The organism is Accumulibacter sp., assembly GCF_029255285.1.
Taxonomy (GTDB): Bacteria; Pseudomonadota; Gammaproteobacteria; order Burkholderiales; family Rhodocyclaceae; genus Accumulibacter.
Genome location: NZ_JAPUVI010000107.1, coordinates 1 through 57,671, shown reverse-complemented (window position 1 = coordinate 57,671; position 57,671 = coordinate 1). Strand labels below are relative to the sequence as shown.

General features: G+C 61.5%; 47 protein-coding genes and 1 pseudogene (1 of these 48 running past the window's edge). 37 read left to right on the top strand and 11 right to left on the bottom strand.

Annotated features, from left to right (window positions below):
• From Q1M07_RS16855 to Q1M07_RS16835, 5 genes are all read left to right on the top strand, one after another.
• A protein-coding gene (locus Q1M07_RS16855) for a hypothetical protein (protein ID WP_300455682.1) crosses the window boundary here: on the top strand, positions 1 to 287 show its 3' portion. The gene continues 151 nt to the left of window position 1, outside the view; only the last 287 of its 438 coding nucleotides appear in the window; the start codon falls outside the window, past its left edge; it ends in the stop codon at positions 285 to 287.
• Between the two features lie 169 nt (positions 288 to 456).
• Positions 457 to 1,536: a uroporphyrinogen decarboxylase gene (gene hemE, locus Q1M07_RS16850; RefSeq protein WP_300455680.1), complete on the top strand. Its 1,080-nt coding sequence runs from the start codon at positions 457 to 459 to the stop codon at positions 1,534 to 1,536.
• A gap of 337 nt (positions 1,537 to 1,873) precedes the next feature.
• Complete coding sequence (locus Q1M07_RS16845; protein ID WP_300455678.1) at positions 1,874 to 3,883, top strand: primosomal protein N'; 2,010 nt, start codon at positions 1,874 to 1,876, stop codon at positions 3,881 to 3,883.
• 337 nt (positions 3,884 to 4,220) lie between these two features.
• Entirely contained in the window at positions 4,221 to 5,693 is a 1,473-nt protein-coding gene (locus tag Q1M07_RS16840; RefSeq protein ID WP_300455775.1) for an exopolyphosphatase, read from the top strand.
• 73 nt (positions 5,694 to 5,766) lie between these two features.
• On the top strand, positions 5,767 to 7,029 hold the full coding sequence (locus Q1M07_RS16835; protein ID WP_300455676.1) for a hypothetical protein: 1,263 nt from the start codon (positions 5,767 to 5,769) through the stop codon (positions 7,027 to 7,029).
• Between the two features lie 46 nt (positions 7,030 to 7,075).
• Here the strand turns inward: Q1M07_RS16835 and Q1M07_RS16830 are convergent, their stop codons facing one another.
• A complete protein-coding gene (locus Q1M07_RS16830; RefSeq protein WP_300455674.1) occupies positions 7,076 to 8,302 on the bottom strand; it encodes a nitrate/nitrite transporter in 1,227 nt (408 codons plus the stop codon).
• Between the two features lies 1 nt (position 8,303).
• Positions 8,304 to 9,203: an ROK family protein gene (locus Q1M07_RS16825; protein WP_300455672.1), complete on the bottom strand. Its 900-nt coding sequence runs from the start codon at positions 9,201 to 9,203 to the stop codon at positions 8,304 to 8,306.
• A gap of 287 nt (positions 9,204 to 9,490) precedes the next feature.
• Between Q1M07_RS16825 and Q1M07_RS16820 the strand changes: the two genes are divergently transcribed.
• From Q1M07_RS16820 to Q1M07_RS16730, 19 genes are all read left to right on the top strand, one after another.
• A complete protein-coding gene (locus Q1M07_RS16820) occupies positions 9,491 to 10,462 on the top strand; it encodes a GDP-L-fucose synthase (protein ID WP_300455670.1) in 972 nt (323 codons plus the stop codon).
• A 21-nt stretch (positions 10,463 to 10,483) separates the two neighbouring features.
• A complete protein-coding gene (gene gmd, locus Q1M07_RS16815; protein ID WP_300455667.1) occupies positions 10,484 to 11,575 on the top strand; it encodes a GDP-mannose 4,6-dehydratase in 1,092 nt (363 codons plus the stop codon).
• 46 nt (positions 11,576 to 11,621) lie between these two features.
• The gene (locus Q1M07_RS16810) at positions 11,622 to 12,116 is read left to right on the top strand and encodes a dTDP-4-dehydrorhamnose 3,5-epimerase family protein (protein ID WP_366984186.1); all 495 of its coding nucleotides are present in this window, start codon (positions 11,622 to 11,624) and stop codon (positions 12,114 to 12,116) included.
• A 15-nt stretch (positions 12,117 to 12,131) separates the two neighbouring features.
• Positions 12,132 to 12,914 carry a glycosyltransferase family 2 protein gene (locus Q1M07_RS16805; protein WP_300455664.1) on the top strand — a complete coding sequence of 261 codons (783 nt, stop codon included), beginning with the start codon at positions 12,132 to 12,134 and terminating at the stop codon, positions 12,912 to 12,914.
• 4 nt (positions 12,915 to 12,918) lie between these two features.
• Positions 12,919 to 13,650, top strand: a complete 732-nt coding sequence (locus Q1M07_RS16800; protein ID WP_300455661.1) for an acylneuraminate cytidylyltransferase family protein — start codon at positions 12,919 to 12,921, stop codon at positions 13,648 to 13,650.
• Positions 13,651 to 13,682: 32 nt separating this feature from the next.
• Positions 13,683 to 14,873 (top strand): N-acetyl sugar amidotransferase, encoded by a 1,191-nt coding sequence (locus Q1M07_RS16795; protein ID WP_300455658.1) that lies wholly within the window; start codon positions 13,683 to 13,685, stop codon positions 14,871 to 14,873.
• A complete protein-coding gene (gene hisH, locus Q1M07_RS16790; RefSeq protein ID WP_300455655.1) occupies positions 14,870 to 15,493 on the top strand; it encodes an imidazole glycerol phosphate synthase subunit HisH in 624 nt (207 codons plus the stop codon). Before Q1M07_RS16795 ends, hisH begins: the two co-directional genes overlap by 4 nt.
• On the top strand, positions 15,487 to 16,263 hold the full coding sequence (locus Q1M07_RS16785) for an imidazole glycerol phosphate synthase cyclase subunit (RefSeq protein ID WP_300455653.1): 777 nt from the start codon (positions 15,487 to 15,489) through the stop codon (positions 16,261 to 16,263). The genes hisH and Q1M07_RS16785 overlap by 7 nt, the downstream gene beginning before the upstream one ends.
• Before the next feature lie 118 nt (positions 16,264 to 16,381).
• Positions 16,382 to 16,999 (top strand): serine acetyltransferase, encoded by a 618-nt coding sequence (locus tag Q1M07_RS16780; RefSeq protein WP_300455650.1) that lies wholly within the window; start codon positions 16,382 to 16,384, stop codon positions 16,997 to 16,999.
• A complete protein-coding gene (locus Q1M07_RS16775) occupies positions 16,987 to 18,378 on the top strand; it encodes a glutamate-1-semialdehyde 2,1-aminomutase (protein ID WP_300455647.1) in 1,392 nt (463 codons plus the stop codon). The genes Q1M07_RS16780 and Q1M07_RS16775 overlap by 13 nt, the downstream gene beginning before the upstream one ends.
• A 13-nt stretch (positions 18,379 to 18,391) precedes the next feature.
• A complete protein-coding gene (locus Q1M07_RS16770; protein ID WP_300455644.1) occupies positions 18,392 to 19,198 on the top strand; it encodes an SDR family oxidoreductase in 807 nt (268 codons plus the stop codon).
• 10 nt (positions 19,199 to 19,208) lie between these two features.
• A complete protein-coding gene (locus Q1M07_RS16765) occupies positions 19,209 to 20,456 on the top strand; it encodes a hypothetical protein (RefSeq protein ID WP_300455641.1) in 1,248 nt (415 codons plus the stop codon).
• Positions 20,450 to 21,844 (top strand): hypothetical protein, encoded by a 1,395-nt coding sequence (locus Q1M07_RS16760; protein ID WP_300455638.1) that lies wholly within the window; start codon positions 20,450 to 20,452, stop codon positions 21,842 to 21,844. Before Q1M07_RS16765 ends, Q1M07_RS16760 begins: the two co-directional genes overlap by 7 nt.
• 74 nt (positions 21,845 to 21,918) lie before the next feature.
• Positions 21,919 to 23,568, top strand: coding sequence for a hypothetical protein (locus Q1M07_RS16755; RefSeq protein ID WP_300455635.1), 1,650 nt, complete (start codon positions 21,919 to 21,921; stop codon positions 23,566 to 23,568).
• A gap of 321 nt (positions 23,569 to 23,889) precedes the next feature.
• On the top strand, positions 23,890 to 24,459 hold the full coding sequence (locus Q1M07_RS16750; RefSeq protein WP_300455632.1) for a hypothetical protein: 570 nt from the start codon (positions 23,890 to 23,892) through the stop codon (positions 24,457 to 24,459).
• Entirely contained in the window at positions 24,452 to 25,192 is a 741-nt protein-coding gene (locus Q1M07_RS16745) for a PHP domain-containing protein (RefSeq protein WP_300455629.1), read from the top strand. The genes Q1M07_RS16750 and Q1M07_RS16745 overlap by 8 nt, the downstream gene beginning before the upstream one ends.
• A complete protein-coding gene (locus tag Q1M07_RS16740) occupies positions 25,161 to 26,165 on the top strand; it encodes an ATP-grasp domain-containing protein (RefSeq protein WP_300455626.1) in 1,005 nt (334 codons plus the stop codon). Before Q1M07_RS16745 ends, Q1M07_RS16740 begins: the two co-directional genes overlap by 32 nt.
• A gap of 123 nt (positions 26,166 to 26,288) precedes the next feature.
• A complete protein-coding gene (locus Q1M07_RS16735) occupies positions 26,289 to 27,221 on the top strand; it encodes a glycosyltransferase (protein WP_300455623.1) in 933 nt (310 codons plus the stop codon).
• 13 nt (positions 27,222 to 27,234) lie between these two features.
• Complete coding sequence (locus Q1M07_RS16730; protein ID WP_300455620.1) at positions 27,235 to 28,245, top strand: DegT/DnrJ/EryC1/StrS family aminotransferase; 1,011 nt, start codon at positions 27,235 to 27,237, stop codon at positions 28,243 to 28,245.
• An 8-nt stretch (positions 28,246 to 28,253) separates the two neighbouring features.
• Here Q1M07_RS16730 and Q1M07_RS16725 read toward each other — a convergent pair whose 3' ends face one another.
• Together Q1M07_RS16725 and Q1M07_RS16720 are read right to left on the bottom strand one after the other, a co-directional pair.
• Positions 28,254 to 29,069 carry a zinc-dependent peptidase gene (locus tag Q1M07_RS16725; protein ID WP_300455617.1) on the bottom strand — a complete coding sequence of 272 codons (816 nt, stop codon included), beginning with the start codon at positions 29,067 to 29,069 and terminating at the stop codon, positions 28,254 to 28,256.
• Positions 29,066 to 29,971 carry a DMT family transporter gene (locus Q1M07_RS16720; RefSeq protein ID WP_300455768.1) on the bottom strand — a complete coding sequence of 302 codons (906 nt, stop codon included), beginning with the start codon at positions 29,969 to 29,971 and terminating at the stop codon, positions 29,066 to 29,068. Before Q1M07_RS16720 ends, Q1M07_RS16725 begins: the two co-directional genes overlap by 4 nt.
• Before the next feature lie 66 nt (positions 29,972 to 30,037).
• On the opposite strand from Q1M07_RS16720, the gene Q1M07_RS16715 reads away from it, so the two are divergent.
• Entirely contained in the window at positions 30,038 to 32,263 is a 2,226-nt protein-coding gene (locus Q1M07_RS16715) for a bifunctional (p)ppGpp synthetase/guanosine-3',5'-bis(diphosphate) 3'-pyrophosphohydrolase (protein ID WP_300455615.1), read from the top strand.
• A 64-nt stretch (positions 32,264 to 32,327) separates the two neighbouring features.
• On the opposite strand, the gene ppk1 is transcribed toward Q1M07_RS16715, so the two are convergent.
• Positions 32,328 to 34,448 carry a polyphosphate kinase 1 gene (gene ppk1, locus Q1M07_RS16710; protein WP_300455612.1) on the bottom strand — a complete coding sequence of 707 codons (2,121 nt, stop codon included), beginning with the start codon at positions 34,446 to 34,448 and terminating at the stop codon, positions 32,328 to 32,330.
• Positions 34,449 to 34,661: 213 nt separating this feature from the next.
• On the opposite strand from ppk1, the gene Q1M07_RS16705 reads away from it, so the two are divergent.
• The 7 genes from Q1M07_RS16705 to Q1M07_RS16675 are packed head-to-tail and all read left to right on the top strand — an operon-like array spanning position 34,662 to position 42,137.
• Positions 34,662 to 36,173: a Ppx/GppA phosphatase family protein gene (locus tag Q1M07_RS16705; protein WP_300455609.1), complete on the top strand. Its 1,512-nt coding sequence runs from the start codon at positions 34,662 to 34,664 to the stop codon at positions 36,171 to 36,173.
• A 7-nt stretch (positions 36,174 to 36,180) separates the two neighbouring features.
• Positions 36,181 to 37,296, top strand: a complete 1,116-nt coding sequence (locus tag Q1M07_RS16700) for an ABC transporter permease (RefSeq protein WP_300455606.1) — start codon at positions 36,181 to 36,183, stop codon at positions 37,294 to 37,296.
• Positions 37,293 to 38,090, top strand: a complete 798-nt coding sequence (locus Q1M07_RS16695; protein WP_300455603.1) for an ATP-binding cassette domain-containing protein — start codon at positions 37,293 to 37,295, stop codon at positions 38,088 to 38,090. The genes Q1M07_RS16700 and Q1M07_RS16695 overlap by 4 nt, the downstream gene beginning before the upstream one ends.
• Before the next feature lie 2 nt (positions 38,091 to 38,092).
• The gene (locus Q1M07_RS16690; protein ID WP_300455600.1) at positions 38,093 to 39,028 is read left to right on the top strand and encodes an MlaD family protein; all 936 of its coding nucleotides are present in this window, start codon (positions 38,093 to 38,095) and stop codon (positions 39,026 to 39,028) included.
• The gene (locus Q1M07_RS16685) at positions 39,025 to 39,645 is read left to right on the top strand and encodes an ABC-type transport auxiliary lipoprotein family protein (RefSeq protein ID WP_300455597.1); all 621 of its coding nucleotides are present in this window, start codon (positions 39,025 to 39,027) and stop codon (positions 39,643 to 39,645) included. Before Q1M07_RS16690 ends, Q1M07_RS16685 begins: the two co-directional genes overlap by 4 nt.
• Before the next feature lie 31 nt (positions 39,646 to 39,676).
• A complete protein-coding gene (locus Q1M07_RS16680; protein WP_300455594.1) occupies positions 39,677 to 41,314 on the top strand; it encodes an acyl-CoA synthetase in 1,638 nt (545 codons plus the stop codon).
• Positions 41,315 to 41,336: 22 nt separating this feature from the next.
• Positions 41,337 to 42,137, top strand: a complete 801-nt coding sequence (locus Q1M07_RS16675; protein ID WP_300455591.1) for an enoyl-CoA hydratase — start codon at positions 41,337 to 41,339, stop codon at positions 42,135 to 42,137.
• 88 nt (positions 42,138 to 42,225) lie between these two features.
• Here the strand turns inward: Q1M07_RS16675 and Q1M07_RS16670 are convergent, their stop codons facing one another.
• Positions 42,226 to 43,704 carry a diguanylate cyclase gene (locus tag Q1M07_RS16670; RefSeq protein WP_300455588.1) on the bottom strand — a complete coding sequence of 493 codons (1,479 nt, stop codon included), beginning with the start codon at positions 43,702 to 43,704 and terminating at the stop codon, positions 42,226 to 42,228.
• A 131-nt stretch (positions 43,705 to 43,835) separates the two neighbouring features.
• Entirely contained in the window at positions 43,836 to 44,507 is a 672-nt protein-coding gene (locus Q1M07_RS16665) for an EcsC family protein (RefSeq protein ID WP_300455585.1), read from the bottom strand.
• Between the two features lie 367 nt (positions 44,508 to 44,874).
• Between Q1M07_RS16665 and Q1M07_RS16660 the strand changes: the two genes are divergently transcribed.
• Both Q1M07_RS16660 and Q1M07_RS16655 read left to right on the top strand, forming a co-directional pair.
• Positions 44,875 to 45,957, top strand: a complete 1,083-nt coding sequence (locus Q1M07_RS16660) for a potassium channel family protein (protein WP_300455582.1) — start codon at positions 44,875 to 44,877, stop codon at positions 45,955 to 45,957.
• A gap of 28 nt (positions 45,958 to 45,985) precedes the next feature.
• Positions 45,986 to 47,464: a CYTH and CHAD domain-containing protein gene (locus tag Q1M07_RS16655; RefSeq protein ID WP_300455580.1), complete on the top strand. Its 1,479-nt coding sequence runs from the start codon at positions 45,986 to 45,988 to the stop codon at positions 47,462 to 47,464.
• Between the two features lie 40 nt (positions 47,465 to 47,504).
• Here the strand turns inward: Q1M07_RS16655 and mgtE are convergent, their stop codons facing one another.
• Positions 47,505 to 48,893: a magnesium transporter gene (gene mgtE / locus Q1M07_RS16650; protein ID WP_300455577.1), complete on the bottom strand. Its 1,389-nt coding sequence runs from the start codon at positions 48,891 to 48,893 to the stop codon at positions 47,505 to 47,507.
• A gap of 341 nt (positions 48,894 to 49,234) precedes the next feature.
• Here mgtE and Q1M07_RS16645 point away from each other — a divergent pair, with 341 nt between their 5' ends.
• Positions 49,235 to 50,962, top strand: a complete 1,728-nt coding sequence (locus tag Q1M07_RS16645; protein ID WP_300455574.1) for a SulP family inorganic anion transporter — start codon at positions 49,235 to 49,237, stop codon at positions 50,960 to 50,962.
• Between the two features lie 14 nt (positions 50,963 to 50,976).
• The gene (locus tag Q1M07_RS16640; protein ID WP_300455571.1) at positions 50,977 to 51,441 is read left to right on the top strand and encodes a tRNA (cytidine(34)-2'-O)-methyltransferase; all 465 of its coding nucleotides are present in this window, start codon (positions 50,977 to 50,979) and stop codon (positions 51,439 to 51,441) included.
• 23 nt (positions 51,442 to 51,464) lie between these two features.
• Here the strand turns inward: Q1M07_RS16640 and Q1M07_RS16635 are convergent, their stop codons facing one another.
• The 3 genes from Q1M07_RS16635 to Q1M07_RS16625 form a co-directional block, all read right to left on the bottom strand.
• The gene (locus Q1M07_RS16635; RefSeq protein ID WP_300455568.1) at positions 51,465 to 52,538 is read right to left on the bottom strand and encodes a 3-deoxy-7-phosphoheptulonate synthase; all 1,074 of its coding nucleotides are present in this window, start codon (positions 52,536 to 52,538) and stop codon (positions 51,465 to 51,467) included.
• A 13-nt stretch (positions 52,539 to 52,551) separates the two neighbouring features.
• Positions 52,552 to 55,977, bottom strand: coding sequence for a transcription-repair coupling factor (gene mfd, locus Q1M07_RS16630; RefSeq protein WP_300455565.1), 3,426 nt, complete (start codon positions 55,975 to 55,977; stop codon positions 52,552 to 52,554).
• 159 nt (positions 55,978 to 56,136) lie between these two features.
• On the bottom strand, positions 56,137 to 56,907 hold the full coding sequence (locus Q1M07_RS16625) for an NAD-dependent deacylase (protein WP_300455562.1): 771 nt from the start codon (positions 56,905 to 56,907) through the stop codon (positions 56,137 to 56,139).
• Between the two features lie 373 nt (positions 56,908 to 57,280).
• Here Q1M07_RS16625 and Q1M07_RS16620 point away from each other — a divergent pair.
• Positions 57,281 to 57,671 (top strand): annotated as a pseudogene (locus Q1M07_RS16620) (OmpA family protein); the annotation flags it as partial.

Below are 57,671 nucleotides of genomic sequence, written 5' to 3'. Positions count from 1 at the left end.
GGCGTTTCCTGGTGCACGAGCTGCTCGGCCCGCAGACGCCGGAGCTCGTCCTTGGCCAACGGTCTATCCAACTCAATCGGCACACTTACCGGGAAGTCAGCGTTCTCGGCCAGCCGGGCTATGTGGCGCTACGCGCGCTGCTTCTCGGCCACGAAGAGGCGCACATGTTTTTGACCTACCACCTGATCTATCCGCCGGGGACGCGCATCGTCACCGTTGCGTGCAAACCTCCGCTTCCTCTGCTCTACAAGGAGATGGCGCCGCTGCCTTTGAGCGTCCTCGAGTAAGGCGGCGCGGCTCCTCGATGCGGGCAGCGTTCTGGTGTGGCAACTACGCAAGAACCTTCGCCCGTGCCAGGGTACTTGGCTTCCCCAGCTCGGCCGGCGCGCGCAAGCGACGGGGAAAAGCGGATAATCGGGACTTTCCGGCGTATTCCTCTCGCCGCTGGAGTGCAACGTGACCCGACCCTGCAACGACAGTTTTCTGCGCGCCCTGCTCAGGGAGCCCAACGAGCACACACCGGTGTGGCTGATGCGCCAGGCTGGCCGCTATCTGCCCGAGTACTGCGAGACGCGTAAACGCGCCGGCAGTTTTCTTCAACTGTGCAAGAACCCGGCGCTGGCCTGTGAAGTCACGCTGCAGCCGCTGGCCCGTTACGATCTCGATGCGGCGATTCTGTTCTCCGATATTCTGACCGTTCCCGACGCGATGGGTCTCGGCCTGTATTTCACCGACGGCGAGGGTCCTCGTTTCGAACGTCCGCTGCGCGAGGAATGGGCCATTCGCGATCTGACCGCGCCAGACCCCTGGGATCACCTGCGTTACGTCATGGACGCGGTGGCCGAAATCAGGCGTGCGCTGCACAATTCCGTGCCGCTGATCGGCTTCTCGGGCAGCCCCTACACGCTCGCCTGCTACATGGTCGAAGGGGCGGCGAGCAGCGACTATCGCGGCATCAAGGGGATGCTCTACGAGCGTCCGGACCTCCTGCATCGCATTCTGTCGGTTACCGCCGACGCGGTTGCCGCTTATCTGAACGCGCAGATCGAATCCGGCGCGCAGGCGGTGATGATTTTCGATTCCTGGGGCGGCTCGCTGTCGTCGGTGGCGTACCGGGAGTTTTCGTTGTATTACATGCAGCGCATCCTCGACCGGCTGATCCGCGAGAAAGGAGGCGAGCGGGTTCCCTCGATCGTGTTCACCAAGGGTGGAAGTCTGTGGCTGGAGGCGATCGCTGACAGCGGTTGCGACGCGATCGGAGTCGACTGGACGATCGATATCGGTGAAGCGCGCCGGCGAGTCGGTCATCGCGTCGCGTTGCAGGGTAACCTCGATCCGGCCGTGCTGTTCGCTTCGCCCGACACGGTCGCCGCCGAGGCCCGGAAAATCCTCGACAGTTTTGGTCCGGGGCAGACCACCGGACACGTCTTCAATCTCGGGCACGGCATCTCGCAGTTCACGCCACCCGACAACGTCGCTGCGCTGGTAGACGCTGTACATCAGCACAGCCGGATGCTGCGCCAGAGAAGTGAATGATTTGTCGCTGACCAGTTGACTTATTCACAGAATTGCCGTGCATTCTTCATGCGCGCGGAAATTTCGCCGGAAATCAACGGCGTATGTATAACTTGATGATTTTTATGGACATTGTGCGGCGCCTATTTTTCCGGCAATGTCCTGAAACCCTTGCTGGAAGGGCCTTTGCGGCACTTGTTGGAGCCTCGATTCACAGATTTATCCACAGAAGCTGTGCATGGGGTCGAAAGCTCTGATTACTGAGCACCTTACGCCGGATTGACAGAACTGGCGCGAGCTTCGTCCCCTAAGTTACCTGCCGCCTTTTCTCCTTGCCCCGAATCACCTTCCCGATCCGATGCCTCCGCCGCAGATTGCCCGTGTTGCGCTCGATGTACCCCTGCGTCGCTTCTTCGACTATCGAGTTCCCGAAGGTGGAGTCCTGTCGACCGACGACATCGGCTGTCGAGTACGTGTGCCGTTCGGCCGGCACCGGAAGATCGGCATCATCGTCGACCTGGCGGCGGACAGCGTCATTCCGCTTGCGCAGCTCAAAACCTTCGAGGTCGTCCTGCGCGACCTGCCGCCGCTGCCTGCCGACTGGCTTCGTCTTACAGAGTTCTGCGCCGACTACTATCACGCGCCGCTCGGCCAGGTCATGTTGTCCGCTGTTCCGGCCGGCCTGCGTTCGCTCACTCCGCCGCTGGAGCGCCGGCATCGGCCGTCGGCGGCGCATCCCGTGGTGCAGCCGGCACCGGATCTGACGGCGGAACAGAGCGCGGCGCTGGCGGCGATAGCGGCTTGCGGCGACGGTTTCCACGCCTTTCTCCTGCACGGCGTGACCGGTAGCGGTAAGACCGAGGTGTATCTGCGCCTGGTCGACGCCACGCTGGCGGCTGGACGACAGATTCTGCTTCTGGTCCCCGAGATCAACCTCACGCCGCAGCTCGAAGCTCGCGTTGCGGCGCGTTTTCCGGCTGCCGGGCTGGTCAGTCTGCACAGCGAACTCGGCGAGGCGGCGCGCAGTCGGAACTGGCGGGCGGCGCTTACCGGCAGCGCGCGGATCGTCCTCGGGACGCGGCTGGCCGTGTTTACCCCCTTGCCCGAACTCGGTCTGATCATCGTCGACGAAGAGCACGACGCTTCGTACAAGCAACAGGATGGGGTGCGCTATTCGGCGCGCGACCTGGCCGTCTTCCGGGCGCATCAGCGCCGCATCGCGATTGTTCTCGGTTCGGCGACTCCGTCGTTCGAGAGCTGGGCCAACTGTGCCGGCGGCGGGCGCTATCGCCTCTTGTCGTTGCACGAAAGAGCGATCGACGGTGCGCGCCTGCCCGTCGTGCGGCGCATCGATACGCGTGTCGACAAGCCGCACGACGGCCTGTCCAGCGCCCTGCTGCTGGCCATCGAGCAACGCCTGGCACGCTCCGAGCAAAGCCTGCTCTTCCTCAATCGGCGCGGTTACGCACCGGTGCTCGCCTGCCTAGCCTGCGGCTGGATCTCGCGCTGCCATCGCTGTGCGGCCAACCTCGTCCTGCACCTTTTTGACCGTTGCTTGCGTTGTCACCACTGCGGGTTTCAGGCCGCCGTTCCGAAATCCTGTCCGACCTGCGGCAACCAGGACGTGAGCGCGTTCGGCCGTGGCACGCAACGTCTGGAAGCGGTGCTCGCGGAACGCTTTCCCCAGGCCCGCATACTGCGTGTCGATCGGGATTCGGCGAACAGCCGCCGGCAGTGGGAAGCACTCGTCGCGAAGATTCACGGCGGCGAAGCCGACATTCTGGTCGGCACACAGATGTTGGCCAAGGGACATGATTTTCCAAGACTCACGCTGGTCGGTGTCGTGGCCCCCGACGCCGCTTTGTTTGCTGCCGATTGGCGCGCCCCCGAGCGCCTTTTCGCGCAATTGATGCAGGTTGCCGGGCGCGCCGGCCGTGCCGAGCGGCCCGGCGAGGTTTTGATCCAGACGCAGTTTCCCGATCACCCACTGTACGCCACTCTGGCTTGCCACGACTATCCGACCTTTGCCATGACGCAGCTTGGCGAGCGGCAGCGGGCCGGCTTTCCGCCCTACACGCACCAGGCCGTGTTGCGGGCGGAGGCGCCGAAGATGGCCGATGCTTTGAACTTTCTCGTTGTGGCGCGCGCTTCTCCGGCGGTGCTGGCGCATCCCGAGGTGACGCTCTACGACCCGGTGCCGATGCGTCTTTCGCGCCGGGCCAGTCTGGAACGCGGGCAACTGCTTGTCGAATCCGCTTCACGGCGGATTCTGCAGAGGTTTCTCGCGCTTTGGGTAAGTCAGCTCGACAGCGTTCGTTTGCCAGCGCGGCTGCGCTGGCATCTGGAAGTCGATCCTGGAGAATTCTGATCGCGACGCGCTTAGGCAACAATTGACTCGGGCGCCGGGCGCAGGGATACTGCCCTTACGCCGCCGGCCAGTGCCAGCTGCGTGGCGTGCCGTATTTCACGGCATGCCGGGACGAGATCGGATATCGTCTTGCGCGCCGGGAGACGAGGCTCGGCTTCGCCAAACCGGTGCCGGCCGGCGGCCCACGCGACGAAGCCGAGACTTCTCTCCTGGCGCCAGCCCTTGCGGATGACCCGGCGATCCGCCGGGATCGGCTTTTCTGCTGACCAGTGCTAGGAGTCTCGACTTGTCTTCCGACTTTGTAGCGGCGATCGACCTCGGTTCGAACAGCTTTCACATGATCGTTGCCCGGATCGCCAACGGGCAGGTGCAGGTTCTCGACCGGCTGCGCGAAATGGTGCAGCTCGCCGCCGGTCTCGATGGCCGCAACCGGCTGTCCGCCGAGTCGCAACAGCGGGCCCTCGACTGTCTGGCGCGCTTCGGCCAGCGCCTGCGCCATATTCCGGCGGCGCGAGTCCGCATCGTCGGTACCAACACCCTGCGGCAGGCGCGCAACAGCGCCGAATTCGTGGCTCGCGCCGAGGAGGTTCTCGGGCATCGGGTCGAGATCGTCGCCGGTCAGGAAGAGGCGCGACTGATCTACCTAGGCGTTGCGCACAGTGTCGGCGATGTTTCCGGTCAGCGTCTGGTGGTCGACATCGGCGGCGGCAGCACCGAACTGATCATCGGCGAGAAGTTCGATTCCTTGCACCTCGCGAGTCTGCGCATGGGTTGTGTCAGCCTCAGCCGCGGCTGTTTCGGTGACGGTCGGGTGACGGCTGGCCGCTTGCGCGAAGCCGAATTGCTCGTTCAGTTGAATCTGGAACCGGTGCGTGAGGAGTATCTGGCGCGCGGCTGGGAAGTCGTGACCGGCGCATCGGGTTCCATCAAGGCGATCCAGGATGTTGTGGTGAGCGAGGGCTGGAGTCGCGAGGGAATCACACTCGACGCCTTGCGCCGCTTGCGCGCCGCACTGCTCGAGATGCGCGACACGGCGCAGATCGCCAGCCGCTGGCAACTCGACCCCGCTCGGGCGAGGGTTTTCACCGGCGGTTTCGTCGTTCTGCATGGTATCTGCGAGGCGCTCGGTGTGCAGCAACTCGAGGTATCCGAAGGCGCTTTGCGCGAGGGGCTGATCTATGACCTGCTGGGTCGAATTCGCCATGAGGATGTGCGCGACCGGACCATAGCCGATGTCATCAGCCGCTTCGGTCTCGACGAGGCGCAAGCCGGGCGGGTGAGCGGCACGGCGGTCGACCTGCTGCGGCAGGTGCGCGCGAAATGGCAGTTGACGGGCCAGGAAACGCGCAACGTTCTCGAACGCGCGGCTCGCCTGCACGAGATCGGCCTTCTGCTGACGCACGACCGCTATCACCGGCATGGCGCCTACGTCATCGAACATTCCGATCTGCCGGGCTACTCGCGCGACGACCAGCGGCTGTTGTCGGCGCTGGTCGGCCGCCACCGGCGCTCTTTTCCGGCCGACGCCTTTGCCCATCTGCCCCGCGGCTGGGCGCGTCCGGCGCGGCGCCTGTGCGTGCTCCTGCGCCTGGCCGTAGTGTTACATCGCGGCCGCAGTGGCGAGGCGTTGCCGGCGCTTAGCCTGCGTGTTGACCGGCAACGACTCGAATTGGGTTTTCCGGCTGGCTGGCTCGAGCAGCACCCGTTGACGCTCGCCGATCTTCAGATCGAGGCGCGCCGGCTCAGGAAGGCAGGTTTCTCGCTTGAGGTCGGTAGCGGCGAGTCGCTGTCCGCCAGGCGTCAGGCATGAGCGGGGAGAGGTGCAACGGTTTCGGCCGGCAAACGGGAAGCTCACGGCGTTTCCGCGACGTGGATGGTCGCCGTTGCGTGACAGCGACGCATCCGTGATCCGTTTCCTGGTCCGGCTGGCGGCATTCCTGCTGCTCTTGCTTTTCGGGATGGCCATGCTTCTGCTGGCGGCACTCGAGCCGACGCCGCGCGTCAGCCGCGGCGAGACAATCTCCCCCAGTTCCATCGCTCAGGCCCGCCGCCTTTTGGCCAGCAACGATCCGCGCCGACTGCAGCGCGGTGACGAACGAACCGCCGACCTTCCGGCGGCCTTGATCGACGATGGCATCAATCACCTGGCGAGCCGCCGTCTGCACGGACGCGGCGCTTTCGTATTGGCCGAGGAGTCGGCCGAGATCCGCTTGTCGCTGCGCGTTCCCGGCATTCCTGGGCCGCATTACCTGAACCTGAGCGCGGTGTTTCGGGAATCGTCGGGCGAGCCGCGCGTCGCCTCGGCGAGCCTCGGGTCGCTGCCGGTTCCCGTGGCGTTGGCGGAACTGCTCATGGCCTCGGCGGTGAGCTTGGCCGGCTTTGGACAGGAGTGGGAACTCGCGCGGCAAAGCATTCGCGGACTGGTCTTCGACGCGGCACGGGGGATGGTTGGCGTGAGCTACGTGTGGGCGCCGGAGATTCTCGATCGGGCGCGCTCGCTGGCATTCACGGCCGACGATTTGAGCCATGTCGAAGCCGCCCAGCGAGCCTTCGCCGGCCTGGTCGACCATTACGCGCCGCGCGCTCGGGTTCCACTGCCCGAGATTCTCGGGCCGCTGCTGGCGCGGTCGGGTGAAACGTCGCCGCAGGCGCGTCGTTCGGCCCTGCTGGTGTTGGCGATCTATCTGTCCGGCCAAGACCTCGCCACCGTGCTGCCCGAATCCAGGCAGTGGCCACGGCCACGCTCCGTCAAGCTGATGCTGTCGGGCCGCGGCGACAGTGCACAGCATTTCGCCATTTCGGCCGCACTGGCGGCGTGGGCAGGTGAGCCCGCGGCGAACGCGATCGGCGTTTACAAGGAGATCGAGGACTCTCGTCATGGCAGCGGCTTTTCGTTCGCCGACCTGGCGGCCGACCGTGCCGGTACCCGTTTCGGGAAACTGGTTGCCGACGGGTCGCCGCGTCTAGAGGACTTGCTGCGGCGCACGCCGACCGACGCCGACCTCGTTCCGCCACTCGGCGGATTGCCCGAATATCTTTCGCAAGCCGAGTTTACCCGTCGCTACGGCGGTCGCGGCAACCCCGCCTACCGGCAGTTGATGGCTGACATCGAAAGCCGTCTCGCCGCCTTGCCGCTCTACCGTTGAACCGTTGCGCGCATGATCGTCGGGGTCCCTGCGCGGCGCTTGGCGGTCAGGGCCTGCGGCGACCAGCAACCAGAAACCAGGCGTAGGCCGCGACCTGCACGCCGAGCAGGACCAGGAAGGTGTCGCGGTACGCCAGCGCTGCCGTCTGCCCCTGTGCCTGCAGGAGATCGATGAGCAGTCCGAGTCCCCACTGGATGCCGAAGGCGCCGACGAAAACCATCAGGTTGAAGGCCGTGTTGGCGCGACCCGAGAGCGCTACCGCAAAACCTGCGGCGGCTTGCGAGTAAGCCAGTGTGCCAAAACTCGAGAAGCTGCCGTAGGCGATCCATAGCCAGTAAGTGTGTTCGCTGACGCGCATGGCGATCAGTCCCAGGGTGACGAGCGAAAGAGCAAGCCCGGCGGCAAGCAGCATGATCGGCTTGACGCCACGCCTGGCCAGCCCGGTGGCCAGCAGGCCGATCAGCAGATAGGCAAGCAGCATCGCGCTGCTCATGCCCGCCAGGTGGTCGGCCGCTGCGGCGCGCGTGTAGCCGTTGGCCTGCATCAACCAGGAGATAGACCACAAGCTCTGGACGGCCATGAAGCCGCCGATCAGGGTAAGTCCGAGGGGCGCGAAGCGCCAGAAATGTGCGCTGGCGAAAATCTCTCGGACGCCGGCCCACTGCGCTGCCAACGGTTCGGGCGCGCGCCCGTCGTCGCGCTCGGGTACGCTGAGGAACAGCCAGGCGGCGACGGCGAGAGTCAGGACGGCCAGGGCGAGAAAAATCTCCCGCCAGCCGACGACTTGCAGGGCGGCTTCGAGTGGCGCGCTGGCGGCCAGCGCACCGAGGCCGCCGGACGTCATGATCCAGCCGGTAAGCGAGGCTTGACGGTCGACCGTAAAAAACTGCGAGAAGGCCTTGAAGGCGGCCATCAGGCACGCCGACACGCCGAGTCCGATCAGGCCGCGCGCCAACGCCAGGTGGCCGATGGAGTTGCCCAGCGCAAACAGCGCGGCGCCCGCGGCGGCGACCAGCAGCAGGCTCGCTTCGACACGTCGCGCACCGAAACGGTCGAGGAACATCCCGAGCGGGAGTTGCGCGGCCGCGAAAGCCAGGAAATAGGCGCTGGTCAGCAGGCCGAGATGACCGGCGCTGAGCCCAAGCTCCGCGCTTAGCACCGGTCCGATGACGGCGTTCGCCGTCCGGTAGAGATAGGAAAGGAAGTAGGCGCCGGCGAAGGGCAGAAAGAGTCTCAGCCAGAGTACGGTCGGGCGAAGAGCCGCTTGCGTCATGTCAATGGTCGTTCCAGAGCCAGGCAGCGCCGCGTACGCCGGACGAATCCCCATGTACGTTGCGCAGCAGGCGCGTGTGTACGACGTCAGAAAAGATGTGGGCTGCCCACAGCTTCGGTACCGCATGGTACAAACGCTCGATGTTCGACAAGCCGCCGCCAAGTACGATTACGTCGGGATCCAGAATGTTGACCACCTGCGCCAGGGCGCTGGCCAGACGACGCTCGTAGCGCTGGAGCGTGGCGTCGCAGGCCGCGTCGCCGGTTGCCGCGCGGGCGCCGATCTCTTCGGCCGTAAGCGATGCGCCGCCATGGCGCGCGTGGTCGGCACACAGTCCGGGACCGGACAGCCAGGTCTCGATGCAGCCGACGCGCCCACAGTAACAGTCGCGCGGGAGCAGGCTTTCGTTAGCCAGTTCGGGCAGGGCGTTGTGCCCCCACTCGCCGGCGATGCGATTGACCCCGGTGAGCACTTGCCGATGCACCACGATGCCTCCGCCGACTCCGGTGCCGAGAATGGCACCGAACACGACAGCCGCTCCCTGTCCGGCACCATCGATGGCTTCCGACAGGGCGAAGCAGTTGGCGTCGTTGGCCAGACGAACTTCGCGTTGCAGCAATTGCTGAAGGTCGTCCCGCAATGGTCTGCCGATCAGCCAGGTGGAGTTGGCATTCTTGATGCCCTTGCCGATCGTCGACTCGGTGCCGGGGATGCCAATTCCGACGGTGCCTTTCTGGCCTAGTTCGCTTTCGATCGTGGCGACGAGTTCGCCAATCGTCCGCAGCGTTCCTGGGTAGTCGCCCTGTGGCGTCGGCCGTCGCCTACGCAGCCGAATCCGACCGGACTCGTCGAGGCCGACGATTTCGATCTTGCTACCGCCCAAGTCAATTCCGATCCGCAATCTCATGGCTCCAGGGTGGGAGACGGTCGGAAAACGCCCGAGGCCGCTCCCGCATGTGTTCAGGCGACGGCCTCGAGGCGATTCTGCAGGCTTTCGCTTTCCGCCGCGCTGCGCACTCCAGTGCTTTCCCTGGTGGGAGCAGACGTGCCGATTATGATGGCATTCTTTCCAGCCTGCCGCAAGCCGCCGGCAACGCCATGCGGCTTGCGTTGTTGCCCGAACTCCGACAGGTCCGTCGGCCAGCGTCGTTTTCAAAACCCCCGCTGAGCGGGTAGAATTCGGGTTCCATGAGTACACAACCCAAGATTTACGTAGCGGGCCACCGGGGCATGGTAGGTTCTGCCATTTGCTCCGCGCTTCGGCGACAGGGTGAGGAAAATATCGTCGTGCGCACTCACGCCGAGCTGGAATTGACCGATCAGGCGGCGGTGCGAGATTTCTTTGCGGCCAATCGGCCGGACCAGGTTTACCTGGCCGCGGCACGAGTCGGCGGTATTCACGCGGACAGCACCTTTCCCGCCGAATTCATCTATCAAAACTTGATGATCGAAGCCAATGTCATTCATGAGGCCTGGCGCGCTGGGGTGCAGAGGCTTTTGTTCTTGGGTTCGAGTTGCATTTACCCCAGGCTCGCCCCACAACCCATGCGCGAAGAGGCGGTGTTGACCGGGACACTGGCGCCGGCCAACGAACCGTACGCCATTGCCAAGCTCGCCGGCATCAAGCTGTGTGAGAGCTACAATCGCCAGTACGATTGCGATTACCGCAGTCTCATACCGACCAATCTCTACGGTCCGGGGGACAACTATCATCCGGAAAACAGCCACGTGGTGCCGGCGCTGATTCGCCGTTTCCACGAAGCCAAAATCGGTAATGCACCCGCCGTGACCATCTGGGGCACCGGAACGCCGCGCCGTGAGTTTCTTTACGTCGACGACATGGCGGCCGCCAGCGTACACGTCATGAACCTCGATAAGGCGATTTACGATGCCCATACGCAGCCGATGCGAAGCCATATCAACGTCGGTTGTGGCGTAGACATCACGATTCGGGAATTGGCGGAAGCGATTGCTGAAACGGTGGCTTATCAGGGTAGCGTCGAGTTCGACCTTGGCCGACCCGACGATACTCCGAGGAAGCTCATGGACAGCAGCCGGATTGCCTCGCTCGGCTGGAAACCCAGCGTCGGCCTCAAAGAAGGCTTGACAAGAGCCTACCATGATTTCCTCGAGCACAGCGCCGCGCGGCGCTTGCCGTGACGATTTGGCGAAAGATCGAACATGTCGAACCAAAGAAAGCGCGCTCTGATTACCGGGATTACCGGGCAGGATGGATCCTATCTGGCCGAGTTTCTGCTCGAGAAAGGTTATGTCGTCCATGGCCTGAAGCGACGGGCAAGCCTTTTCAATACCCAGCGTGTGGATCATATCTACCAGGATCCGCACATCGAAAACGCTAATTTCAAACTGCACTACGGCGACCTGTCCGATACCAGCAACCTGGTACGTATCGTCCAGGAAACGCAGCCGGACGAGATCTACAATCTCGGCGCCCAATCGCATGTCGCGGTGAGCTTCGAGAGTCCGGAATACACCGCCGACGTCGACGCGATCGGTACCTTGCGCCTGCTTGAAGCCATACGCATCCTCGGTCTGGAGAAGAAGACCCGCTTCTATCAAGCGAGCACGTCGGAACTCTACGGCCTGGTGCAGGAGACGCCGCAGCGGGAGACCACGCCGTTCTATCCGCGCAGCCCCTATGCGGTGGCCAAGATGTACGCTTACTGGATCACGGTCAACTATCGCGAGGCCTATGGCATCTATGCCTGCAACGGCATTCTGTTCAACCACGAAAGCCCGCGCCGGGGAGAGACTTTCGTCACCCGCAAGATTACGCGCGGCTTGGCCAACATCAGTCAGGGGCTCGAAGATTGCCTTTACCTTGGCAACGTCGATGCGTTACGCGATTGGGGGCACGCCAAGGATTACGTGCGCATGCAATGGCTGATGTTGCAGCAGGACGAACCGGAGGATTTCGTGATCGCCACCGGCCTGCAATACAGCGTGCGTCAGTTCATCGACAAAGCCGCCGCCGCGCTCGGCATGTCGATTCGCTGGCGGGGTGAAGGCGTCAACGAAGTGGGTTGCTGGAACAACCGGCCCATCATCCGCATCGACCCGCGCTACTTTCGTCCGACCGAAGTCGAAACCCTCCTTGGAGACTCGGGAAAAGCGAGGGAGAGACTCGGCTGGGTGCCGGAAATTACGCTTGACGAGATGATTCATGAGATGGTGGCATCCGATCTTGCCGGTGCCAGGAAGAACGCGCTCCTGAAGCAGCATGGTCACCAAATCACGGTAACCGTAGAGTGAGCCAGTTGACCATCAACGCGCCGGTCGGCAAGCGGAGTTTTTCGATATGATTGTCACGCCTTTTTTTCTCCTGAGTGATGGCGCCAATCGCCGATCCGATGACCGGGGCTACCTTGATATCCTCTATGAGCGTGACGAGCTCGTACTCAAGCGGTCGTTTTCGCGGCGCGGCGTGTTTCGCGGCATGCATTGGCAGCGACCGCCCCATGCGCAAACGAAACTCATACGGGTCGTAGCGGGGCGGATTCTCGATTTTGTGGTCGATCCGCTGAGCGAGCCGTGCCGTCTGTATCATCGCGAATTCACGTCGGCCGACGGTTGGATAGAGATTTCGGCCAATCTCGCACACGGGTTTTATGCTCTCGAAGACACCGAGTTCGAATATCTTTGCCACGGCGCCTACAACGAAGCGGCGGAGTCCAGCTACTCGATCGTGGAGTTTCTTCGCAAGACGATGGGAATCTCAGAAATAATACTCTCGGCAAAGGATTCGGCAGCTCCCGCGTTGCCGGTTTGTGAAGAGTCGGACGTACGTTTTTAGGTGCTTGGAAGCCGGATGCATCCTGCGAAAATTTCAATTATTACGGCATGCTTCCGTAGCGAGGCGACGATTCGGGATGCCCTGGAGTCGGTAAACTGCCAGACCTATCCCGCGATCGATCATGTCATCATCGATGGCGCGTCCAATGATCGTACCTTAGCCATCGTCAGAGAGTGCGGAAAGCGTGTTGTGCACGTGACCTCCGAACCCGACAAGGGTATTTTCGATGCCTACAACAAGGGCTTGGCGGCGGCTACCGGAGAGGTTATTGGAATTCTCAACTCGGACGATTTTTATGCCACTCCGCATGCCATAGCGAATGTCATGCGGATTTTCGAGGACCCGTCGATCGAGGCCGTCTACGCCGATCTGGTTTATGTCGATAAGGACGACACATCAAAGATCATACGCTATTGGAAATCCCGCCCCTACGGCCAGGGTGACTTTGCCCGAGGCTTCAGTCCAGCCCATCCGACATTGTTTCTGCGGCGCGAGGTTTACGACCGGACCGGAGGCTTTAACCCGGATTTCCGGCTGGCCGGGGATTATGAATACATGTTGCGCGCTTTTCACACGCATGGTGTAAAATCCGCCTATTTGCCCGAGACGGTTGTGAAGATGCGCACGGGCGGGGCGACCGGCGGATCACTGTCGTCAATCAAGAAACAGAATGTCGAGATTTTGCGGGCATTGAAGAGTCAAGGTGTTCGGATTTCGAAGCCCATGTTCTTCTTGCGCAAGTTTGTCGAGCGGCTGAGGCAGCGTATTCGCGTCTGGCGTCTGCGCGGTGTCGCGTGACAGCATGATCGGAAACGATAGGTTTCTGGCCTTGATTCCGGCGCGGGCCGGCTCCAAAGGTCTCCCTGGGAAGAACATTCGGCCCTTGCATGGCAAGCCGCTGCTGGCCTGGCCCATTCTGGCGGCGAAAGCGTCGCGCTATGTCGATCGGGTTGTCGTTTCGACCGATAGCCAGGCTTTCGCGGAGATCGCGCAGGCTTACGGTGCGGACGTTCCGGCCCTGCGGCCAGCGCACCTTGCCGCCGATACGTCCCCCAGCAGCGCGGCGGTCGTCCACATGTTGGACACCTTGGAAGCGCGGGGCGAACGCTTTGACTACCTTGTGCTGCTCGAGCCGACTTCGCCGTTGACCGAAGCGAGCGATGTCGATGGCGCGCTCGAAAAGCTCGTTGCACGCCGCGACATTGCGGACGCGTTGGTCAGTGTCAACGAGCTCATCAGCAGCCACCCGGCATTTGCCGTTCGACAACTGTCTGACGGACGTCTCGAGCCCTACGCGGCCGTCGACTTCACTCGCCTGCCCCGGCGCCAGGATGTGGACCCAATCTATGCGCTGGACGGCAGTCTATATATTTCTTCGGTCACCGCTTACCGCAAGACCCTGAGTTTCTGCCATGACCGCACGCTCTCGTACGTGATGCCACACTACAAATCGCTGGAAGTCGATAGCTTGATCGATTTCATTTGTATTGAGGCCATCCTGAAGAATTATGAACAGATACGGTGCGCCGCTTGACGGATTCCCTTATCGCTTATGGAGACCTCGCCATGAAACGCTGCACTCGCTGTTTGACTAAGGAAACGGTTGATACCATCACCTACGACGAGTTCGGGGTATGTAGTGTCTGCCGACAGGTCGAGTTCAAGAAAGAGAAAATCGATTGGCAGGAGCGTGGCCGCCAGTTGGCCGACATCGTCGATCAGCATCGCGGCAAGGGCATCTACGACTGCATCGTGCCCTATAGCGGCGGCAAGGACAGCGTTTTTCAGCTCTGGTATATCGTCAAACAGCTCAAGCTGAAGCCTTTGGTCGTCCGCTACAACCACTGGGGCTATCGTCCGTTGGTGGAAGAGAACAATACGCGCGTCTTCAAACAACTGGGAGTCGACGTTGTCGAACTGACCACCAGTTTTCACGTCGTGCGCGAACTGATGCTCGAGTCATTGAAGAGACGCGGCGATTTCTGCTGGCACTGCCATACCGGGATTTATGCCGGAGTGATGCACATGGCCGTGCGTTTCGAGACGCCCTTGCTGTTCTGGGGAGAATCCACTGCGGAGTACCACAGTTGGTACACTTTCGAGGAAATGGAGGAAGTCGACGAGAAGCGTTTCAACCGCCTGATGAACCAGGGGATTACTGCCGACGACATGTACGAGTTCCTGGGTGGTCGCGTAGACCGGCGCGATCTGTGGATGTTCGACTATCCGAAGCGGAAGGATCTGCTGAAACTGCGCGTCCAGTCGATCTGTCTGGGGAATTATATCGAATGGAATACCAAGCGCCAGGTCGAGATCATCAAGCAGGAGTTGGGTTGGCGCGGGCAGCCGGTGGAGGGGGTGCCGCCACAGTATGATTACGAAAAGATCGAATGCACTTTCCAGGGCATGCGCGATTACGCGAAGTACATCAAGCGCGGCTATGGACGCGCCAACCATTTGCTGAGTATCGATATCCGTAACGGTCTGGTCGATCGGGAAACCGGCTTGGCCCTCGAGTCGCAATACGACGGCAAAAGACCGGCCTCGATCGACTGGTTTCTCGACATTCTCCAAATTACGGAAGACGAGTTCTGCGATTTGCTTGACAAACACCAGGTTCATCCGTGGAAGTTCGACCGCACGGCGGTGGAGACCGGGCAGCCTCTGCCCGATATGGACAAGTGGGACTGCACGCCGGTGGACAAGCCTTTGGGTCCGCCCAAGGATGAGTCGGGAAGAACGATCAAATACGTATGATCGCCATCGTTGATTACGGAATGGGCAATGTCCGTTCCTTGGCCAATGCTTTCGCCTACCTTGGCGAGGAAGTCGTCGTCACCGATCAGCCACAGGTGATGGACGACGCCGAGCGCATCGTTCTGCCGGGCGTGGGTGCCTTCGGTGATGCGATGCGGGCCATGGGCGAGAAGGGCGTCATCGAGCCACTGAACCGGCAGGTAATGGAGTTGAGAAAGCCTCTGCTGGGAATCTGCCTCGGGATGCAACTCGTTGCTCGCCAGAGCGTCGAGCACGGGAATCACCAGGGTCTGGGCTGGATCGATGCCCGTGTCGAGCGCTTGGCACCCGCCCCGCCGCTCAAAGTGCCGCATGTCGGTTGGAACTCGCTGGATTTTCCGGAAAGCGACTGGCTGTTCCAGGGCATTCGCCGTCAGGAGGCGAATTTCTATTTCGTTCATAGCTTCCACATGGTTTGCGCCAGACCGGAGGACCGGTTGGCGACCACCGATTATGGCGGTGACGTTACGGCTGTCGTTCGGCGGGGAAACATTCTTGCCATGCAGTTTCATCCGGAAAAAAGCCAGGACAACGGGCTGCGCCTTCTTCAGAACTGGGTCAATTGGAGCGCCGGATGCTGAAGAAGAGAATCATCCCGAAGTTTCTGATTCGAGGCGGTCGGCTGGTGAAAGGAGTGGGTTTTCACGACAATTTTCGCGAAGCCGGCAATCCGGTGTCGACGGCGAAGGTCTACGACGCCTACGGCGTGGACGAGTTGATGTTTGTCGACATCGACGCGACGCTGGAAAAACGAGTCGTGACCGGCAGCATCATCGAGCGGGTGTCGGAAGAGGTATTCATGCCGTTCACCGTCGGCGGCGGATTGCAGACGCTGGACCAGATTGCCGATCTGCTGCGCAGTGGTGCCGACAAGGTTTCGATCACCTCGGCCGCCGTGCAGCAGCCGGACTTCGTACGCCGGGCCGCATCACGCTTTGGCGACCAGTGCATCGTCGTGGGGCTGGATTATGCGCGCACTCCCGACGGACGACGGCGCCTATTCACCCACGGAGGAACCGTTGGCTCCGACCTTGACCCGATGGACTACGCGCAACGGATGCAGGATTCGCACGCCGGGGAAATACTCCTCTGTTCTATCGACCGTGACGGCACGATGTCGGGCTACGATCTCGACCTTATTCATGCGATCTCGGAGAAACTGGATATTCCGCTCATCGCATCGAGCGGCGCCGGCACGCTGGCACATTGTGCCGAAGCTCTCGAGGCTGGCGCCTCGGCCATCACCATCAGCAGCATGTTCCTTTTCTCCGATCACAGTCCGATCAAGGTCCGAACCTATCTGTCGACCAACGGCTTCGCGGTCCGCTCACAACTCGGCAGCCATAGCTGAATACGTTGACCGCCAGCGGTCTGACCGAAAAGCATGCTGTCCATGAAAATACTGCCGGTTTCCGACTCTCATTATGTCTTCGGTTCGCTCTACTCTCTCGCTCGAGGCGTTGTGCGCGTTGACCGCTCATCAGGTCAACGCGATCTGGCCAGACGCCGAGCCAGTGTGCAAGAACGCCATGCAGGCGTCGGGACAGATCGCCTTCGCGCGTCTTGAGCACTGTTTTTCCCGGGTCAACAATCGCTATTTTTTCGATGGTCGGGACGTCGTGTTCGACCATCTGCATGGCGATCAATATGCAATGTGGCTCTATTTCCTCAGCCACCAGCTGTATTTGGATGCCGCCCCGGAATCCTGGGCGAAGAAGGTTTTTTTGCTTAACAAATCGTTGCACGGTTGCGACATTTTTTACGAAGTCACGCTTCCTGCCGTATTTCTGCTGGTCCACCCATTGGGTACAGTGTTGGGGCGTGGCGAATACGGTGAGTATTTTATTGCTTATCAGCGTTGCGGTATTGGCAGCAATCACGATGTTTATCCTCGCCTGGGGCCCCATGTTACGCTGCGGCCCGGCAGCGCGGTGCTGGGCAAGTGTGTGATTGGCGCCAACGTGACCATCGCGGCTGAGTCGCTGGTTTTGGACCGCGATATCGATGCGAACACAACGTATTTTGGCAATCCGCGTGAAAACTGGACGCGCAGACGAACCTCGACGGAGAACATATGGCGGACTTGATCGATACCTCTCTGACTCCTGAGGAGTGGCGGCGGCGCCTCCATCAGGCCATCCCCGGAGGAGCACACACGTACTCTCGGGGCGATGACCAGTTTCCCGCCAATGCGCCGCCCTTGTTGATGCGTGGCAAGGGCGCGTACGTGTGGTCCATCGACGGCCAGCGTTTTCTCGACTACGGCATGGCGTTACGCGCCGTCACCCTGGGCTACGGCGACGAACGGGTCAATGCGGCGGCGGCGGCGCAGATGGGTAACGGGGTGAACCTCACACGTGCCACACTCGTCGAGTTGTTGGCGGCTGAAACCTTGATTGATCTGATTCCATCGGTCGACATGGTGAAATTCGCCAAGAACGGGTCCAACGTGACCACGGCCGCGGTAAAGATCGCGCGTGCCTATACCGGACGCCGCTACGTATGCGTTCCGCGCCAGCAGCCGTTCTTTTCGTTTGACGACTGGTTCATCGGCACGACGGCTTTGAAACGTGGGATTCCGGGTGAGCACGTAAGCAACACCCTGGTCTTCGACTACGGTGACTATGCGAGCCTGTCGGCCTTGTTCGACGCCCATCCCGGTCAAATCGCGGCGGTCATGATGGAGCCGGCGACGACGCTGATTCCCTGTCCCGGCGCTTGCGATCAGGTCCGGCGATGGCCGGAGTCGGCATGCAATTCCTGTCCGAACGCCAGCGGCAACTTTCTGCATCGCGTACAGGATCTTTGCCAAAGGGATGGAGCGCTTTTCATTCTGGACGAGATGATCACCGGTTTTCGCTGGCATATAGCGGGCGCACAGACCTTCTTCGGCGTTACGCCAGACTTGTGCACTTTCGGCAAGGGCATGGCCAATGGCTATTCGGTAGCTGCCGTGGGCGGGCGCCGTGACGTCATGCAGGTGGGTTCGATCGATCAACCGGGGATGGAACGGACTTTTCTGCTGTCGACTACGCATGGTGCCGAGATGCCGGGTTTGGGCGCTTTCATCGAAACGGTTCGCATCTACAAGGAAGAGTCCGTTGCGGAGCAACTTTGGGCGTACGGCAAGCGTCTGCGGGACGGGCTGACGGAAGTTTCGGTTCGCCATGGCCTGGAAAAGCACTTCGTAATGGATGGGCCAGCCATTTCGCTGAACTACCTGACCTTGGACCACGAGGGTAAACCGAGCATGGCCTTGCGCACGCTATACGCGCAGGAGATGGTCCGTCATGGCGTGCTGATGCCGTGGGTGGCCGTCTCCCAGTCGCACGGCGAAAGCGAACTGCAGCTGACCCTGGAGGCGGCCGACAAGGCCTTGGCTGTTCTGCGACAGGCTCTCGACGGCCGCGTCGAAGACTTTCTTGAGGGTCCGGCGATCAAGCCGGTGTTCCGTTCATACAACTAGCCCGGCGGTGAGCATGACTCCTCTTCAGCGTTTCCGCCTCGACGGCAAGACCGCACTGATCACCGGTGGCGCGGGTATTCTCGGGCAAGGGTTTGCCCAGGGATTGGCCAGCGCGGGCGCCAAGGTAGCCATTGTGGACGTGCAGGAACAGGCCGCCTGCGAGGTCGCGGCGGCGATCGGCCCCGAGGCCGCGGGATTCGCCTGCGACGTTGCCGACGCCGTATCGGTTCGCGCCTGCGTCGAGGCGGTGCGCTTGCGCTTCGGATGCATCGACATACTGCACAACAACGCCGCGACCAAAACGGCCGATCCGCGCAAGTTCTTTACGCCGTTCGAGGAGTATCCACTCGAAGTTTGGCGCGACGTCATGTCGGTCAATATCGATGGCATGTTCCTCATGGCGCAAGCGGTCGGTCGGGAGATGATTCGCCAGGGCTCCGGCGGCACCATCATCCAGACGGCTTCGATCTACGGCTTGGTCGGACCTGACGAGCGGATTTATGAGGGTTCCGACTATCTGGGCGGGCCGATCAATACCCCGGCGGTTTATGCGGCATCCAAAGCGGCAGTGATTGGGTTGACCAAGTGGTTGGCTACGCATTGGGCGAAAACGGGAATTCGCGTCAACTGCCTGGTTCCGGGCGGTGTTTCCAGCGGCCAGAACTCGGTTTTCTCGGATCACTATTCAAATCGTGTTCCGATGGGACGTATGGCGCGTGCCGAGGAGATGGTTCCCGCCTTGCTGTACCTGGCCTCGGAAGCCTCGAGCTACGTAACCGGGCAAGTCCTGGCGGTGGATGGCGGCTGGACCTGTTGGTGAGCTAGGGCAGTTGATCAGGCAACGTTATCTGGTAGCTACCAAACTGATCGAGACGTTCAGTCGTGGTGTCTTCGTCCTGCTGTGCACTTACGCGCTACCGCTGGAAGAGGCGGGCCGTTTTGGACTGGCGGCGACGATCATCAGCCTGCTTGCCTTCGTTCTGGGGTATGAGCGATACATCGACCTGCAACGACAAGTGGCCGGTCGATCACCATTCGCCATACGTTGCCGGTTGAGCGACACGCTCAAGTTCTTCGCTGTCCACTACGCTGTCGTATTGCCGGTAGTGGTTGTAGTGCTGTGCGTGTGGGGGGGGTGGCGTGCCCAGCAAGTGGCGACTGCGGTCGTCGTCATCATCGGCGAGCATCTCTCCAACCTGGCCTATCACGCCGTACTCCTCGACGGCCGGGCGTTTCCTTTGCTGCTCGCCGCGACCGCCAAGAACGTCGCCCAGCTGCTTTCCGTTCTGGCGATGGCCTGGTGGAGCCCGCAGGCGCTCGATGCCTCGTGGGTATTGAGTGCGTGGGCGATCGCGGCGATGGCCTACGTTGTGATTGCCGCCTCGCTGTGGATGGCATGGACTCGCCAGTCCCTAGCGTCCGCCCAGGACGGGTTGCCGGCGCAATCGCCTAGCCAGCAATACCGTGCCTCCGGCCTGCACTTCATGGTTGGCATTGTTGCTGTCGCGGCCCTGCAGGCCGACCGTCTGGTAGTCGGCGGAACGCTCTCGGCCCAGGAAATCGGTATCTACTTTCGCAACATTGCCTTGGCCGCGCTGGCGCTGCAGTTGTTCAACATTGTTTCCTTCAATCGCCTGGCTCCCGATATCTATAAGCTTTCCCGCACCGGGCAGTTGGGTCGCAGTTGGCGCACGGTCTGGGCAGAATACCGGCGCTTTGGCGGTGCTTTGGTCGCCCTGGTGGCAATTGTCGCCCTGGTCAATCACCTCATGGGTCGTCCAGCGCAGCGCTTTGGCGTCGAGGCCAGCTTTCTCGGCTTGTTGATGTTGGCGGTTCTCATGCGTACTGGCGCAGACTACGCAGGCTTGCTGCTGCTCTCCGTCGGCGGCGACCGGACGCTGTTTCGCAATCAGCTCTGCGCCGTGCTGGTTGGCTCCAGCGGCCTATGGATCTTGGCTTCGCAGTTTCAAATGGCGGGCGCTTTTCTCGGCGCACTGGCCACGCCGCTCCTTTATCTCGTGATGAATCGCCTCTCCGTGGTGCAGCGATTCCGTGAACTCCAGAATCGAACATGGTGAACGCAGAAGATACCGCACTGATCTACGCCATCAACAGAACAGATGCCTGGTGGCAGCATGTCGGCGCCAACTTGGGCTTTGACAGGTATGTGGTCGTATCCGACGTGCGCGGCGCGGCCGACCGCGATGTCGTGGACGATTTCAACGCCGAGTATGCACGGCAGTACAAATTGGCCGATGTCCGGCTCCGGACGCTTACGACCGCGCAGCTCACCGACATCATTGCCCGTTGCCGGCTCTTGCGTTGGCTGCCCGCCAAGCAGGCACGGTGTATGGTCGCGGCGATGGAAGCCGCTTTCAACAGGGTTCTGGACGAGACACGACCGAGTGTGGTGTTGAGCTTTCCGATCGACCGCTACGTCTCCGATGTCCTGGAGCGTTTAGCCAGGGGAAGAGGCATTCCGTATGTCGAGTTGACCGCCAGCCTGGTGTCTGGCAAGTGCATGCTGATGTACCGCGGCCAACTGATCAAGACCTCACCCCTACCGGCCGACGAGCAACTGGACGAACAAGTCCGCGTCATCGCCAACCCGAGCTTTACGCCATCCTATGTGCAGGTATCCAAGCGTTACACCCGGCGTCGCTGGCTGAAGATTTTCTGCTATTTTCGCCTGCGCGGCTGGGGTTTCAAACTGATATCCTGGGTCAAACGCGATCCACGCAGCCTTCACTACCTGGACGCGCAGTCCTTCCTCGGCCACAAACCAAGGCTGCGCGATCTGCGCACGCTCGACCTCATCGACTGGGACTGGCGTGACTCCCTGCAGAGATTTCCAAAAGCCAAACGTGTTTTTTTCGGTCTGCAGCTTTTTCCCGAGGCGTCGATCGATTACTGGCTGGCCAATATCGAGCTCATCGATTACGAAAATCTGCTCGTTCGAGCGGCCACCGCTTTTTCCGAGCAGGGATATCTCGTTCTGGTCAAGGATCACCCCTCGCAATTCGGTTTTCGCCAGCACGAACTCATTGATCGGCTCAAGCGCCTCCCCAACGTGGTGTTTCTGCCCTATGAAGTGAGCGGCAATGAGGCTGTTAGCCTGGTGGACACGAATTTCACATTGACCGGTACGCTGGGACTGCAGTCTGCTTTGTTGGGTCTGACCTCGATCGTCAGTCCGACTTACTACGTGACGGAAGGCGACTTCCTGCCGTTTGCCGAGCCGAGCGAGATCGACTCACTGCCGGAGCGCGCGCAGCGCTGGCAAGGCGCGCTGGAGCTGCCACAGCGCCAGCGCCACATCCTGGGGAGTCTGCTCGAAGGCAGTTTCGAAGGAGATTATTTTTCGTTTCGTGGCTTTCGTCGCGCGACGCCCCCAGCCTCAGTGGCGATCCTGGCAAAAAACCTGGGGAATCAACTGCGCAAGGTGATTGAATATGGAGTTCGCTAGGGCCCGGGGTGCGGCGCTCGGCTATTTCTTCGTACCTTCCGCATGAGATCGATTCTCTCGTCGCCCGGTAGACCATGAAGCGGCACCCGGCGCTGACCATGGTCGCTGTTTGGGGGCTCTGCGCGGCCGCCTTCTTCATTCTGCCGTTCGAACTGCTCGATCGGCCACTCACCGAGCACGGATTCTTGGTCCTAGGCTCCTTCATGGGGGCTTACTTGCTGGGCACTGCCCTGGTGCCCGCCTCCCGAACTGGAACAGCGGGTAGTGGCGTGCCGAATAGTCGCATCGACGCCTGTCGGGCCGAACGATGTCTCATGTGGGCAGCGGCCGCCGCCACGCTTTTTCTCTTGATGGATCTACAAGACAAGAATCCCTTCGACCTGGCGGCAGCCTCCGACCTGCGGTCCGAAAGCGCTGATGCCCTGCTCAAGGGAGAATCATCCCTCAGTTCGGCCTGGTTTCAGATCGCGTTCCTGCTCTATCCCGCGAGCTACGTGTTCATGGCAACCCATATTGTGTACTCTGAACGGATAGCTCTCTGGCGAGTCGGACTTTTCGGATTCCTGCCTGTCGTGTTGGCCACCGCCAGCATGGGCGGCCGTATGCCGATTTTCTATGCGGTCCTGGTCGCGGGACTGGCATGGCAGGAACGCTCCAAGCTCGCTGATCCCCAGTCTTCCCGCCATCATCGCGTTACGCCGGATCGAGCCCTTGCGAACCGCCGGGCGGTGGCGAGTCCGTCGAGCGTCTCCTCGCCTAACTCCACCGCCGATGAGGCCGAAGTTCTCGCTGGCCTGGAGGCTCAGGGAGCGTCGACGGCGGCAGGCAGTTCATCCGAAGATCGGAGGCGTACGGGCGTAGCGCTTGCCGAGCAAGGGTGGTTTGCCCGGATCCAGGCTATCCTTGACGGCGTTCTACCCTCCCGCCATTTACCGACCGTCCGTCCTCTGGCGTCACCGCCAGCACGCCGATCGATCGTCCTCTCCACGATGTATCGTGGTGGAGCGTTTCCCCGCGGGTCGTCGCCAAGTAGTACCCGGTGGGTAGTCAAGCTGCTTTGGCCGGCTTTTCTGGCGGCTCTGCTCTATTACTTCGTCGCCGTCTTCAGTACCCGTGCCGCAGTTGTCGGCGGTGCGGCAGAAATGTTTTCTGTCGCCGAAAGTCTCTGGGGTGTCGGTTTTCGCGGCCCATCCTCCGACCTGATTTTTTCCTTTCTTGGCGATGAGCTGGCGTACCTGGTATTTATTTTTAGTTGGTATGTCGTGCAAGGTGTCGTCATGTGCAATTACCTGTTTACATCGTACGACGGACCGCTGCAACTGGGAGTCTACGGCGTGGACCTCATGTCGGCCGTGATGCGGCGACTTGACCCGCAAGGAGTGTCGGACGGATTCGACTCGTTGCTCACACTCGGCACCTACGGCTTTTTCCCTTCCGCCTGGGGTTCCCTGTACGTGGACTTTGGCTACTTCGCCTTGCTCCTGTGCGTTGTGTGGGGAGCCTTCGCGGGTTTCTGCTATAAGCGTGTCGTTCGGGAACGCCGCCAAGACTGGCTGATCGTTGGGCCTTTCGTCACCATTGGTGTGCTGTGTAGCACTATCAACACGCCTTTGGGTTTCACCAATGGATTTGTGACGCACGCTTGGCTGCTCGCTGCTTTTCTGCTGCTAAGAAGAACGAGGGCCGGGGCAGCTTCCCGGGGTGTGGTCCGTCGTGCCGGCTAGAATGGTTCAGCTAAGAGGCAAGCGCTGGCCAACAATTCGCAAGCCGAGCAATCACGCTTGGCAATCGGTGTTCGACCAAGCGTACTCCGCGGGAAACCGCCGCCGTGGCAACCCCTTGGCCGGGTATGCACCACTTCGCTACACTGTCGGCTCAGCACCGTTCCGTTCGAACTTCAACGGCTGTTTCAGGGAAACCGCGAGCAATCTCCCAGGCGACCATACGATGGTTTTTCGTCGGCGGCCAGGAGGTAGCGGCAAACTCGATCTTCCCCGGCACGGCACGCGAAGCTACTCTGACCCCGAAAGAAATGGTAACGCAAAATGAGAATCCACATTCTGGGCGCCGGTATGCTGGGTCGACTTATCATAGACATCATTGAGTCGCAGCCTGGCCTCGTGGTGGGCGGGGTCTACGACGACGGATATCCGGATATAAACGACGTCTACGGTTACCCGATTGTCGGCAAGCTCGATGCGATCGACCGCCAGCCGGCGGCAAGTTTGGCGATAGCAATCGGCGAGCCGAAATGGCGAAAGAAACTCTACGAAGAAAAAAAGTCCCGGGGCTTCGAACTTCCAGCCTTGATTCACAGAAGCGTTACTCTATCGAACCACTGCACTGTCGAACCCGGCGTAATAATCGGGCCCAACTCCTCGGTCCTGGCCGGCAGCGTTGTCGGGCGTGGCTCGTGCATTCTCAGCCACGTCAATATCAATCAGGACGTCACGATCCACCCCTACAGCCTGATTGGCGCTGGGGTAATAATCGGTAATAATGCGATTCTCGGTGAAGGATGTCACGTTGGACTTGCCAGCCACGTGGAACGGGGACAGAACATCAAGCCTTGGAGCTACCATCGTTGCCCAGAAGGCGGCGGTCGCCATGCGTAACAAGCTCGACCGACGGTACTACCTTGATGCCTCCGACTTGTGGGCGACAAAATCTGTCCCGAAGTGGGACTTCCACATCCATACCAACTACACTGATGGCAAAGCCAGCGTGCAGCAGGTTTTCGAACGAGGAATCGAGGCGGGTCTCGAAGTCATCGCTTTCACCGAACACGCTGAGCCTTGGCGAAGCAGCACGCCAGACTGGTTCCCCAACTACGTTGCCGAGATTGAGCGATGTCGAGTATCGTGTGCGCATCAAATCAAGGCATTCATCGGCATAGAGGCAAACGCGTGTAGTTTTGATGGCGAAGTCGAACTAACTGGCGCGATGCGGGAAAAATCGGAATTCATTCTCGGTGCGGCACATCGTTACCCCGGTTTGGATGGTCGAAAGGTTGCCGATCTATCCGGGCCGGAAGCCATTGAGCTCGAATACAAGACATTGATGGGCTTGGCGCAAAGTACAGAAATCGACGCCATTGCTCATATTGGGGCGACTTGCGCGAAGTATTGTGCGCCGTTTCCGCTAAGTCTTACGAGAGAGATCATTCGCTCGGCAGCCCATAACGGTATCGCGGTCGAGATCAACCCCGTTTATCATAAGCCCCTGGCGGCATTTCTCGCGCTCTGTGCCGACGAAGGTGCGTTGGTGACTCTGGGCAGTAACGCCCACGGGTTCGGCGACATTGGGCTGGTCGTTCGTGCGCTACAAGCCGGGCTACGTCATGATTAATGTCCTGGTCACCGCGGTGGGCAGTGAACTGGCCTTCTCCATAATCAAGGCGATAAAGCTCATCGCGCCGCCGGTCGGTTTGATCGGTTGCGATATTTATCCCGAGGTGGTCGGCAAGTATTGGTGCGACAGTTTTCATATTGTCCCGCCGGCGAAGGAGGAAGAAGATTTCATTACCTGTCTGCGAGAGTTGGTCGCCGAGCGCGCGATCGACGTCATCATCCCAACGAACGATATCGAGTTCTTTGTTCTCGCGAAGTACAAGGAGCATTTTCTACAGACCCTGAACTGCCACATTCTGGTGAACGCGCCGAGCGAAATCGAACGCTTCAACGACAAATGGCGGGCGTACCAGTGGTATCAAACCAAGCAACTTGCCGCGCCACAGACCTTTCTTGCCGAAGAGGTCGAGGCGCTGCGCCAGCAACTGCTCAACATGAGCTACCCACTGATCGTCAAGCCCCGACGTGGCGGTGGCTCGCGGGAAATATTCAAGGTCGACGGCTTCGAAGAACTGGTGAACTGCCTGCCACTCGTTACTCGTCCAATCGTTCAGGAGTACTTGTCGGGCGATGATGCGGAATACACGGCCGGCACCTACAGAACGATGGCCAACGAGGTTTTCGTCATCGTGATGAAGCGGACGCTAAAGTTCGGCATGACCAATACCGCGCAAACCGTTCGGGATGCCGGTTTGGAAAGTTTCTGTCGACAAATCATTTTGAACACCGACTTAGTGGGCGCCAACAACATTCAATTCAGAGTCACCGGCGACGGGCCAAGAATACTCGAATTAAATCCACGCTTCTCCGGAACCACAGGGATCAGGGCCAGATTCGGGTTCAACGAGGTCGCGATGTGGATTGACGAGCAAGTACTCAACAAAGCACCCAGTGCGCCTCGTGTTAGAGAGGGCCATGTGATGCGCTATATGCAGGAACAGTATCACTTCCTCGATTCCGATGAGGCCTGAAGTGGGCGCCGCCCTGGCGTCGAGGCTTGCCCGGGCCAACTGAAACCGGCTGCCGCATCTGTGCCCGATGCCTGGCGGCCGGCGTGTCGTTTATCTTGTCTTGCTGGGTGACCGATCATTGCCATGAAAATTTCCCTCGCTTCGCCGGTATATAACGAGAGCGGCAAAATCCAGGAGTTCATCCACCGTGCGGTTGCCGCACTGCGTCAGATTGCGAGTGACGTTGAAATCGTGTTGGTGAACGACTGCAGTCGGGACGACACGGTGGAAAAAATCCGGGAGCTGCTGCCGCAGTATCCTTTCATCAAGTTGGTCAATCTGACAAGAAATTCGGGACAACATATCGCGACAGCCATCGCGCTGCAAAACACGACGGGCGATTTCGTGTTTATGATGGATTCCGATCTGCAGGTAAGGCCGGAGTATCTGGTCGATTTTTACAATTTCGGCAAAGAAATCGAGGGTTGGGACATCATCAGTGCCTTGCGGGTGACGCGATCTTCGTCCGCCACCAGACGGATCGGCTCGCGATTCATCTCCTACCTGTTGCAAAAGATCGGCCGTACCAATTTGAAAGATATCGGATCGACGTTCAAGCTGATCGAACGAAGAGCTCTCGACCGCTTGTTGGCGCAGGACATACTGATTCAAAACCTGCCCATCCTGATGCTGAATCTAAACTTCAGGATCGTCGAGCGGGCGATAGATTACGATTCAATGCAGGAGAGAAGAAGCCACTATACGGTTACCGACTTGGTATACGCTATAGTACTCGCGCTCTTGAATTTTAGCACCGGCAGTACGACGTTGATGACTTTGGTTTCGCTAGGGGTATTGCTTCTGTTGGCCGGAAGTTTTTCTTTTGCCGGAATGATCGTTTTCGGGGTGGTCAATCAGTCGGCTTTGCCGACCAATCTGCTGATGTTTTCGCTGGTCACCACGGTGGTCGGCGTACAACTGATGCTGATGGGGATGATCGTCTTCAAGCTGGAAAGAATAAACAAGAATCTGGATTTCAGGAAGTCGATCAATCAGCGCATAGACTATGAGAATTGATGACTCGCGGCTGGTGTTTGCCGGTCGTGGGTCGACGGCCCTGTGGGCTGTGCTGGTCGGCCTGGGTCGGCCGGGTGCCCGAATACTGCTCCCAGTCAATATTTGCGAGATTGTTTACCCGATCATCATCAAGGCCGGGCTGGTGCCCGTATTCTACGACGTGGACGAAACGTCCGGTAACGCGACGCTGGCCTCGATCGAGGCGGCGTACAGCGGGGACGAAACAGTTTTGTTGGCGGTGCACAACTTTGGCGCGCCTCTGGAAATCGACCGAATAGGCGAGTGGGCAAACCGGCGGCGGGTCTTTCTTATCGAGGACGTATGCAATTCGCTAGGGGCTCTCTATCAGGGTAAGCCGCTTGGCGAGTGGGGTGACGCGGCAATATTCAGCTTCGGCTACGCGAAGATCGTCGAATATGGCCTGGGGGGTGCGCTGCTGATAAAGGATCCCGGCCTGAAGGAGGAAGTCGAGCGGACCATAAGATCACTGGCCCCCTACTCTGCTTTTCATAAGGCCAAGGATGAAGAGTTTCAGACGAGGTTGAGGACTCTCAGGAGTCGTGGCGCGCCCGCTGGGGTAGAGGACTATGGCCCGCTCTACGAGGATTATGCAAAGTACTTGCTCTACCGCATCGGAGGCGACCACCAGGCGAGAATAAGAGGCTTGCTGGGCGATTTGGCAGCCAACCTGGCGCAACGGGAAAGTAAGGCGCGCAGGTATCGCGAGGAGATCGTTTCGCAGAAAGTCCGGCATATAGAGCAAGTCGAAGGCCAGGTCTATTGGCGCTACAATCTGCTATTGGAACCGCAAATTCGGACAGGCTTGCTGCAGCGGTTACGGATGAGCCAGTTGTTCGCCAGCACCTGGTATCCACCGATAGCCGAGTTATTTCAAGGCGCCGTGGCGGCCGATAGGTACTCGGGAGCAATAGCGTTTGGCAATCGGGTGCTTAACCTCTTTGTCGATCATAGGGTGTCGCAGGACGACATTTCGAAGACGATTGCGATAATTAATTCGCTGTAGGGCCGGATTCAGACGGTAGGCGGGCGACAGACGGTCCGACACGCGGAATCAAGCGCCAAGCGCCGCCTCGCGGGATCCTGCCGGTAAAATCCGGCCAGGTTTTCATAGAGCGCCGGGTATTCGGCTTGCAGGACGTCCGGCGTTTCGAAGAACGCTTCGCTCATGACGGCAAAGAACTCGCCGGGATTTTCTGCTCCGTAGGGGTCTAACAACGTCTCGCCGTCTTTCGCCGCCGCCTCGTCGACCCGCGCGCAGAAGTCGTCAAAGCAAGCGAGCAGGGTACGCTGCCAGGCGGCGCGAGAAATTTCCGGCGGTAAGGGTGGAACACCGTTGGCTTCCCCGCTGAGCATGTCGAGCTTGTGCGCGAACTCGTGGATGACCACGTTGTAGCCGGCACCGGCCAGTTGTGCATCGCACCAGGAGATCAGCAGCGGGCCGCCGTCCCAGGCTTCGCCCGAGGCCAGTTCCCGATATTCATGGACGATGCCGAACTCATCCTCGACGCTGCGCGGAATAATGAACTCATCGGGGTAAACGATGATGCCCAACCAGCCACGATAGTAGTCCAGGCCAAGGTTGAGGATGGGCAGACAACCTTGTGCCGCAATCGAAAGGCAGATCGCGTTGTCGAGTTCGAGCCCGCCGGCGCTGGTGAACTCCTTCTCGGCGAGAAAACACTCTGTCAGACGGCGCAAGCGGGCTTTCTCTTCGTCGTCGAGCGCGGCGAGGAAGGGCTGTGCGATGAGCAGTTCATCCCACAGGGCGTCGGGCACAGGCGCAGGCTCCAGTTTTTTGCGCCACCAACCGAGCAGTCTGCCGATCATGGGCTTTCCTTTCGTGGTCGGGCTGTCGTCGTCAGGTGGATGCCGGCGAAGATCAACGCAATACCGATGTAGTGGTAGATCTGCGGGATTTCGGCCAGGAAAACGGCGGAGAGAAGGGTTCCGAAGACTGGCATCAGGTGCAGGAACAGGCTGGCCTTGCTTGCGCCGACCTCGGCGACGGCGCGATTGTAGAAAATATAGCCGAGAAAGCCGGGAAAGATGCCAGTGTAGGCAATTCCGGCAAGCGAGCCGAGCGAGACGGCGATTGTTCTGCCCTGCGCGACCTCCCAAGCGTAGGCTGGGGCGAGCGCCAGCAGGCCGATCACCGTGAAGGCGGCGAGTAGCAGTATCGGGTCGACGCCGCTTGGCCGCCACTGCAGTCCGATCGTGTAGAGCGCCCAGGCGAAAACGGCACCCAGCATCCACAGGTCGCCGACATTGAGGCTGAGACTGGCGAGGGTTTCGAGGTGGCCGCGGGCGACGATCGTCGTCACGCCAAGCAAGGAGAGCACGACGCCCAGCCACTCGACACCGCGCAGGTGCTTGTGCAGGAAGGCCCACGACAGCGTGATGGTGGCGATCGGAATGAACGAATTGAGCAGCACGGCGTTGGTGGCCGGAGTGTAGTTGAGACCGACGTAGGCCAGCGTGTTGTAGGCGCCGACTCCCAACAGGCCAAGCAACACGGTCGTTTTCCAGCGCGCCCGGAGAAGTGGCCACTGGGAGCGCAAATGCGGCGCGGCGAGCGGCAGCAGAAGCAGCAGTGCGATCGCCCAGCGCCAGAAAGCGAGCGAAAGCGGCGGCACCTGGTCGCGCAGAGCGCGGCCGAGGACCATGTTGCCCGACCAGAACAGCGTGGTCAGTGAAAGCAAAAGATACGGGTGGTGCAGGTGGGCGAGCATGGGCGGCGAGCGGGGCGGCAAACCGGCATTATGCATGAGGCCCGGCCGAGGACTTATAATCGTTCAATGGTTTCCGTCATTCACTCGCTCGCCGCGCAGAGCGACCTGGAACAATCTTTGCGCACGCTTGGCGAAGGCCTGTCCCTTGCCGATGCCGATCGCATTCAGCGGGCGGCCGATCTGGCTCGATCGATCTATCAGGACGGCCGGCTCGGCAGCGGCGAAACGGTTTGGGGTCATGCCCTGGGGATGGCGCTGATCGTCGCCGGCCTGAAGCTCGACCCCGACTCGCGGCTGGCGGCCTTGCTGTTCGCCGTTCCGGCCCTGCAGGAACTCGGCCTGACGCACATCGAAAAGGAGTTCGGCGCAGGCGTCGCACTCCTGGTCGACGGGATTTCGCGCCTCAACCGGCTGCGGCCGATCACGCGTGGCTTTGTCGCTCCGGCGGCCGACAGCGGACAGAAAAACCCACCGGAGTTCAAGTCGCAGATCGAGGTCTTGCGCAAGATGCTGCTCGCCATGGTCGAGGACATCCGGGTCGTCCTCCTGCGGCTGGCTTCGCGCACCCAGACCCTGCGCCACTTCGCCGACGAGCCGGACGATCTGCGCGTCCCGGTGGCGCGCGAAACGCTTGAGCTTTATTCGCCGCTCGCCAACCGTCTCGGCGTCTGGGAGTTGAAGTGGGAACTCGAGGATCTGTCCTTCCGCTTCCTGCATCCGGAGGTTTACCGAGAGATCGCCGCCCATCTTGACGAGAAGCGAACCGAGCGCGAACAGTTCATCGCCGAGGCGATCGAACTCCTGAAGGCCGAACTGGCCGCTGCCGGCGTCGGTAACGCCGAGGTCTATGGTCGTCCCAAGCACATCTACAGTATCTGGAACAAGATGCGCAAGAAGGGCGTCGAGTTCTCGGAGGTATACGATGTGCGGGCGCTGCGCGTCATCGTCGAGCAGGTGAAGGACTGTTACACCGCGCTCGGCATCGTCCATCACATCTGGTCGCCGATTGCCAAGGAGTTCGACGACTACATCTCGCATCCCAAGGGTAACGACTATCGCTCGTTGCATACCGCTGTCCATTGCGCCGACGGACGAGCGGTCGAGGTGCAGATTCGGACTCGCGAGATGCACCGCCACGCCGAACTGGGGATCGCGGCGCACTGGCGCTACAAGGAAGGCAGCCGGGCGACGCCCGAAGACCGTTACGACGAAAAGATTGCCTGGCTGCGCCAGTTGCTGAGCTGGCGGGACGACGTCGCCGATTCATCCGATTGGGTCAAGCACTACAAGCAGGCGGCCTTCGATGAAACCGTCTACATCCTGACACCGCAGGGCCGGGTGGTCGATCTGCCGCGCGGCGCGACGCCGGTCGACTTTGCCTATCGCGTGCATACCGATATCGGTCACCGCTGCCGCGGGGCCAAGGTCGATGGAGCGCTGGTGCCGCTCAATACGCAACTGGCGACCGGGCAGCGCGTCGAGATCGTTCTCGCCAAGCACGGCGGCCCATCGCGCGACTGGTTGAACCCGGCTTTGGGCTATCTGTTTACGCATCGTTCGCGGGCCAAGGTCAGACAGTGGTTCGCCAGCCTGGCGCTGGAGGACACGCTGGCCGAAGGGCGCGCGGTGGTCATCCGCGAGTTGCAGCGGATGGGGCTGGCCGGAGTGAATCTGGACGAGCTTTCCTCTCGGTTGGGTTTTTCCGGCAGCGACGACCTGTTCATTGCCGTCGCGCGCGGCAAGCTGAACATGCGTCAGTTGCAGGTCGCGGCGCGTGGCAGCGAGATGCCGCTCGACGAGCGGATGGTCGGTGAGTTGCCCGTCCGCCGACAGCGCGACAGCGATGTGGCCGAGAAGGGTATCCTGATCGTCGGCGTCGGTCGTTTGCTGACCCAGCTTGCGGGATGTTGCAAGCCGGTGCCGCCGGATCCGATCATCGGTTTCGTCACTCGTGGCAAAGGGGTGTCGGTTCATCGATCCGATTGCAGCAACTTCACCAACATGCGTGCGATGCATCCTGAACGGGTGATCGAAACGACCTGGGGCGTGAAGACCGACAGCTTCTTCGCCGCCGACATCGTGATCGATGCCTACGACCGTCAGGGTCTGCTGCGCGATGTATCGGACGTTCTGGCGCGCGAAAAAATCAATGTCATCGCAGTCAACACGCTGTCGCGACAAGGCAACGCGCATATGAGCTTCACCGCCGAGGTCGGCAGCATGGCCCAACTGAACCGGACGCTCGCCCTGCTGCATCAGGTCGAGGGCGTCGTCGGCGCACGCCGCGCCTGACGCGCTTCAGCTTCCCGGTCGTCGCTACGGCGAGGGGATTGGCGTCCGCCTCGCCGATGGTGTGTCAGGCTTGCAGGAGTTCGATCAACTCGGCTTGTGACGAGCGCGGACTGCTGCGTGAGCCACGACGCTGGTGGTAGCTGCCATCGGCGTTGAGTTCCCAGGCCAGCATGTTATCGGTCAGATAGATTTGCAGCCCTTCGGTCATGACCCGGCGCTTGAGTTTGCGGTCGAGCACCGGGAACGCCAGTTCGATGCGCCGGAAGAAGTTACGTTCCATCCAGTCGGCGCTCGACAGGTAGACTTTTTCTTCGCCGCCGGCATAGAAATAGAAGACCCGGTGATGTTCGAGCTGTCGGCCGATGATCGAACGCACGCTGATGTTTTCCGACAAACCCTTGACGCCAGCGCGCAGACCGCAGACGCCGCGCACGATGAGGTCGATTTTCACGCCGGCCTGCGAGGCTTCGTAGAGCGCACAGATCGTCTCGGGTTCGAGCAGCGAATTCATCTTGGCGATGATGCGTGCCCGCTTGCCGGCGCGTGCGGCGTCGGCTTCGGCTCGAATGCCGGCAACGACGTTAGGCTGCAGCGTAAAAGGCGCCTGCCAGAGGTGGGTCAGCGTTTGCGCTCGACCGAGGCCGGTAAGTTGCTTGAAGACTTCGTTGGTGTCGGCACCGATCTCTTCGTTGCAGGTCAGCAGACCAAAATCGGAGTACAGGCGGGCCGTCTTCGGATGATAGTTGCCGGTCCCCAGGTGCACGTAGCGGCGCAGCAGGCTGCTGCCCGCCTTACCTTCTTCCCGGCGGACGATCATCAGCATCTTGGCATGCGTCTTGTAGCCCACGACCCCGTAGACAACGTGTGCGCCGACCTCCTCGAGCTTGGTTGCCCAGCCGATGTTGGCTTCCTCGTCGAAACGCGCCATCAGTTCCACGACGACCGTCACTTCCTTGCCGTTCTGCGCCGCACGCAGCAGCGATTGCATCAGCACCGAGTCGGTGCCGGTGCGGTAGACAGTCATCTTGATCGCCACCACCTGTGGGTCGACTGCCGCCTGTTCGAGCAACTCGATCACCGGATTGAAGCTCTGATAGGGGTGGTGCAGCAAGATGTCGGCGCCACGGATGCTGTCGAAAACGCTGTGGCATTTTTGCAGCGCTTTCGGCGTTCCCGGAGTGAACGGCGGGAACTTGAGGTCATTGCGCACCACCCAGTCGGGTACCTGCATCAGACGGACCAGATTGACCGGTCCGGCGACGCGGAACAGATCGCTCTCGGTGAGGTTGAACTGTCCGAGCAGAAACTGCGTCATCGCTTCCGAGCAGCTATTGGCGACTTCGAGCCGCACAGCGTCGCCGAAGTGGCGTTGCGGCAGTTCACCCTGAATCTTGGCGCGCAGGTTCTTGACTTCTTCCTCGTCGACGAACAGGTCGCTGTTGCGCGTCACCCGGAACTGGTAGCAGCCGAGGACCTTCATGCCGGCGAACAGTTCGTGGACGAACTCATGCAGGATCGACGACAGGAAGACGAAGGTGTATTCGGACTCACCGAGTTCGCGTGGCAGCCGGATGACCCGCGGCAGCACACGCGGTGCCTGGACGATGGCGGCCCCCGAACTGCGACCAAAGGCGTCGCGGCCTTCGAGCTCGACGGCGAAGTTGAGGCTCTTGTTGAGCACGCGCGGGAAGGGGTGCGAAGGGTCGAGTCCGATCGGGGTGATCACTGGCATGACTTCGCGGAAGAAGAAGCCGCTGATCCATTCGCGCTGGGCGGTGTTCCATTCGCTGCGCTTGACGAAGCGGATGCCTTCGGCGGCCAGCAGCGGCAGAATCTCGTCGTTCAGGAGGGCGTACTGTTCTTTGACGATGGCATGAGTCTCGTCGCTTACCAGGCGGTAGACCTCACGCGCCGTCTTGCCGTCCGTGGTGATCGCCACCGATCCCAGTTTGAGCTGCTCCTTGATTCCGGCCTCGCGAATCTCGAAGAACTCGTCGAGATTGCTGCTCACGATGCACAGGAAGCGCAAACGTTCGAGGAGTGGCGTCCGTGGGTTCTTGGCCTGCCAGAGAACGCGCCGATTGAAGGCGAGCAGACTCATTTCGCGATTCTGGAAGTACTCCGGCGGATAGGCGGTGGGGGACTGGTGGGGGGCGGTGTCGGTGCTTGGGGCGTCGGTGGTCATCGGTTCGTTCCGTCGGGATGGATGGATCGGTGAGGTGTGCGTCGAGGGTGGGAATATTACAACCATCGGTCGCTTGCCGGTCGATTGCCTTGGCATTTTTCTTGTCAGGCCGGGGGCGGTCGGCCAGGTGCCGCTCAGTGACAGCACATCCGGCGGTGCTAGAATGGCCGGTCTGGAAACATCCTCGCGCCGCAAGGCGGACAATGATCAGGCATGAGCTACGAATTGATTGCCGGTGTCGACCTAGGTTCCAACAGCTTTCGCTTGCAGGTCGGGCGAGTCGTTGGCGATCGGATTCACCCGCTGGATACGCTGAAAGAAACGGTTCGCCTGGGCTCTGGGCTGACGCGTGAGAAGTTGCTCGATCATGCCTCGCAGCAGCGGGCGATCGACGCTTTGCGCCGTTTTGGCGAGCGCTTGCGGGGCTTCGCCCCGGAAACCGTGCGCGCCGTAACGACCGACGCGATGCGCGTGGCGAGAAACGCGCACATCGTTCTGCCGCAGGCCGAGGCGGCTCTCGGTTTCCCGATCGAGATCATTGGTGGGCGCGAGGAAGCGCGCTTGATCTATATCGGAGCAGCAAAAGCCCTGCCGGCTGCCGGGCATCGGCGGCTGGTGGTCGACATCGGAGGCGGATCGACCGAGTTCATCATCGGCGAAGGCGTCGAGCCCATGCTGATGGAGTCGCTGTTCATGGGTTGTATCAGCTATCGGCAACGCTTCTTTCCCGAAGGCAGGGTGGACAAGAAGCGCTTCTACGCCGCCGAAGTGGCCGCTGCACGCGAGATCGAAGGGATTGTCACCGACTACCAGCGCCTCGGTTGGCAGGAGGCGGTGGGGTCGTCGGGTTCGGCTCAGGAGCTGGCTGAGATCCTCGAGGTCAACCGTCTCAATCCCGATGGGGTCACCGGCATCACTCGCGAGGGTCTGGCGAAACTGCGTCAGATGCTGATCCGTAGCGGGTCGGCGGAAGCGCTCGAACTCCAGGGTATGCGCGGCGAACGCCTGCCGATATTGCCGGGCGCCATCGCAATCATGAGCGCGGTGTTTTCCGAGTTGTCGATCGAGCACATGACACATTCCGACGGTGCTCTGCCGCTGGGTGTTCTCTACGACCTGCTCGGACGCTTCGAGCATCACGACACGCGCGACGAGACCGTCGTCGACTTCAAGCGCCGCTATCAGGTCGATCCGGCCCAGGTGGTGCGCGTCGAACGGACTGCCATGGCGCTGCTCGGGCAAATGATCAAGCTCGATTCGCCGGAACACGAGAACGACGTTCACTTTCTCCGCTGGGCCGTTTCGCTGCACGAAATCGGCGTCTCGGTGGCGCACAGCGAGTTTCACAAGCATGGTGCCTACCTGCTGAGCCACGCCGACATGCCGGGCTTTTCGAAACGTGACCAGGCGCGCCTGGCACTCTTCGTCCTTGGTCAGCGCGGCAAGTTGCAGAAACTGGCTTCGATGCCGGCCGGCGACCCGAACTGGCGCCTGGTGTTCTGCCTGCGGCTGGCTGTTCTGCTGCATCGTGCGCGCGATGACCATCAACTGCCGGAGATGTCGGTCAAGCAGTCGCCGGTTGGCTTTCAGCTCGATATTCCGGCCCCCTGGTTGCATGCCAATCCGATGACCGGCGCCGCCTTGACGGAGGAAACCCTGCTCTGGCGGCGGATTGGCATCAAGCTGCGGATCAGGCCGGTTGTCGGCGAGGTGGCCGAGCAGTGAGTCTGGAATGGCCGCGGCGACCCTAGAGACCGTACAGCGGACGGACTCCCTGCCGGTCATCGTGCTGGCCGGCGACTGGACGCTGGCGACCTTGCCGCAACCACTCGCCCCCTTCGAGCGGCGCTTGCGCGAGCTGGCCGGTACCGGTTCGGGCTGGGATCTGCAGTCCATCTCGCGTCTCGACAGCGCTGGCGCGATCGTTCTCTGGCGAAACTGGGGACGGCGCTGGCCGGCCTCGCTGGTGGTGGGTTCCGAGCACCGCCTGCTTCTCGAGCGGGTCGAGGCGATCGTCGCCGAGCTGCCCGGCCGATCGTCCGAGCGTCTAGCCTGGCTGCTCGTGCCGGGCCGGCTGGCAATCGTCGCGCTGGATCATCTGGCCGGGATGGTGGCCCTGATCGGACAAATGGTGCTCGATTTCGGCTATCTCCTGGTGCACCCACGCGACATACCGTGGCGCGAGTTTTCGGCCAACCTCTACAAGAGCGGCGCACAAGCGCTGCCGGTGACGGCGTTGATCGGCTTTCTGATCGGCATCGTTCTCTCCTACCTGTCGGCTCTGCAATTGAAAAACTTTGGTGCCGACGTCTTCATCGTCAATCTGCTCGGCATAAGCATCGTGCGCGAACTGGGGCCGGTGCTGGTCGCCGTCCTGGTCGCCGGGCGCTCTGGTTCGGCCATGACCGCCCAGCTTGGCGTCATGCGCGTTACCGAGGAGATCGACGCGCTGGCGACGATGGGCGTGTCGCGCAGCCTGCGCTTGGTTCTGCCCAAGGTCGTCGCGCTGGCCGTGACGATGCCATTGCTGGTCATCTGGTGCTCGGCGGCCGGTATCATCGGCGGCATGGTTTCGGCTAATCTGCAGATGGACCTGTCCTACGGGTTCTTCATCGACACGCTGCCGCGCGTGGTGCCGGTGGCCAACGTCTGGATCGGCATCGGCAAGGGTTTGGTCTTCGGCCTGCTGATCGGTCTCATCGCCTGTCACTTTGGCCTGCGCGTAAAGCCCAATACCGAAAGCCTGTCGGCGAATACGACCAGTTCGGTAGTCACGTCGATCACGGTGGCTATCCTCGTCGACGCCGTTTTCGCGATTCTCACCCGCAGCTTCGGAATTCCGCTGTGAGCCAATCCGTGGAGGCTCGTCCGACAGCCGTTCCGGCGATCCAGATTCGCCGCTTGACGACGCGTTTCGGTGACGTCGTCATCCATCGTGACATCGACCTCGACCTCATGCCCGGTCAGATGCTGGGTCTTGTCGGCGGGTCGGGAAGCGGCAAGACGACTTTGCTACGCGAGATCGTCGGCCTGCTGGCGCCGAGTCAGGGAAGCGTCAGGCTGTTCGGCCAGACCGTGCTGGACAGCGATCCGCAGCGACGGCGCCTGCTGCGCCGCCGCTTCGGCATGCTCTTTCAGCAGGGGGCGCTGTTTTCGGCGCTCTCGGTGTTCGACAACATCGCCTTTCCGCTGCGCGAGCTGCGTCTGTTCGACGAAGCCTTGATTCGCGATCTCGTGCTGCTGAAACTGGCCATGGTCGAACTCGAACCTCGCCACTGCCGCTTGATGCCGGCCGAGCTGTCAGGTGGCATGGTCAAGCGTGTCGCGCTGGCGCGTGCGCTGTCGCTGGAACCCGAGTTGCTCGTTCTCGACGAGCCGACGGCGGGTCTCGATCCCGATCGCAGCGAGAACTTCGTGCGCCTGCTCAAGGCGCTGCAAAACGAACTCGGCTTCACGGTCGTCATGGTGACGCACGATCTCGGAACGTTGCTGGGACTGGCGACTCGCCTCGCGGTGCTGGCTGATCATCGGATCGTCGCCAGTGGCACGGTGGACGAGGTATTGGCCGTCGACCATCCCTTCATCCACAATTTTTTTGGCGTCCGGCACGACATGGCCGCCGCCGGACCGAGGGCGAGCTAGCCGTGGAGAATCGTTCGCATGCCCTGATCGCCGGTTTCTTCACCCTCCTGCTCGGCCTGGCGACGCTCGGCGCGATCTGGTGGTTCGGAGGCAAACACGAAGCGACCAAGGAGTACACCGTCGTGACGCGCCAGAACGTGACCGGACTCAGTCTGCAGGGGCAAGTGCGCTACCGGGGAATCCGGGTCGGCAAGGTGCAGTCGATCGAGCTCAATCCGCGTGACGCCCGCGATATCCTGATCCGGATCAGCGTCAACCGTGCCGTACCGGTGACTCGTGGGACGACAGCGAAACTTGGCTACCAGGGAGTCACCGGGATTGCCCACATTCTGCTCGAGGACAGTGGTGGCGACTCGACACCGCTCGACAGTGCCGAGGGCGAGTCGCCACGCATCGCGATGCAGTCGTCGCTGATTACCGAACTGACCGATGCCGGCACGGCGACTCTGCGCCAGGCACGGGATTTCCTGACCAGCGCCAATCAGTTGTTGAGCGGCGAGAACCGGCAGCACCTGACGAGTATTCTCGCCAATCTGGAAGCGACCACCGGTAACGCCAGTGAGACGACGCGCCAGTTGCGGCAGCTTCTGAGCGCGGAGAATGTCCACCGGCTCAAGACGACCTTGGTCAGGGCCGAGCAGGCGGCAGGCGAGGTCGCTCCGGCGCTCGTCGAAGCGCGTCATCTGCTGTTGCGCCTGCAGGCGGTGAGCGAAAAGCTCGATCGCTTGATCGGTGACTCATCACCCGGTGGCATCGGGGCGCTTGCTCCCCGCCTCAACGAGCTGGCAAGCGAACTGTCAACCAGCTCGCGGCAACTCGAGCAAGCGCTGCAGGTCGTCGAAAAGTCGCCGCAGAGCTTCCTCTTCGGCTTGCCGCCGACGCCGCCCGGGCCAGGAGAGGCCGGTTTTGTCGCCCCAGCCAGCGAGGAGGCACGATGATAGAACGCTCGGTGCTGCTTGCCGCATGCTTGCTCGGGGCCTGCGCCGGCGGCACGCGATATCCTCCGCCCGTGGTCTACGACTTCGGAATGCCGGCGCAGCGCCTGACGGAAGGCGGCCACTGGTCGACTCTTGCCCTTGAGATCAAGGCTCCACGCTGGTTCGACTCGCCCGCGATCGAGTATCGGCTGCTCTACGACAACCCACTGCTTCTGCACGGCTATGCCGGCAGTCGCTGGGCCGGAGCGCCCGCCCAGTTGCTTGCCCAGCGGCTGCGTCAGCAACTGGCTTTGGTTGGCGGCGGTGGGCAATCCTCGGTCAGTTGCCTGATACGCTTCGAACTACAGGAGTTCTCGCAGGTCTTCGACACGCCGCAGCGCAGTCGCAGCTTGCTGCAGGGCCAGGCCAGTTTGCTTGACATGGCGCAGAGCCGGAGGGTCGACGAGCGACGGTTCGCTGTCGAGCAGCCGGCGGACAGCGCCGACGCTCGTGGTGGAGTCCATGCGCTGGTCCTGGCCAGCGATCAACTCGGCCGCCAACTCGCTGCCTGGTTGAATGATCTGGAAAAACGTGGCAGGCTGAAAGGCTGCCGGTCGACGGCAGTGGATAGCCAATAAGACATGACACCTTTTGAAGGGGGAGTTTGGAATGCAGAACATCTATCGCCAGGGTCTAGATAAGAACACCGCCAATTTCACGCCGCTGACGCCTTTGACCTTCATTGCCCGCACGGCTTATGTCTACCCCGATCGTACGGCAGTGATTCACGGTCAGCGTCGCTACAGCTGGCTGGAGACCTTCAATCGTGTGCGGCGCCTGGCGTCGGCGCTGAGCGCGCTGGGCGTCGGCGAAGGCGACACGGTAGCGGCCATGCTCAACAATACGCCGGAAATGGTCGAGTGCCACTTTGGTGTGCCCGTGACTGGCGCGGTACTCAACACGCTCAACACGCGGCTCGACGCCGAAACTATCGCCTTCATGCTGGAACACGGCGAAGCGAAAGTGCTGATCACCGACCGCGAGTATTCGCCAACGGTAAAAAAAGCGTTGGCTGCGGTACAGCGTTCGATCATCGTCGTCGATGTGGACGATGCAGAATACGTCGGCCCAGGCGAACGGCTGGGCACGCAGGAGTACGAAACCTTCATCGCTGCCGGCAGCCCGGATTTTCCTTGGCGCGGACCGGACGACGAGTGGGATGCCATTTCGCTCAACTATACTTCCGGAACGACCGGCAACCCAAAAGGTGTCGTCTACCACCATCGTGGCGCCTATCTCAACTCGATGAGCAACATCATCAGTTGGGGAATGCCGCCGCACTCGGTGTACCTGTGGACGCTGCCCATGTTCCACTGCAACGGCTGGTGTTTCGTGTGGACCATGGCCGCCAACGCCGGGACCAACGTCTGCCTGCGTCGGGTCGATCCAAAGCTGATTTTCGACGCGATTCGCGAGCACGGCGTGACGCATTATTGCGGAGCTCCCATCGTCCATAGCCTGATGGCCAACGCGCCGGCGGACTGGCGTGCCGGAATCACCCAGAAGGTTTCCGGCCTGATCGCCGCCGCGCCGCCACCGGCAGCCGTCATCGAGGCGATGGCCAACATCGGCGTTGATCTCACGCACGTGTACGGCTTGACCGAAACCTACGGGCCGGCGGCGGTATGCGCCAAGCACCGTCACTGGGCCGATCTGCCTCTTGCCCGGCAGGTCGAACTGAACGGTCGGCAGGGCGTTCGCTATCATGCGCAGGAAGCGATTACCGTCCTCGATCCGACCAACATGGAGGAGGTGCCCTGGGATCAGGAGACCATGGGCGAGATCATGTTCCGCGGCAACCTGGTGATGAAAGGCTATCTGAAGAATCCGAAAGCGACCGACGAGTCGTTTGCCGGCGGCTGGTACCATACTGGCGATCTGGCCGTGATGCATGCGGATGGTTATGTGAAGATCAAGGACCGCTCGAAGGACGTGATCATTTCGGGTGGTGAGAACATTTCGTCGATCGAGGTCGAGGACGTGCTCTACAGGCACCCGGCGGTGATCGCCGCCGCAGTCGTCGCGACGCCGGACGCGACTTGGGGCGAAGTGCCCTGCGCCTTCATCGAGTTGCGTGATGGGGCAACGCCGAGCGAGCAGGAGATCATCGACTTCTGTCGTCAGCACATGGCACGCTTCAAGGTGCCCAAGCGAGTGATCTTCGGTTTGCTGCCGAAAACGTCTACCGGCAAGATCCAGAAATTTGTCCTGCGTGATCGGGCGAAGTCCACCAGCGCGATCGATTGAGCAAGGCTTCGAGGAGAGAAGGATGACCAACCCGACCGCCGATCAGGACGAGCCCCATGTCGTGCGTACCGACGATGAGGGTATCGTCAGGCTGACGCTGAACCGCGCCGGCCAGTTCAATTCCTTGTCGCAAGCGATGCTGGCCGCTTTGCAGGCCCATCTCGACGCGATCGCGGCCGATCCGGCCGTCCGCGTGGTGATCATGGCTGGCGCCGGCAAGGCCTTCTGCGCCGGGCACGACCTCAAGGAGATGCGCGCCAACCACCACAAGGCGTTCATGCAGGATCTGTTCGGGCGTTGCGCAAAGATGATGATGACTCTGACGCGCCTGCCGCAACCGGTGATTGCTCGCGTGCATGGCATCGCCACGGCCGCCGGTTGCCAACTCGTGTCGATGTGCGATCTGGCCGTCGCGGCGGACACGGCGCGTTTTGCCACCTCGGGCATCAACGTCGGTCTGTTTTGCGCCACGCCGGGCGTTGGCCTGTCGCGCAACCTCGGTCGCAAACAGGCTCTCGAGATGCTGCTCACCGGCGATTTCATCGATGCCTGGACGGCGCAGCGTCAGGGTCTGGTCAACCGCGTCGTTACCCCGGATGCGCTCGACGACGAGATCGACAAGCTGGCTCGCTTGATCGTCGCCAAGTCGTCGGTGGCTATCGGCCTGGGCAAGCAAATGTTCTATCGCCAGCTCGAAATGGGCCTCGAAGCCGCCTATCAGTATGCCGCCGAAGTCATGGCCTGCAACATGATGACCGATGACGCCGGGGAAGGCATCGACGCCTTCATCGCCAAGCGCAAGCCTGACTGGAAGGGGCGTTAGGCCGGAGCGGGGCCTTCCGGAAACTTGCCGGCTGCGCCATGGCGGCGGTGAGCACCCTTCACCCGGTGGTGCATCCGGTTTTTCTTTCTCAGGCGACCATGACACGATCGTGTCCGCCGGCCGTCGCTTCGTGCAGCGCTTCGGCGGCCCGTTTGAGCAGGTCGTCCACCGACTTGTCGGTGGCGACAGCCGTGGTCGCGCCAGCGCTGGCCGTGAACTGGACGGTACCGTTTTCCGTCGGAATGGATATCCCGGCGACTTCGCGGCGTACCCGCTCGGCGACCAGAATGGCGGCCGAGACGGAGGTGTTGGGTAGCAGCGTGGCGAACTCGCCGGCCCCCACCCGGCCCAGGAGGTCGATGTCACGCAGACAGTTTTTTGCTGCCGCGGCGAAGCGGATCAGCACCTGGTCACCGATGGCATGGCCGTAGCCATCGTTGATGCGCTGGAAAAAATCGATGTCGAACAGGACGACGGTTAGCGCGGTCTGCTCGCGCCTGCTGCGCAAAAGCGCTTCGGCGAGTGCCTTGACGAAGTGCTGCCGGCTGCTGGCGCCGGTCAGGTGGTCGGTGGTCGAAAGATGCTGCAACTGCGCCTTGTGACTGGCCAGCGTCCTGAGTAGCCGCAGCGATCGATAGGCGACGACGACCAGCGGAAGAGTGGCCCCGAAGGCCAGAAAAGTGAACCATAGGGTCTGGCGAAACCAGGGAGCAAGCGCCGTGCCTTGATCCTCCGAAACCATGATCACGAGCGGCAGGTCCGGCATCGACGAGTAGCTGGCAAATTCTCTGACCGATCTGCCCGGAACATCCTCGAGCAAGACGACGCCCTGCCGCCCTGCCGCCAGATGCTCACCGAACGGTGGTGTACCGATAGTCGACTGGCCGGGCGACGTTTCAACCTGAGGTGCGCTAGCCAGTACCGCACCGTCGTCGCGCAGCAACGCGATCGTGCCGCCTGGTTTCTGGCGCTGCTTTTCGTAGGCGGCGCTCAGCGTTTGCAAGTCGATGACGGCGAGCCATAATGCGACGCCTTGCACGGGTTGCTGCAAGCGCAGCGCAATGGGCAGTCCATGTCGGCCGTCAGGGAGCAGGCCGGGTGTCGGGCGGCCGACGAACAGACCCTGCTGGGCGAGTGCTCCGGCGAAGAAATCGTTGGCGGCAACGTTGGCCATCGGCCGGGTGCCTTGGTCGATGATCTCGAGGGTTTCTCCATCGGGAGTGACCAGGCGGATGGCGATCGCTTCTGCTGTGCGCGCGCGAAAGCTTTCGATCAAGCCCCGGAAGGCCGCATCGTCGCGCGGGTCGCGAGCCGGGTCAGCACCGAGGATCTGCTCGCAAGCGGCAAAAAACACGGCGATAAGATCGAATTGCCGCTTTGTCTGTTCTTCGACCGCATGGTTCATGCGCCGCAGCAGATCGTTCGTGGCGTCGATGCTGTCCTGACGAGCCGAGAGCGCCGAGACGATGACCAGGAACCAGAGTGTGCCGAGAAACAGCAGCGTCAGGGCGATAATGGTCCGTGGGGTGGCCCGTTCCCCAATATGTCTGCCGCTGCCTGTTGCCATACCGTTTGCCTTCGTCAGCGAAACTTGGTGGAATTCTAGCAGGCCCCGCCTCTTCCCGGGATGCTGTGGTCGCGGGTTCGCCGTGCCATGCCGCGCGCCGGATCATAGTCGTGGCCGCGTCGCGGCAGATTTCAGCGTGCCTGGCGTGGCGGTGTTGCCGGGTCATTGGATGGCCGCTCACTGTCGACCGGCGTTTTCTCGGTTTCGACGTCGATCACGCCGGTAAAGAGTTCGATCGCCGTGCGGGCTACCTGAGTGGTGTCGTAATAGGCATAGGCGCCGGCGCCAAGCGCGCCGATCACCGGAATCCAGCGTGAGATCCCTTTGCCGATTACCCGCTGCGAGATGTGCATGCCGATCTTGAGCGCCACGGAGTTGAATTCGGGGCGCGACGCACGCTGGACGACGAAACGCTTGCCGATCTGAGCCACGAGGTCGCGCACGGCGCGCGGATCCGTGTGGCGGAACAGGCAGTAGAGCATCTCTTCTCGCTCGAGCTCGGCCGTTTTGCCGTAGCAACTCGCGATGTCGGCCACCAACTGTGTCTGTAGCTTCCACAGCGAGCGTAGTTCCGGCAGGAGAGTAAGCCAGCCGAGCGGACCCGGTGGCAGCGTCAGGCTGCCGGCGGTCATTGCCGCCTGTCTGGCGGCGGCGCTGGCGAGCCTACGGGCGTGCGTTGCCGGTTCCGCTCGTCGGCGTTCGGTGCTGGGTGGCGTCTGGCCAACATAGTCGAGAATGGCTTCGGCGATTCGATGGCCGGCCCGGAAACGGAAGCCGCGTCTGGAAAAGAGTTTGTCTCGCATGGTGGATAGCGGCGGATGGCCGTCCAAGAGTAGGGAGAAGCGGTTTGCGGAGGATCGCTCGGGCCGGTGATGAAAGTGAGCCTCCACGAGAGTCCGGCGGGACCGCCCGAAGCTCTATCGTCGCTCAATCCGTCGTTCTGCGCCAGACCCTGGAGGAAGGAAAAGCGGAATGTCTCCGCCGTGCGCTCGGGCCTCACCACGGCGCCGCGGGAATCGTGGACAATCGCCATCAGATGTGCGAATCTCGCCCACTCAGCATAGCCTTGTGGAGCGGCTCGTCGCCGGATTGATCCTTACCGCCTGTCCTTTGCGTCAATGACCATCAGAGTTCAACCAGAACCCCTAGCATTACATGTCGGATAGCGCCGTGCAGGCTCGGCTGCGTGCCCACCGTTCTCGCCGCCTGCACGAATCGGACTTGCGCGTTGCCGCACAACTGCAGCGCATCATCGTCCGCATCATCTGGGCCGGAGTCGTGGTATTGGCCCTGATTGCCGTCGGAACGTTCGGCTTTTACCATATCGAAGAGGGCAACGGCGACTGGTCCGACGCGCTGTTCATGACGCTGATCACCATTTCCACTCTCGGTTATGGCGAAATCATTCCGTTGCATTCGTTCCACGATCGTCTCTTTGCGGGCATCATGGCGCTTGCCGGAATGGGTGCGCTGACCTTCCTGTTCACCAGCCTGTCGGTGTTCTTCCTCGAGAAAGATCTTGATCAATCCCTTCGGAGACGACGGATGGAAAAGCGCATCCAGAAGTTGCGGCAGCATTTCATCATTTGTGGGTTTGGCCGGGTGGGACGAAGCGTCGGCCGGGAACTGCAGAATACCGGCCGTCACTACGTCAGCATCGATATCGAGGAGGCACGTTTCGAGGAAAACCTCGATCGATTTCCCGGCTTGCTCTATCTGCACGGCGACGCCTCGGACGATGATTTGCTGGAGGCCGCTGATATCGCCGATGCCCGGGGTCTGTTTGCCGTCACCGGCGACGATTCGCGTAACCTGATGATCATCATTACTGCGCGGCAGCTCAATCCGGACCTGCGTATCGTGGCGCGTGCGCAAGAGTTGCGGAACGTGGAGAAAATGACCAAAGCGGGCGCCGATGCCGTGATCTCACCGGACTTTACCGGCGGTATCCGTCTCGCTTCGGCGATGGTCCGGCCGCACGTCGTTGGCTTTCTCGACGAGATGATCCGCTCGGATAAGAACGTTCGCGTCGAAGAGGTGCCAGTGCCGGCCAATTTCCCGCCGACCCGTGTCGGCGACTTGCGCCTGCGTAGTCCCGACTACATTCTGCTGGCTTTGCGCGAGGAAGACGGAGCTTGGGTCTTCAACCCCAAAGTCGATCATGTCGTTCAGCCGGGCAATACGATCATCGCCATGGCCAATCCGTCGGGACGTGCTCAGCTCAAGGCGCATCTGATCGAGAAGATGTCCTGACTCGACTTCCTAACCGACGAGATATTGCATGGCCACCGAAACCGAAATCAAGCTGTCCTTGCCGGCGCGCGCCACCAGCCAACTGGCGAGGCATCCCCTGTTGGCTGGCGTCGAGTCACACCGGCAGCTTCTGGTGAATACCTATTACGACACACCGACCAGCCGCCTGCGCAGTGAACGGATTGTCCTGCGTCATCGCCGGAAAGGACGCGCTTGGCTGCTGACGGTGAAGACCGCCGCCATCCTCAGTGGTGGCTTGGCACAACGCAGCGAGTGGGAGGCGGCCGGGCAACTCGGCGAGTTCGATTTCTCGCATGTCGACGACGCGGCCGTTCGCAGCCTGCTGGAATCCTTGCGGGGCGAACTGCAGCCGATCTTTACGACCCGTTTTACGCGCCAGACGTGGCTGTTCGAGCCCGGTGACGGTCTGCGGGTCGAAGTAGCACTCGACCGTGGCTGGATCCAGGCCGAAGGTCGCCGTCGGATGATCCGCGAGATCGAATTGGAACTGCTCAGCGGAACGCTCAGCGATCTTTTCCGGCTGGCGTCCGACTTGCAGTCGACCTTGGCGCTGCACCCCGAGGCGAGCAGCAAGTCTGATCGTGCCTATCGCTTGCTTGCCAACGCGCCGCTCGGGGCGGTGAAGGCGTCGCTTGTTCCGGTCGAGGGCTCGATGTCGACCATCGCCGCCTTCCGCCTGATCGCGCTATCCTGCCTGAACCATCTGCAATCTAACGAAGAAGGGGTGTGCAACACCGAATTGCCGGAATTCGTGCATCAGGCACGGGTCGCCATCCGCCGCCTGCGGTCGGCGATGCGTCTCTGGGAACCGCTGCTGCCCGAGACCTTCGTCGCGCGTTTCGATCCGCTTTGGCAATCGCTGGCCAGCAAACTGGGCGACGCCCGAAACTGGGATGTCTTCATCGCCGAAACCTTGCCCGCGTTGAGTGAGGCTTTTCCGCACAGCGCACCCATCGAACGGCTGGCGCTGCGCAGCCAGCGCTGGCGTGCGAGCAGCCGGGCGGCTGCGCGCCGCGCGCTCAGGGCGCCTGACTACTCCCGCCTGCTGATCGAATTCACCGCCGCCGTTCTCGGCTTGCCGGACGCCCGCGCCGGACGCCTCGACGGTTTCGTACCACGTTGTCTCGGCAAGCGTCTACGGCGGGTCAATGAACGTTCTCCCGACGCGCTGGGAGCTGACGTCGCGGCTCGCCATCGCCTGCGCGTGGCGTTCAAGCAATTGCGTTACGCGCTGGAGTTCTTTACCCCGATTCTGGCGGGTCCGGCGTTGCTGAGCTACCATCAGGCGGCGACCTCGCTGCAGGAAGTGTTGGGCCGTCTGAACGACCTCGCGGTTGCCCAGCAGTCAACCTCCAGCGCGCTACCCGGTCGCCAAGGCGAGGCTATACAGCGCTGGCTGGGCGCGGAAGTCGAGGCACGGCTTCCCGAGCTGGCCAGCTTGCTGGACGTTTTCGAGCGACAATCACTGCCCTGGAAAACGCTTTGACCAGCGTGCGCGCCGCTGCTCGCGGCGTCTGCCCGACCGCCTACAGCTTGTAGATCCAGCTGGCGATCACGAAATAGTTGAGGACGCCAAGGATGTCGATCGCCGTCGTGACGAACGGCCCCGTTGCGACCGCAGGGTCGACCTTGATGCGTTGAAAGAACATGGGCAGCAATACGGCGAGCAGGGCAGCGCCGGTCATGTTGCCGAGGATCGTCAAGCCGACGACCTCGCCAAGCGCCAAACTGTGGTGCATCCAATAACCGTAGAGGGCCAGAATCAAGCCATAGAAGCCGCCCAACAGGAGACCGACGCGCAGTTCCTTGAGGACCAGCGGCAGGGTATCCCGTACATCAATGGCGCCGGTTGCCAGACCGCGCACAGCAACGGTCGCCGACTGTACGCCGACATTGCCGGCCATACCCATGACCACCGGCAGGAAGGCACTGAGCACCAGAACCTCGCCGAGGATTTCCTCGTAGCGTCCAATGACGGCGGTTGCGGCGAGGCCGCCGATGAACGCCGCAAGCAGCCAGGGCAGGCGTATTCCGGCGATCTTGAAAGCGGAATGAGTGAGCGTTTCGGACTCGCTGGTACCTGCCATTTTCAGCATGTCGCGAGTCGTTTCTTCCTCGAGGACGTCGATCACGTCATCGACGGTAACCATGCCGACGAGCGTATTCTCATCGTCTACCACCGGCACGGCGAGCAAGTGGTACTTCTCGACGAGCATGGCGACCGTGGTCTGATCCGCATCGGTCGTCACCTTCATGACGCGCCGGTTCATGACCTTGTGGAGCGGTGTTCCCGGCCGGGCGAGCAGCAATTGCCGCAGAGATACCACGCCGACCAGACGCCCTGCCTCGTCGGTCAGGTAGAGGTAGAAGACCATCTCGACGTCCTCGCGACTGCGGATGTTCTCGATCGCTTCTTCGACGGTCAAGGTGTGCGGCAGCGAGAAGAAATCGGTGGTCATGATGCCACCGGCGCTGTCCGGGTCGTACTGCAGCAGGCTTTCGACTTCGTCCTTGCTCTCCCGGTCGAGCAGGGCCATCAGTTGAGCGCGCTGATCTTCCGGCAGGTCGCCGATCAAGTCGGCGAGGTCGTCCGGCGCCAAGTGCTGCAGTACCGCGGCCAATTTCTCGATCGGCGACTCGGTCATCACCTGCGTCCGCAGACCCGGCGACAACTGGTGGAAAACTCCGGCCGCCATCTCGGTTTCGGGAATCGCGTGGAAAATATCCACCACATGCGCCGGCGGAAGTTCGTCGAGAATTGACGCCATGTCCGCCGGGTGGAGCCGGGAGATCACCTTTTGCAGGGGCACCTTGGCATCCCGGTGATAGAGCCGCTCGATCGTCTCGATCAGCCGCTTTTTCCGGGTGTTGTAGGCGGCCGAGGCAACCGGCTTGGTTTCCACATTGATTTGCATGACTACATTCTCCCCCTGTACGCTGCGTGCTGGGTAGCCCAATCGAATAGTTTACTCGGAGCTTGGACGTCGGTCCATCGTTTCGACACGACGGGCTGATTTTCCTCGAATCGGCCTCCGGCGAGAGCCTCGGGCGGTGGCGCTGAGTTTATCTTGCGGGGCAATCTGCGCTGCTTTTCGATCGCGCGCGTCAGCCGGCATGTTTGACGACAATATCATTGCTGTTGCTCAGCCTGCAACTGGCTCGGCGTCCGGCATGTCAGTGACGTTCGATCGCTTGCCGAATCGGGGACGGATCGGGTTATATTGCCAGTTTGTTTCCCTTTGCTCGGAGTCAACCCATGAAAGCCGCCGCACTTCTGAACTACTTGCAGTCCGGCCTGCCGCTGCTCGCGACGCTCAGAGACTACCGACTTGCCTGGTTGAGCAAGGATTCGATCGCCGGGCTTTCGGCCTGTATCGTATCCATTCCATCCGTGATCGCCTATGCCGAACTTGTCCATCTGCCGCCGATCGCCGGCTTGTACGCTGCGCTGGCGGCGGCCGTCGGTTATGCCTTGTTTGCCAGTTCGCGGCACGTCATTGCCGGGCCGGATGCCGCCATCGGGTTGCTGGCGGGTTCCGCGATCTTGCCGCTGTCGGCTGGTGATCCGGCGCGCATCGTCGCGCTGGCAGCGGTTCTCAGCGTGTTGTCGGGCGGCGTGTTGTTGCTCGCGGCACGCCTCAAGCTCGGCGTCATTGCCGACCTGCTGTCGCGGCCGGTGCTGATCGGTTATCTTAACGGCGCGTCGCTGGTCCTCATCGCTACCCAACTGGGCAAGATGTTCGGCATCAAGACCGAGGGCGAGGAGTTTTTTCAGCTGATCTATACGGTTTTCGAGAAGCTGCCACAGACGCATTTACCGACTTTCTTTTTTGGCGTCGCTTTGGTCAGTCTGCTGGTCGTTCTGGCCCGCTGGCTGCCACGCATCCCCGGGGCGCTGGCCATTTGTGCGGTGGCGATCGTCGCTACCTATTCCTTCGATCTCGGCAGTTACGGTATCGCACTGGTCGGCAAGGTGCCTTCCGGAATTCCGCAGATGACCATTCCCCGGTTTTCCTTGGCGGATATCGCCGCGCTCGCTCCGGCCGCGGTGGCGATCGCCTTCCTCGCCTTTTCCGATGGCATTCTGCTGGCACAGACTTTTGCCGAGAAGAATGGTTACGAAGTGCAGCCCAACCGGGAACTGACAGCTCTCGGCTCGGCCAACATTCTTGCCGGTCTTTGGCAAGGCTTTCCGGTTTCGGCCAGCCAGTCGCGGACATCGATCGTCGACGCTGCCGGTGGCAAGTCGCAGCTCGCACAACTGGTGGTGGCGGTGGGCTTGCTGCTGTTCCTGTTCTTCCTGACCGGGTTGATCGCGCTGCTGCCGAAGGTTGCGCTTGGTGCGATTCTCATCGTCACCGCCATCGGGATGCTCGAGGTGGCCTCGCTTGCCGGTCTCTACAAGATCGACCGGGTCGAGTTCGGCATTGCGATGGGGGTCACCGTCGCCATTCTTCTGGCAGGTGTGGTGCCCGGAATCATCCTCGGCCTGTTGTTGTCGCTGATCACCGTTCTGGTCGAAATCTCTCGCCCCGGCGACGCCGTTCTGCGTCGGCGTCTCATCGACGGCAGGTTCCACGATTGCCGGGATGACGAAGCGGCGGAGAGCGTTCCCGGTCTGCTCATCTACCGGCCCTACGCACCGCTCGTCTTTGCCAATGCGCGACATGTAATGACGCGCATCCGCACGCTGGTCGACGAGGCTGATCCGCCGGTCAAATGGCTGATCATCGACGCGCAGGCGATTCACGACATGGATGTCACGGCCGCGCAGCGTTTCGCCGAACTTCACCGGGAACTGGCCGATGAAGGCATAGACGTGAAGATCGCGGACGCGCCGCGTCCATTCCTCGAGGAACTGGCGAAAGTCGGGCTGTCGGAGGAGATCGGTCGGCGCGACTTCTTCGTTTCGGTCAAGAAGGCGGTTGCCGCTTTCGAGCAGGAGTTCGGACCGATGGGGCCGAACGCCGATCCGCGGACCTAGCTGGCCTGGCCCAGGTGTTCGAAATCGTCCTCGTCGAGCCGGAAATTCCGCCCAATACGGGCAACGTCATCCGGCTCTCGGCGAATACGGGCAGCCGTCTGCACTTGGTCAAACCCTTGGGGTTCGATCTTGCCGACCGGAATCTGCGTCGCGCCGGACTCGACTACCACGAGTACGCCGACCTCCGGGTGCATGACGATTGGCCTGCTCTGCTCTCGCTGCTGGCCGGTCGGCGCCTGTTCGCCTGCACGACGCGCGCCACGCAGACCATCGCGCAGAAGACCTTCCTGCCTGGCGATGTCTTCGTGTTCGGCGCCGAAACCCGTGGCCTGCCATCCGGCGTGCTGGCCGACTTTCCCGACCAGTGGCGACTGCGCCTGCCGATGCGGCCTGGCCAGCGCAGCCTCAATCTGTCGAACGCGGTGGCCGTAACGGTCTTCGAGGCCTGGCGCCAGAACGGCTACGGCGGGGGGGTGTAAGGTTCTCTGGCGCGTCTCTCAAATCACCGCTCTCGAGTGGGCAGAACTTCGCGTAGCAACGCCGTGGCGTCGAGGATCATCTTCTCGGTGGTCGGCCAATCGACACAGGCGTCGGTGACCGAGCAGCCGTACTTGAGCTGCGTAAGGTCTTCGGGAATTGCCTGGTTGCCGGCCAGGATGTTCGATTCGATCATCATGCCGACCAGCGAGCGGTTGCCGAGTCGCACCTGGTTGACCACATCGGCCATCACCAGTGGCTGCAGTTCGTGTTTCTTGTAGCTATTGGCATGCGAGCAGTCGACCACGATGTTGGTCGGCAAACCGGCCTTGCGCAGGGCCTGTTCGGCCATCTGGACGCTGACCGTATCGTAGTTCGGTCGGCCGTCGCCACCCCGCAGGACAAGGTGGCCATAGCGGTTGCCCCGAGTCCGGACGATCGACGTGCGTCCCTGGCCGTTGATGCCAAGAAAACTGTGCGGTCGCGAAGCGGAAAGAATCGCGTTGACGGCAATGCCGACGTCGCCGTTGGTGCCGTTCTTGAAGCCCACCGGTGTCGACAGACCTGACGAAATCTCGCGATGGGTCTGTGATTCGGAGGTGCGCGCGCCGATCGCCGTCCAGGAAATCAGGTCGCCGAGATACTGCGGTGCGATCGGATCGAGCGCCTCGGTGCCGGCCGGCAGACCGAGAGCGGCAACTTCGAGAAGAAACTGGCGCGCTTTCTGCATTCCCTGATCGACGTGAAACGAGTCGTCCATGTCCGGGTCATTGATGTACCCTTTCCAGCCGGTGGTCGTGCGCGGTTTCTCGAAGTAAACGCGCATTACCAGGTAGAGCGTGTCACTGACCTCGTCGGCCAGCGCCTTTAGACGACGCGCATAGTCCAGCCCGGCCAGCGGGTCGTGGATCGAACATGGGCCGACGACGACGAACAGCCGATGGTCGTTGCGGTCGAGGATGTTGCGCAGGATCGTGCGGCCGCGCAGAACCTCGCCGGCGGCGCTGACCGGAAGCGGTAGGCGGGCGTTGATTTCCTCCGGCGATGGCATGGGGTCGAAGGCGCTGACGTTGATGTTGTCGATGTCGAGTGTGGTCATGGCTTGGCTGGTATTACTTGCTGAGTTGATGGACAAGATCCTTGACGGCGGTGACACGCTCGGCGAGCGTGGCGCAGGAGCGTTTGACGAGCAGTTTGTCCTGTCCCGCCAACCGGTAGTTGCGGTTCTTCTGGATCAGATCGATGATGCGCGTTGCTTCGATCGGCGGATCGGCCTCGAACTGTACGACGATCTGCTCCGCGGTAGCGTCGAGCTTACTGATTCCCAGAGGTTTGCAGAGCAGGCGAAGGCGGTGGCTGTCGAGTAGGGCGCGCGCCTGTGGCGGCAGATCACCAAAGCGATCGACGAGTTCCTCCTGCAGGTCGACCAGTTCATCCGAGGTCGTGCAGTTGGCCAAGCGTTTGTAGAGTGTCAGCCGGTCATGGACGTCGGGGGCGTAGCTGTCGGGGAGGAGGGCCGGAGTATGCAGGTTGATCTCGGTGGCGATCGCCAGCGGCCGCATGGGGTCTGGTTCCTTGCCCTGCTTGAGCGCGGTGACGGCGCGGTTGAGCATTTCGGTGAACAGGTTGAAGCCGACTTCCTGCATTTCGCCTGACTGATGGTCGCCGAGCACCTCGCCGGCGCCGCGGATTTCGAGGTCGTGCATGGCGAGGTAGAAGCCGGCGCCCAGTTCGTCCATCACCTGGATGGCTTCGAGTCGCTGTCTGGCCTGCTTGTTGAGCGTCGTTTCATCGTGCGTCAGCAGGTAGGCGTAGGCCTGGTGGTGCGAGCGGCCGACCCGGCCTCGCAGCTGATGCAATTGGGCGAGCCCGAACTTCTCTGCCCGGTTGATGATGATGGTGTTGGCATGCGGGTTGTCGATTCCCGTTTCGATGATGGTCGTACAGAGCAGGAGGTTGGCGCGTTGTTGCGTAAAGTCGCGCATCACACGTTCCAGATCGCGCTCCTTGAGCTGCCCGTGGCCGACGACGATGCGCGCTTGGGGCAACAGCTTGCCAAGCTTGTCACGCATGTTCTCGATCGTCTCGACCTCGTTGTGCAGAAAGTAGACCTGGCCGCCACGCTTGAACTCGCGCAGTAGCGCTTCCCGGATGACGCCGTCCGAGAATCGGCTGACGAAGGTCTTGATCGCCAGTCTTTTCTGCGGCGCGGTGGCAATGACGGAGAAATCGCGCAGTCCTTCGAGCGACATGCCGAGCGTGCGCGGGATCGGCGTGGCGGTCAGGGTCAGCACATCGACTTCGGCGCGCAGTGCCTTCAGTGCCTCCTTCTGGCGAACTCCAAAGCGATGCTCCTCGTCGATGACGACCAGCCCAAGGCGGTTGAAACGAACGTCCTTCTGCAACAATCGGTGGGTGCCGATGATGATGTCGAGCTTGCCGGCGGCGAGTTCGTGGAGCGCCTGACCGGCTTCCCTGGCGGTCTTGAAGCGCGACAACTCGGCGATGGTCACCGGCCAGTCGGCAAACCGGTCGCTGAAGGTCTGGAAATGCTGTTCGCAAAGCAGGGTGGTAGGGCAGAGGATAGCCACTTGGCGACCGCCAGCCACGGCGCAGAAAGCGGCGCGCAAGGCAACTTCGGTCTTGCCGAAACCGACATCGCCACAGACGAGGCGGTCCATCGGCCGCCCCGATTTCATGTCGGCGATCACTGCGCCGATGGCCGCCGCTTGATCGGCGGTTTCTTCGAAGCCGAAACCGTCGGCGAAAGCGTCGTAGTCATGTGCTTTGAACTGACATGCGTGGCCTTGCCTGGCGGCACGCAGTGCGTACAGGGACAGCAGTTCCGCCGCCGTGTCGCGGGCCTGCAAGGCAGCACGCCGTTTGGCTTTTTCCCATTGCGGCGAGCCGAGGGTGTGCAGGGGTGCGGCCTCGGGGTCAGCGCCCGAGTAACGCGAAATCAGGTGCAACTGCGCTACGGGTACATAGAGCCGCGCATCGTCAGCGTAGTGCAACTCGAGGAACTCCATGTCGCCGTCGCCAAGGTCGAGATGAACCAGACCCTGATAGCGGGCGATGCCATGCTGTTCGTGCACGACCGGGGAACCAACCTTCAGTTCGCTTAGGTCGCGCAACCAGTTGTCGACCGACGCCTTGCGCTGTGCCATGTGGCGCGCCCGGCGAGACGGGCTGTCGGCGTAGAGTTCGGTTTCGGTGACGATCGCCAGTTGATCGAGCTGAAATCCGTCATGCAGTGGCGCCATGGTCAGTGCCAGCCGGCTCGACGAAGCCAGGAAGTCGGCCAGGTTCGCGCTGCTCTCCGGCAGCAGTCCGTATTCGGCGCAAAGTGCGGCCAACGTTTCGCGTCGTCCCGGGCTTTCGGCGAGCAGCAGAACGCGACCGGAGAACCCACCGATGAAAAATTTCAGGCGGTGAAGCGGGTCTTCCGCACGGCGGTCGATGGCCAGCGGCGGCAGGCTGCGCAGCGGACCGTCGTCGCCGGCGGCGATGTCCAGCCGGCGATACGGCTTGGCGGCGACAAAGAAGGGTTCCTCAGCCAGAAAGAGATCGTCCGGCGGCAGTAGCGGATGTGTTCGATCGCCCGACAGCATCGTGAACCGCGACTGTGCCTCGCGCCAGAACGTACGAATCGCCTCGGGTACGTCGCGATGCAGGCAAAGCACGGCCTCTTTCGGCAGATAGTCGAAAAGTGTCGCCGTTTGCTCGAAGAAAAGTGGCAGCCAGTATTCGATACCCGCCGTCGCCACGCCGTTCGAGACGTCCTTGTAGATTTTCGAACGCGCCGGGTCGCCTTCGAAAATCTCCCGAAAGCGCTGGCGGAAGCGCGCGCGCCCCGCTTCGTCGAGCGGAATCTCGCGTGCCGGGAGCAAGCGTACTTCAGGCACCGGATAGATGGTGCGCTGATTGTCGACGTCGAAGGTCTTGATGCTCTCGATTTCGTTGTCGAACAGATCAAGGCGGTAAGGCAGTGGTGACCCCATGGGAAAAAGGTCGACGATGCCTCCGCGAATCGAGTACTCGCCCGGCGCAACGACCTGCGTAACATGGGCGTAGCCGGCAAGAGTCAACTGGGCTCGCAACTGTTTACTATCGAGTTTCTCTCCCTGCTTGAGAAAAAACGTGTAAGCGGCTAGATAGGCGGCCGGCAAAAGCCGGTAGACGGCGGTGCTTGCGGGTACCAGCAGTATGTCGCATTCACCCCGGGTGACCGCGTAGAGTGTCGCCAAGCGCTCCGAAACGAGGTCGTGGTGTGGCGAAAAACTGTCGTAGGGCAGCGTTTCCCAGTCCGGCAGCAGGCGTACGCGCAGGTTGGCGGCGAAGCACGGGATCTCCTGCAACAGGCGCTGCGCGTCACCGGCGTTCGCCGTTATCACGGCCAGGAGGCGGGGCTGGTCGCCGCCGCTGGCGGTCGAGGCCGCGTGGGCGATCAGAAGCGCGTCGCCCGAACCGGCGAACGAGGGGAGATGAAGCCTTTCGCCGCTTTTTGGCAGCGGCTGTCGGGGAAGCGGTAATGACAAGGAAAGCGGCTCGCGACTCGATTTCTGGCGGAGTCTGCTACTCGCCAGCCGGTCGTGGAAAGAGCGTAAAAGGCCGGCATTATAGCCGATGCATTCTGGCCTCCCGCGGCTTTCTGCCGATCGACGTGAACGTCCGGTCGCCCGGAAAAGGTGGCGGCTTCAGCCGTTCTCTTTGTTCTCTTGTTGAAGTGTTGAGCAAAGCGCACTGAAGAACTGCGATGCGCCACTGCGGACCGAGTAATCGGCGGCGGCAGACAAGGGTGTCCGATGAGGATTGACCTCGACCATCGTGGCGCCGGCGCTTTTTGCCCACATCGGCAGGTGAGCGGCGGGTTGCACTGTAAACGACGTGCCGACGCAGAAAAAGACGTCCGCATTGAGGCTGCGGACCTCCGCCGCGGCGAAGACCTCTTCGTCCAGCATTTCGCCGAACAGCACCAGGTCGGGCCGTGCGGGGGCACCGCAGTTGGGACATGGGAAGGGTTCGACGGCGCTTGGCTCCCAGATGGCAACAAAACCACAGCGCTGGTGGCAACGAAGGCGATGGATGGTGCCATGCACTTCGAGAACCTGCGCACTGCCGGCGCGCGCGTGGTAACCATCGATATTCTGGGTGATGACCGTCAACCGCTTGGCGGTAGAGATTTCCTCGAGCCTGGCGATTGCCTGGTGACCGGCATTTGGCTGTCGTTCATCGACCAGATCCTTCAGTTGTCGCAACCAGTTCCAGACCACTCGCGGCTGGCGCAGAAATCCGTCGATGCTGGCAACTTCGTCCGGGTCGAAGTTGTTCCACAAACCGGTAGCTCCGTCACGGAAAGTAGGGATGCCACTGTCGGCGGAAAGACCCGCGCCGGAAAAAACGACGATCTCGCGCGCTTCGCGCAGAATCGCGGCGACTGACTCCAGATCGGCTGAGTATGAGCGCATGATCCTCCCCCTGTCATTCTGAGGCGGCTGAACGGCAGTGCGGCTTCGCCATGAGCCCGGCCGGACAGCGTGTGTTTTCTGACGCTGACTACAACACGGCAGTATACGCATAGGCGGGCGTTTAGCGCACGGCGGTGTCGGGGATTTTCCGGGCAGGCGCGAGCCTTGCCGGAACGCGGAAGCTCTCCGAAGACCTCGTGGCCGAAGGTCGAAGGCAATTCTCCGACCGAGCGTTGCAGAAATACGACAGAATGCCAAGCCAATGGTTGAAGCAAATCAAGTTTGTATGCTTAAATCGCTCCACTGCGCAAAAATCGCATCGCTTCATACGCATTCGGACCCCACAGAGATTAATTAATCGAGGAGGAATATCTTGAAATCGAAAATCATCACCACCCTGCTGGCCTCCATCGGCCTTTTCGCGGCGGCCGGCGCTGCGCAAGCCCAGACTGCCGCTGATCGCGTATACGTGATCGACCAACGCGGCGAAGTTGTCGTCAGCGGTACCGGCCTGTGCTGGCGCACCGGGTATTGGACTCCGGCCGCAGCGGCCAAGGATCCGGCCGGCTGCAAGTGCGACAAGGATCTGATCCCGAAGGAAGTTTGCGAACCGGTGGCGAAGGCCATGCCGGCTGCCCAGCCGGCCGCCAAGCCGTCGGGTGACAAGATCACCGTTGCTGCTGACGCTTTGTTCGACTTCAACAAGGCGACGCTGCGTCCGGAAGGCAAGGCCAAGCTCGACGAAGTCGTCGCCAAGGCCAAGG

Bases quoted from the DNA above. Each gene is read 5' to 3' on its own strand.
- Q1M07_RS16845 (WP_300455678.1), top strand. From the start codon at position 1,874: ATGCCTCCGCCGCAGATTGCCCGTGTTGCGCTCGATGTACCCCTGCGT.
- Q1M07_RS16840 (WP_300455775.1), top strand. From the start codon at position 4,221: ATGATCGTTGCCCGGATCGCCAACGGGCAGGTGCAGGTTCTCGACCGG.
- Q1M07_RS16830 (WP_300455674.1), bottom strand. From the start codon at position 8,302: ATGACGCAAGCGGCTCTTCGCCCGACCGTACTCTGGCTGAGACTCTTT.
- Q1M07_RS16820 (WP_300455670.1), top strand. From the start codon at position 9,491: ATGAGTACACAACCCAAGATTTACGTAGCGGGCCACCGGGGCATGGTA.
- gmd (WP_300455667.1), top strand. From the start codon at position 10,484: ATGTCGAACCAAAGAAAGCGCGCTCTGATTACCGGGATTACCGGGCAG.
- Q1M07_RS16810 (WP_366984186.1), top strand. From the start codon at position 11,622: ATGATTGTCACGCCTTTTTTTCTCCTGAGTGATGGCGCCAATCGCCGA.
- Q1M07_RS16805 (WP_300455664.1), top strand. From the start codon at position 12,132: ATGCATCCTGCGAAAATTTCAATTATTACGGCATGCTTCCGTAGCGAG.
- Q1M07_RS16800 (WP_300455661.1), top strand. From the start codon at position 12,919: ATGATCGGAAACGATAGGTTTCTGGCCTTGATTCCGGCGCGGGCCGGC.
- Q1M07_RS16795 (WP_300455658.1), top strand. From the start codon at position 13,683: ATGAAACGCTGCACTCGCTGTTTGACTAAGGAAACGGTTGATACCATC.
- hisH (WP_300455655.1), top strand. From the start codon at position 14,870: ATGATCGCCATCGTTGATTACGGAATGGGCAATGTCCGTTCCTTGGCC.
- Q1M07_RS16785 (WP_300455653.1), top strand. From the start codon at position 15,487: ATGCTGAAGAAGAGAATCATCCCGAAGTTTCTGATTCGAGGCGGTCGG.
- Q1M07_RS16775 (WP_300455647.1), top strand. From the start codon at position 16,987: ATGGCGGACTTGATCGATACCTCTCTGACTCCTGAGGAGTGGCGGCGG.
- Q1M07_RS16770 (WP_300455644.1), top strand. From the start codon at position 18,392: ATGACTCCTCTTCAGCGTTTCCGCCTCGACGGCAAGACCGCACTGATC.
- Q1M07_RS16760 (WP_300455638.1), top strand. From the start codon at position 20,450: ATGGTGAACGCAGAAGATACCGCACTGATCTACGCCATCAACAGAACA.
- Q1M07_RS16755 (WP_300455635.1), top strand. From the start codon at position 21,919: ATGAAGCGGCACCCGGCGCTGACCATGGTCGCTGTTTGGGGGCTCTGC.
- Q1M07_RS16750 (WP_300455632.1), top strand. From the start codon at position 23,890: ATGAGAATCCACATTCTGGGCGCCGGTATGCTGGGTCGACTTATCATA.
- Q1M07_RS16745 (WP_300455629.1), top strand. From the start codon at position 24,452: ATGCGTAACAAGCTCGACCGACGGTACTACCTTGATGCCTCCGACTTG.
- Q1M07_RS16735 (WP_300455623.1), top strand. From the start codon at position 26,289: ATGAAAATTTCCCTCGCTTCGCCGGTATATAACGAGAGCGGCAAAATC.
- Q1M07_RS16725 (WP_300455617.1), bottom strand. From the start codon at position 29,069: ATGATCGGCAGACTGCTCGGTTGGTGGCGCAAAAAACTGGAGCCTGCG.
- Q1M07_RS16720 (WP_300455768.1), bottom strand. From the start codon at position 29,971: ATGCTCGCCCACCTGCACCACCCGTATCTTTTGCTTTCACTGACCACG.
- Q1M07_RS16715 (WP_300455615.1), top strand. From the start codon at position 30,038: ATGGTTTCCGTCATTCACTCGCTCGCCGCGCAGAGCGACCTGGAACAA.
- ppk1 (WP_300455612.1), bottom strand. From the start codon at position 34,448: ATGACCACCGACGCCCCAAGCACCGACACCGCCCCCCACCAGTCCCCC.
- Q1M07_RS16705 (WP_300455609.1), top strand. From the start codon at position 34,662: ATGAGCTACGAATTGATTGCCGGTGTCGACCTAGGTTCCAACAGCTTT.
- Q1M07_RS16700 (WP_300455606.1), top strand. From the start codon at position 36,181: ATGGCCGCGGCGACCCTAGAGACCGTACAGCGGACGGACTCCCTGCCG.
- Q1M07_RS16685 (WP_300455597.1), top strand. From the start codon at position 39,025: ATGATAGAACGCTCGGTGCTGCTTGCCGCATGCTTGCTCGGGGCCTGC.
- Q1M07_RS16680 (WP_300455594.1), top strand. From the start codon at position 39,677: ATGCAGAACATCTATCGCCAGGGTCTAGATAAGAACACCGCCAATTTC.
- Q1M07_RS16675 (WP_300455591.1), top strand. From the start codon at position 41,337: ATGACCAACCCGACCGCCGATCAGGACGAGCCCCATGTCGTGCGTACC.
- Q1M07_RS16670 (WP_300455588.1), bottom strand. From the start codon at position 43,704: ATGGCAACAGGCAGCGGCAGACATATTGGGGAACGGGCCACCCCACGG.
- Q1M07_RS16665 (WP_300455585.1), bottom strand. From the start codon at position 44,507: ATGCGAGACAAACTCTTTTCCAGACGCGGCTTCCGTTTCCGGGCCGGC.
- Q1M07_RS16655 (WP_300455580.1), top strand. From the start codon at position 45,986: ATGGCCACCGAAACCGAAATCAAGCTGTCCTTGCCGGCGCGCGCCACC.
- mgtE (WP_300455577.1), bottom strand. From the start codon at position 48,893: ATGCAAATCAATGTGGAAACCAAGCCGGTTGCCTCGGCCGCCTACAAC.
- Q1M07_RS16645 (WP_300455574.1), top strand. From the start codon at position 49,235: ATGAAAGCCGCCGCACTTCTGAACTACTTGCAGTCCGGCCTGCCGCTG.
- Q1M07_RS16635 (WP_300455568.1), bottom strand. From the start codon at position 52,538: ATGACCACACTCGACATCGACAACATCAACGTCAGCGCCTTCGACCCC.
- Q1M07_RS16625 (WP_300455562.1), bottom strand. From the start codon at position 56,907: ATGCGCTCATACTCAGCCGATCTGGAGTCAGTCGCCGCGATTCTGCGC.